Source organism: Aliivibrio sp. SR45-2 (genome assembly GCF_963890165.1).
In the GTDB taxonomy this organism is placed as follows: domain Bacteria; phylum Pseudomonadota; class Gammaproteobacteria; order Enterobacterales; family Vibrionaceae; genus Aliivibrio; species Aliivibrio salmonicida.
On sequence record NZ_CAWPRC010000044.1, the window covers coordinates 1 to 57,671 of the forward strand.

47 protein-coding genes and 1 pseudogene (1 of these 48 running past the window's edge) are annotated in these 57,671 nt (G+C 39.7%); 19 read left to right on the forward strand and 29 right to left on the reverse strand.

Annotated features, from left to right (window positions below; genetic code table 11):
- Nucleotides 1–1,215, reverse strand: a 1,215-nt coding sequence (locus AACV33_RS02040; protein WP_304503134.1) for a LamG-like jellyroll fold domain-containing protein, incomplete at its 3' end; no start/stop codon positions are given.
- Between the two features lie 152 nt (nucleotides 1,216–1,367).
- Here AACV33_RS02040 and AACV33_RS02045 point away from each other — a divergent pair.
- Nucleotides 1,368–1,698: pseudogene (locus tag AACV33_RS02045) on the forward strand (IS4 family transposase); the annotation flags it as partial.
- A gap of 108 nt (nucleotides 1,699–1,806) precedes the next feature.
- On the opposite strand, the gene AACV33_RS02050 reads toward AACV33_RS02045, so the two are convergent.
- Complete coding sequence (locus AACV33_RS02050; RefSeq protein ID WP_017021888.1) at nucleotides 1,807–2,064, reverse strand: YdcH family protein; 258 nt, start codon at nucleotides 2,062–2,064, stop codon at nucleotides 1,807–1,809.
- A gap of 447 nt (nucleotides 2,065–2,511) precedes the next feature.
- Here AACV33_RS02050 and AACV33_RS02055 point away from each other — a divergent pair, with 447 nt between their 5' ends.
- On the forward strand, nucleotides 2,512–3,129 hold the full coding sequence (locus AACV33_RS02055) for a LysE family translocator (protein WP_182699775.1): 618 nt from the start codon (nucleotides 2,512–2,514) through the stop codon (nucleotides 3,127–3,129).
- 95 nt (nucleotides 3,130–3,224) lie between these two features.
- Here the strand turns inward: AACV33_RS02055 and AACV33_RS02060 are convergent, their stop codons facing one another.
- From AACV33_RS02060 to AACV33_RS02105, 10 genes are all read right to left on the reverse strand, one after another.
- Complete coding sequence (locus AACV33_RS02060) at nucleotides 3,225–4,028, reverse strand: siderophore-interacting protein (protein WP_182699776.1); 804 nt, start codon at nucleotides 4,026–4,028, stop codon at nucleotides 3,225–3,227.
- 35 nt (nucleotides 4,029–4,063) lie between these two features.
- Nucleotides 4,064–4,825 carry an iron chelate ABC transporter ATP-binding protein VctC gene (gene vctC / locus AACV33_RS02065; RefSeq protein ID WP_182699777.1) on the reverse strand — a complete coding sequence of 254 codons (762 nt, stop codon included), beginning with the start codon at nucleotides 4,823–4,825 and terminating at the stop codon, nucleotides 4,064–4,066.
- Nucleotides 4,826–4,833: 8 nt separating this feature from the next.
- Nucleotides 4,834–5,784 (reverse strand): iron chelate uptake ABC transporter family permease subunit, encoded by a 951-nt coding sequence (locus AACV33_RS02070; RefSeq protein WP_182699778.1) that lies wholly within the window; start codon nucleotides 5,782–5,784, stop codon nucleotides 4,834–4,836.
- The gene (vctD, locus tag AACV33_RS02075; protein ID WP_182699779.1) at nucleotides 5,777–6,712 is read right to left on the reverse strand and encodes an iron chelate uptake ABC transporter permease subunit VctD; all 936 of its coding nucleotides are present in this window, start codon (nucleotides 6,710–6,712) and stop codon (nucleotides 5,777–5,779) included. Before vctD ends, AACV33_RS02070 begins: the two co-directional genes overlap by 8 nt.
- A 77-nt stretch (nucleotides 6,713–6,789) precedes the next feature.
- A complete protein-coding gene (locus AACV33_RS02080; RefSeq protein WP_182699780.1) occupies nucleotides 6,790–7,698 on the reverse strand; it encodes a siderophore ABC transporter substrate-binding protein in 909 nt (302 codons plus the stop codon).
- Between the two features lie 122 nt (nucleotides 7,699–7,820).
- Nucleotides 7,821–8,723 carry an EamA family transporter gene (locus AACV33_RS02085; RefSeq protein ID WP_182699781.1) on the reverse strand — a complete coding sequence of 301 codons (903 nt, stop codon included), beginning with the start codon at nucleotides 8,721–8,723 and terminating at the stop codon, nucleotides 7,821–7,823.
- Between the two features lie 64 nt (nucleotides 8,724–8,787).
- Nucleotides 8,788–9,492, reverse strand: coding sequence for a phosphonate utilization transcriptional regulator PhnR (gene phnR / locus AACV33_RS02090; protein WP_182699782.1), 705 nt, complete (start codon nucleotides 9,490–9,492; stop codon nucleotides 8,788–8,790).
- A gap of 15 nt (nucleotides 9,493–9,507) precedes the next feature.
- Entirely contained in the window at nucleotides 9,508–11,163 is a 1,656-nt protein-coding gene (locus AACV33_RS02095) for a putative 2-aminoethylphosphonate ABC transporter permease subunit (protein WP_370527123.1), read from the reverse strand.
- A gap of 78 nt (nucleotides 11,164–11,241) precedes the next feature.
- On the reverse strand, nucleotides 11,242–12,354 hold the full coding sequence (locus AACV33_RS02100) for a putative 2-aminoethylphosphonate ABC transporter ATP-binding protein (protein WP_023602986.1): 1,113 nt from the start codon (nucleotides 12,352–12,354) through the stop codon (nucleotides 11,242–11,244).
- A 168-nt stretch (nucleotides 12,355–12,522) separates the two neighbouring features.
- Complete coding sequence (locus AACV33_RS02105; protein WP_370527124.1) at nucleotides 12,523–13,530, reverse strand: putative 2-aminoethylphosphonate ABC transporter substrate-binding protein; 1,008 nt, start codon at nucleotides 13,528–13,530, stop codon at nucleotides 12,523–12,525.
- A 230-nt stretch (nucleotides 13,531–13,760) separates the two neighbouring features.
- Between AACV33_RS02105 and phnW the strand changes: the two genes are divergently transcribed.
- Genes phnW through phnX form a run of 3 tightly spaced genes read left to right on the forward strand, consistent with a single transcriptional unit; the run spans nucleotide 13,761 to nucleotide 17,099 of the window.
- Nucleotides 13,761–14,870: a 2-aminoethylphosphonate--pyruvate transaminase gene (gene phnW, locus AACV33_RS02110; protein ID WP_182699785.1), complete on the forward strand. Its 1,110-nt coding sequence runs from the start codon at nucleotides 13,761–13,763 to the stop codon at nucleotides 14,868–14,870.
- On the forward strand, nucleotides 14,867–16,246 hold the full coding sequence (locus AACV33_RS02115; protein WP_182699786.1) for an aspartate aminotransferase family protein: 1,380 nt from the start codon (nucleotides 14,867–14,869) through the stop codon (nucleotides 16,244–16,246). Before phnW ends, AACV33_RS02115 begins: the two co-directional genes overlap by 4 nt.
- Nucleotides 16,239–17,099, forward strand: coding sequence for a phosphonoacetaldehyde hydrolase (gene phnX / locus AACV33_RS02120; protein WP_182699787.1), 861 nt, complete (start codon nucleotides 16,239–16,241; stop codon nucleotides 17,097–17,099). The genes AACV33_RS02115 and phnX overlap by 8 nt, the downstream gene beginning before the upstream one ends.
- A gap of 574 nt (nucleotides 17,100–17,673) precedes the next feature.
- On the opposite strand, the gene AACV33_RS02125 is transcribed toward phnX, so the two are convergent.
- The 5 genes from AACV33_RS02125 to AACV33_RS02145 form a co-directional block, all read right to left on the reverse strand.
- Nucleotides 17,674–18,033 carry a glutathione S-transferase N-terminal domain-containing protein gene (locus tag AACV33_RS02125; protein ID WP_017021904.1) on the reverse strand — a complete coding sequence of 120 codons (360 nt, stop codon included), beginning with the start codon at nucleotides 18,031–18,033 and terminating at the stop codon, nucleotides 17,674–17,676.
- A gap of 208 nt (nucleotides 18,034–18,241) precedes the next feature.
- Complete coding sequence (gene putP, locus AACV33_RS02130; RefSeq protein ID WP_017021905.1) at nucleotides 18,242–19,738, reverse strand: sodium/proline symporter PutP; 1,497 nt, start codon at nucleotides 19,736–19,738, stop codon at nucleotides 18,242–18,244.
- A 119-nt stretch (nucleotides 19,739–19,857) separates the two neighbouring features.
- Entirely contained in the window at nucleotides 19,858–20,565 is a 708-nt protein-coding gene (locus AACV33_RS02135; protein WP_182699788.1) for an aldehyde dehydrogenase family protein, read from the reverse strand.
- A 14-nt stretch (nucleotides 20,566–20,579) separates the two neighbouring features.
- On the reverse strand, nucleotides 20,580–23,738 hold the full coding sequence (putA, locus tag AACV33_RS02140; RefSeq protein ID WP_182699789.1) for a bifunctional proline dehydrogenase/L-glutamate gamma-semialdehyde dehydrogenase PutA: 3,159 nt from the start codon (nucleotides 23,736–23,738) through the stop codon (nucleotides 20,580–20,582).
- Between the two features lie 179 nt (nucleotides 23,739–23,917).
- The gene (locus AACV33_RS02145; RefSeq protein WP_017021908.1) at nucleotides 23,918–24,697 is read right to left on the reverse strand and encodes a helix-turn-helix transcriptional regulator; all 780 of its coding nucleotides are present in this window, start codon (nucleotides 24,695–24,697) and stop codon (nucleotides 23,918–23,920) included.
- A gap of 542 nt (nucleotides 24,698–25,239) precedes the next feature.
- Between AACV33_RS02145 and AACV33_RS02150 the strand changes: the two genes are divergently transcribed.
- The 6 genes from AACV33_RS02150 (at nucleotide 25,240) to AACV33_RS02175 (ending at nucleotide 31,084) form a co-directional block, all read left to right on the forward strand.
- On the forward strand, nucleotides 25,240–27,087 hold the full coding sequence (locus AACV33_RS02150; RefSeq protein ID WP_026025455.1) for an SUMF1/EgtB/PvdO family nonheme iron enzyme: 1,848 nt from the start codon (nucleotides 25,240–25,242) through the stop codon (nucleotides 27,085–27,087).
- Between the two features lie 290 nt (nucleotides 27,088–27,377).
- Nucleotides 27,378–27,851, forward strand: coding sequence for a hypothetical protein (locus AACV33_RS02155; protein WP_023602980.1), 474 nt, complete (start codon nucleotides 27,378–27,380; stop codon nucleotides 27,849–27,851).
- A gap of 286 nt (nucleotides 27,852–28,137) precedes the next feature.
- A complete protein-coding gene (locus AACV33_RS02160) occupies nucleotides 28,138–28,407 on the forward strand; it encodes a PTS sugar transporter subunit IIB (RefSeq protein WP_012552104.1) in 270 nt (89 codons plus the stop codon).
- Between the two features lie 11 nt (nucleotides 28,408–28,418).
- Nucleotides 28,419–29,675, forward strand: coding sequence for a PTS ascorbate transporter subunit IIC (locus tag AACV33_RS02165; RefSeq protein WP_017021911.1), 1,257 nt, complete (start codon nucleotides 28,419–28,421; stop codon nucleotides 29,673–29,675).
- The gene (locus AACV33_RS02170) at nucleotides 29,672–30,121 is read left to right on the forward strand and encodes a PTS sugar transporter subunit IIA (protein ID WP_012552106.1); all 450 of its coding nucleotides are present in this window, start codon (nucleotides 29,672–29,674) and stop codon (nucleotides 30,119–30,121) included. Before AACV33_RS02165 ends, AACV33_RS02170 begins: the two co-directional genes overlap by 4 nt.
- A gap of 171 nt (nucleotides 30,122–30,292) precedes the next feature.
- Complete coding sequence (locus AACV33_RS02175) at nucleotides 30,293–31,084, forward strand: ABC transporter permease (RefSeq protein ID WP_017021913.1); 792 nt, start codon at nucleotides 30,293–30,295, stop codon at nucleotides 31,082–31,084.
- Nucleotides 31,085–31,107: 23 nt separating this feature from the next.
- On the opposite strand, the gene AACV33_RS02180 is transcribed toward AACV33_RS02175, so the two are convergent.
- Nucleotides 31,108–32,094, reverse strand: coding sequence for a DUF2955 domain-containing protein (locus AACV33_RS02180; RefSeq protein ID WP_182699790.1), 987 nt, complete (start codon nucleotides 32,092–32,094; stop codon nucleotides 31,108–31,110).
- A 15-nt stretch (nucleotides 32,095–32,109) separates the two neighbouring features.
- Nucleotides 32,110–33,156: an HlyD family secretion protein gene (locus AACV33_RS02185; RefSeq protein WP_017021915.1), complete on the reverse strand. Its 1,047-nt coding sequence runs from the start codon at nucleotides 33,154–33,156 to the stop codon at nucleotides 32,110–32,112.
- A gap of 233 nt (nucleotides 33,157–33,389) precedes the next feature.
- On the opposite strand from AACV33_RS02185, the gene AACV33_RS02190 reads away from it, so the two are divergent.
- The gene (locus AACV33_RS02190) at nucleotides 33,390–34,442 is read left to right on the forward strand and encodes an aldo/keto reductase (protein ID WP_182699791.1); all 1,053 of its coding nucleotides are present in this window, start codon (nucleotides 33,390–33,392) and stop codon (nucleotides 34,440–34,442) included.
- Between the two features lie 79 nt (nucleotides 34,443–34,521).
- On the opposite strand, the gene AACV33_RS02195 is transcribed toward AACV33_RS02190, so the two are convergent.
- Nucleotides 34,522–37,620, reverse strand: coding sequence for a DUF748 domain-containing protein (locus tag AACV33_RS02195; protein ID WP_182699792.1), 3,099 nt, complete (start codon nucleotides 37,618–37,620; stop codon nucleotides 34,522–34,524).
- 325 nt (nucleotides 37,621–37,945) lie between these two features.
- Between AACV33_RS02195 and AACV33_RS02200 the strand changes: the two genes are divergently transcribed.
- A complete protein-coding gene (locus AACV33_RS02200; RefSeq protein WP_017021918.1) occupies nucleotides 37,946–38,851 on the forward strand; it encodes a M15 family metallopeptidase in 906 nt (301 codons plus the stop codon).
- Between the two features lie 28 nt (nucleotides 38,852–38,879).
- Here the strand turns inward: AACV33_RS02200 and AACV33_RS02205 are convergent, their stop codons facing one another.
- Nucleotides 38,880–39,887, reverse strand: coding sequence for a helix-turn-helix transcriptional regulator (locus AACV33_RS02205; protein ID WP_017021919.1), 1,008 nt, complete (start codon nucleotides 39,885–39,887; stop codon nucleotides 38,880–38,882).
- 159 nt (nucleotides 39,888–40,046) lie between these two features.
- Between AACV33_RS02205 and AACV33_RS02210 the strand changes: the two genes are divergently transcribed.
- From AACV33_RS02210 to AACV33_RS02225, 4 genes are all read left to right on the forward strand, one after another.
- On the forward strand, nucleotides 40,047–41,036 hold the full coding sequence (locus AACV33_RS02210; RefSeq protein WP_182699793.1) for an NAD-dependent epimerase/dehydratase family protein: 990 nt from the start codon (nucleotides 40,047–40,049) through the stop codon (nucleotides 41,034–41,036).
- Between the two features lie 85 nt (nucleotides 41,037–41,121).
- On the forward strand, nucleotides 41,122–41,787 hold the full coding sequence (locus AACV33_RS02215) for an AbrB/MazE/SpoVT family DNA-binding domain-containing protein (RefSeq protein WP_017021921.1): 666 nt from the start codon (nucleotides 41,122–41,124) through the stop codon (nucleotides 41,785–41,787).
- Nucleotides 41,788–41,890: 103 nt separating this feature from the next.
- Nucleotides 41,891–42,391 carry a cupin domain-containing protein gene (locus AACV33_RS02220; RefSeq protein ID WP_012551632.1) on the forward strand — a complete coding sequence of 167 codons (501 nt, stop codon included), beginning with the start codon at nucleotides 41,891–41,893 and terminating at the stop codon, nucleotides 42,389–42,391.
- A gap of 24 nt (nucleotides 42,392–42,415) precedes the next feature.
- Entirely contained in the window at nucleotides 42,416–43,252 is an 837-nt protein-coding gene (locus AACV33_RS02225) for an SDR family NAD(P)-dependent oxidoreductase (protein WP_017021922.1), read from the forward strand.
- 86 nt (nucleotides 43,253–43,338) lie between these two features.
- Here AACV33_RS02225 and AACV33_RS02230 read toward each other — a convergent pair whose 3' ends face one another.
- The 4 genes from AACV33_RS02230 to speA form a co-directional block, all read right to left on the reverse strand.
- Nucleotides 43,339–44,691: a hypothetical protein gene (locus AACV33_RS02230; RefSeq protein WP_182699794.1), complete on the reverse strand. Its 1,353-nt coding sequence runs from the start codon at nucleotides 44,689–44,691 to the stop codon at nucleotides 43,339–43,341.
- Nucleotides 44,684–45,199 carry a hypothetical protein gene (locus AACV33_RS02235; RefSeq protein WP_017021924.1) on the reverse strand — a complete coding sequence of 172 codons (516 nt, stop codon included), beginning with the start codon at nucleotides 45,197–45,199 and terminating at the stop codon, nucleotides 44,684–44,686. The genes AACV33_RS02230 and AACV33_RS02235 overlap by 8 nt, the downstream gene beginning before the upstream one ends.
- A 317-nt stretch (nucleotides 45,200–45,516) precedes the next feature.
- Entirely contained in the window at nucleotides 45,517–46,443 is a 927-nt protein-coding gene (gene speB, locus AACV33_RS02240) for an agmatinase (RefSeq protein WP_182699795.1), read from the reverse strand.
- Complete coding sequence (gene speA, locus AACV33_RS02245; protein WP_370527125.1) at nucleotides 46,443–48,335, reverse strand: arginine decarboxylase; 1,893 nt, start codon at nucleotides 48,333–48,335, stop codon at nucleotides 46,443–46,445. The genes speB and speA overlap by 1 nt, the downstream gene beginning before the upstream one ends.
- Before the next feature lie 297 nt (nucleotides 48,336–48,632).
- Between speA and AACV33_RS02250 the strand changes: the two genes are divergently transcribed.
- Together AACV33_RS02250 and AACV33_RS02255 are read left to right on the forward strand one after the other, a co-directional pair.
- The gene (locus AACV33_RS02250) at nucleotides 48,633–49,892 is read left to right on the forward strand and encodes a hydroxymethylglutaryl-CoA reductase (RefSeq protein ID WP_017021927.1); all 1,260 of its coding nucleotides are present in this window, start codon (nucleotides 48,633–48,635) and stop codon (nucleotides 49,890–49,892) included.
- A 252-nt stretch (nucleotides 49,893–50,144) separates the two neighbouring features.
- Nucleotides 50,145–51,449 (forward strand): hypothetical protein, encoded by a 1,305-nt coding sequence (locus AACV33_RS02255; RefSeq protein ID WP_182699796.1) that lies wholly within the window; start codon nucleotides 50,145–50,147, stop codon nucleotides 51,447–51,449.
- Nucleotides 51,450–51,527: 78 nt separating this feature from the next.
- On the opposite strand, the gene AACV33_RS02260 is transcribed toward AACV33_RS02255, so the two are convergent.
- The 4 genes from AACV33_RS02260 to AACV33_RS02275 form a co-directional block, all read right to left on the reverse strand.
- Entirely contained in the window at nucleotides 51,528–52,055 is a 528-nt protein-coding gene (locus AACV33_RS02260) for a lipocalin family protein (protein ID WP_023602968.1), read from the reverse strand.
- 215 nt (nucleotides 52,056–52,270) lie between these two features.
- Complete coding sequence (locus tag AACV33_RS02265) at nucleotides 52,271–53,449, reverse strand: patatin-like phospholipase family protein (RefSeq protein WP_023602967.1); 1,179 nt, start codon at nucleotides 53,447–53,449, stop codon at nucleotides 52,271–52,273.
- 145 nt (nucleotides 53,450–53,594) lie between these two features.
- Nucleotides 53,595–55,076 (reverse strand): efflux transporter outer membrane subunit, encoded by a 1,482-nt coding sequence (locus AACV33_RS02270; protein ID WP_182699797.1) that lies wholly within the window; start codon nucleotides 55,074–55,076, stop codon nucleotides 53,595–53,597.
- Nucleotides 55,063–57,671 carry the 3' portion of an efflux RND transporter permease subunit gene (locus AACV33_RS02275; protein WP_182699812.1) on the reverse strand. The gene runs 487 nt beyond the window's last position, so only the last 2,609 of its 3,096 coding nucleotides appear in the window; its start codon lies off the right edge, out of view; the stop codon is at nucleotides 55,063–55,065. Before AACV33_RS02275 ends, AACV33_RS02270 begins: the two co-directional genes overlap by 14 nt.

Below are 57,671 nucleotides of genomic sequence, written 5' to 3' on the forward strand. Positions count from 1 at the left end.
CACTTCTTTCTGACTCAAACCCCGACGCCAGATCTGAATATCAGTCAACTGTCCAGATAATTGATGCAAAGCAAAACCTTCTGAATTTAAAGCTCCAAACCACAATGCAAACTCTGATTGTTTATAGCTATTTTTACCGCTATACGAATACACCAATTCACTATTTATATATACCCGAACACCTTTGTTATCACTACTCAAAGCTAAATGAGACCATTCATCTATATTTATTAAATTAGGCTTAGTTGCTGAACTCGAACTATGACTTCCATAACGAGCATATTCTCTACCATATTTATTGATACCTAAATAGCTACGTCTATATAATGAACTGTCACTACTTCCTGAAAGCTGACTTTTAAGCAAATCGCTCTTAACCCAGTACATCATAGTAAAATCATCACTTTCAGGCACAATACCGCTAATAGCATATCCATCATTATCACTAACATCTAATAATGCAGAACCTGATTCTTCTTTTATTCCTTGAAGATTAGCCTGCTTTTCTACATCAATAACGTAGCTTTCCCAGTAACTTTCATTAAAATTATCTACTATTGTTCCAGAATCTTGATGAAGCGGATCACTCCCTATTTGATATTCGATACCATCAGGAATGCCATCACTATCTGTATCACTATTACAAGGATTAGTACCTAGTTGTATTTCATTATTATCTGATAGGTTATCTCCGTCTGTATCCGACTTATTTGAACTTGTACACATCGAAGCTTCAATATGGTCAGGAATTTCATCCATATCTTCATCCAAAGGAAATATTTTGAATATTTGACTCGATTTACTACTTCCTTGTATATTTCTAGCAACAACACGCCAATAAAGAGGCTTTACTTCATCCTCAAATGAAGCCGTTAAATAAGATAATTCATTATTTGATTTATACAGAGTTGGATTTTCATCCTCACTTATATAAAGGTCATAAATAAAACTATTATTTAATTCTTCATTTTCCCACTTAAATGTAATACTTAAATAATTTTTATAAGAACCATTAATTGGATACAATTCTACAAAAGATATATCATCAACATTTCCTGATATATCTTTTCCTATTGTTAATAAATTATTATTTGCATCATATACATAATAGTCATCTTTAGAGTATGAAAGTCTTCCAAGATCATCATAATCAAAGCTTATTGAAAAGACCCTAAAAGAAATAAAGACAAAAAAAACAACCAATATACGATACATTAAAAACCTTTAAAAATAAGAATACTTTTAGTATTTTACCAAAAGAATAATATTCAAAACGGTCATCGTAGCGAAGAAATTAAAGCTAATATTAATGAGTTCATTTCAACTGCAGTAAATGACTATTTATAATCTTAATTTTTAATTAATAACAAAGTGAGGTGACCTTGAGGATTGGCTTTTCTTCAGGAGTTAAGTAAGAACTATGGGGGTGTATTATTGACCTATAACTTAGTGAGTATAGAAATGGTACATATCACAAAGGATGCTAAAGTCAGTCCAACTCGAGTTAGTTTCATTGCTGCGATTAACTTATTTGATACCTAATTACGTTGGTTTGCTCTTAGTCAAGATGAAGCTTTACCGACGAAGCTCAAGCAAATGCGTGAGAGTATTAGCCATTTTATTTTGCCAGATAAAAGAAAGGACCTAACGCTTCCACGCTCAGTCCTCTATGTACCAACCAAATACCCACTCAGGTAATAAGTGTTAATGCTTATCCGAACGGTATTAGACTATGATAAGTCGGCTTTTTTTTGTAATGATTTAATCGATGGTTTTGTCATTGCTTAATATAAATGACTGAGTAACTTAATGACTCGCTTCTTCATGATGCTTAGTTAGTTGTTGGTACAACACATCTTTTAGCTCCATACGTTGAAGCTTTAGTGCATGCATATTGTCATCATCAATCGGACTACCCGATATTTCCAACTGACGGATTTTATAATCCAACTCATGATACTGCTGAAGATCCGCTTTGAATGTCGCATCGGCATGGTTGAGCTGAACAATGTCTAATTTAAGCTCTGGAAAATCTAAAATAAAAGCATGGTTTTCATTTAGCATCGGCATTCCCTTTTCAATCAGATAAGTCATCAGTATAAAGAAATTCACTAAAAGAAATGTGGCATAAAGCGCAAAGTGGCGAAGAGAATTGATAAAGTCGGTAATTCGAATTCATGGCATTATTAATCATATCAAAGTCTGTAGTTTAACGATCGTTTAAACATCATCATGAATAACATGTCGAATAACGTTGCTTAACCGGAGTCAATCCATCCCTTTATTAACAGTTTAATCTTACTAATAGCAACTTGAAATTGACTAACCTGCCTTACTACTATATAGTTTTTTAACTTTTTTTGGTGCGAGCAACAATGTTGAATCAAAGAGTAAAATAGAGTTACTTACTTGGTATGATAGTACTCACTTCTCGCTACGCCCACGGGATATAAACGTGTTTAAATTCCTTAAAGCATGACTGTGTTTCATTATATTTATTGGAGTTTAAAAATGGCGGTTGATACTTTGATGACCTTCGCTGGCATCGTTTTTTTATTGGCTATTATTCCGGGTCCTAATGCCCTTCTCATTCTCTATACTTCACTAAAACTCGCTTTCGTCAATATACTAGGTGTCGGTTTTGGCTTTCTTATTCATGCTTTTGTCTCAGCTCAGGGATTAAGTCTTTTACTCTCGCAATCAGCCATGGCTTTTAATCTCTTAAAATGGCTAGGGGTTGGGTACTTACTTTGGTTAGGAATAAGTAACATCAAAAAAGGATTAGCACTGTCTCAACTTACATTAGATCTTAATCAAGCAACGGGCATTCCGTCTTTAAAAAGTAGCTTTATTAAAGGACTACTAACCAATTTACTCAACCCAAAGATTGTGTTGTTTTATTTGTCTATTTTCCCTCAATTTGTGTCACCACAGCATATTTTAGAACAAAGCATGATATTAGGTTTAACTCAGGCGTTGGTTGTTGCTAGCTGGTTTCTTGTCGTTATCTTATTCGCCACAAAACTTAAGGTATTACTGACTGCACCTAAAACTGCCAAATGGTTAAACTATATTAGCGGTGGGCTTTTTATGAGTTTCAGTGCGACGCTAGCCAGTACTCGATTATAATACCGATAAAAAAGCAGCCCACTCATCAATACTTTCTATAATCGGTATTGAGAAACGAAGCTGCTTAATCAATTTCAATATGTAGGAATAACGGATTAATTACCCGCTAATTGGTCTTCATGTTTTGCCACTTTATGACCATCTTCGGTACAGCCTTCTTTCCAATAACTACTAATGTAAATATCGTCTTTATCTACTTCTTTTTCATTACGGAAATACGCACGAAGTTGTCTCATACTGTTGAATTCACATGCACTCCATACAGCCACTCGACCTTGTTTCCAATCTTGAGCACGAACCGCTTCAATCAATCCGCCGTTCTCTGAATTCACTTCTGATTGAATAATCCAAACAATATTCATTCCTTCCGGTTTAGCTAAGGCTTGCTTGTCGGATTCATGGTTAATTTCAATCACTGCGTATCCCACCGCACTTGATGGCAGGGTTTCTAATTTTGCAGACAACGCAGGTAATGCCGTCATGTCAGCCACTAAGAAAAACCAATCGGCCTCTTTCGATAAACCTTTGATAGAACCCGGACCAACAATGGATATTTGACTACCCGCTTTAGCTTGTTGCGACCAATTCGATGCAAAACCGCCACTATCAGTACTCACACAATCAACTGAATGATGATGACGTACAAAGTCAACATCCAATTCATTCTGCTCTTGGCGCAAATGACGAATGGTATAGGTACGCATTTTTGGACGAGTGCCTTCTTCAATACCAGAAAGATCCGTTCCACCATTCTCATTAAACAACAGCTTAATGTAACCGCCTTCACTCTCGGTTTCAAAATCAGATAAATCATCGGCTTTAAACGTAATACGCTGCATATTTGATGTCAGCAGTACGCTACTAATAACCGTTAATAGTCGTGGTGATGGCTTACTCATAAACACGTTCCTTATCTTATTTTGTACATCGTCTATTACTGACCATAGTACATACAAATACGTTGTCCATTAACTTCATGGATATCAAATTCAGTTTCATAAATCTCTGAAAGAACTTCTTTTCTGATCACTTCAGCTACCGTACCATTAGCAACCACTTTGCCTTTTTTAAGCGCGACAATATTGTCTGAATAGCATGAGGCAAAGTTGATGTCATGAATCACAATCACGACGGATTTTCCTAACTCATGCGCTAAGGTTTTAATATTTTTCATGATCTGCAATGAGTGTTTAATATCAAGATTATTCAATGGCTCATCTAAGAACACGTAATCCGTATCTTGAGCAACAACCATTGCAATAAAAGCTAATTGACGTTGGCCCCCACTCAATTCATCTAAATATTTATCTTGGATGTCGGCTAAATCAAGGTAATTAATCGCGTTATCAATCACCTCATTATCATGCTTCGTTAGCTTGCCTTGGCTGTAAGGAAACCGTCCAAATGCCACCAATTCACGTACAGTAAAGCGCATATTTAGATTGTTTGATTGACGAAGTACCGACAGTTTTTTTGCTAGCGCTTTTGTGTCCCAATCGACCACTTCTTTGTTTTCAATTAATACGCTACCACTGTCTTTCTCTAACAAACGGCTCGCCATTGATAACACGGTACTTTTACCTGCGCCGTTAGGTCCAATGATTGACGTCACTTCACCTTTAATGAACGAGGCAGAGGCTTGATCAACCACTTTTTGCTGACCAAATGATTTAGATAGTTGAGATAATGAAATCATACGTTTCTCTATTGAATTTTTTGCCTAACAAGCAGTGATAAGAAATACAAACCACCGATAAAATTGATCACTACGCTTAATGTCGTTTCAAACTTAAAGACATTCTCAATTACCCATTGGCCCGATAACAACATCGACATCGCCATTAAACTGCTGCCCAATAACAAAGTTCGGTGGCAGTAGGTATGAAAGAATTCTTTAGCTAAGTTTGCCACTAATAAACCAAAGAACATCACAGGGCCAACTAACGCAGTAGATACCGAAATTAGAATCGCCACTAAAATCAGCACCTGTTTGGTTACCTTACCAACATCAACCCCTAGACTCGTGGCGTTGTCATTATCCAACCAAAAGATATCTAACACGTTAGACATTCTAAAAAGCAATGCACTAATAAGTAGTAGAGGAATAACACAAAAATAAACGAGATCTTTATTGATGTTATTAAAACTCGCAAACATGCTGCCTTGAATGGTAGAGAACTCATTTGGATCAACTAACATCATAAAAAAGGAAGAAATGTTTGAGAACAACTGACCAAAAATAACGCCTAATAACAACAAGGTAATAACGTTGCTGTTGTTCTTTTTAAAATAAAAACCAAACAGCAATAACGAGAACCCGATCATAATAAAAACAGATAAGGCGAAGTTCAAAAATGGATTCAATAAGAACACACTAAATGAACCAAAAATCACAACAACCAAGACCTGTGTTAACAGATACAAGGCATCAAACCCCATGATACTTGGCGTTAAAATACGGTTATGAGTAATGGTTTGAAACACCAATGACGATTGAGCTATCGCAATACTCGCCAATACCATCGCCAATACTTTAGGCACTCGACGAGATAAGAAGTACTCGTAATTTGATGCATCTAACCCAATACCAATAAATAAAAATGCAAACAGAACCGTAATGAATGCTAACCCTGTTAATTTAATTGAATCAGACATTTTGTTTTCCTTTAACGATGAAAGCAATAAACACGACACCGCCAAGAATGCTAATGATCATAGAGATAGGAATTTCATAAGGGAAGATAACGATGCGCCCAACCACATCACACACAAGAATAAGAATCGCCCCTACAATCGCCGTTAATGGAATATTTTTACGTAAGTTATCACCATAAAATTGAGTGACTAAATTTGGCACAATCAGGCCAAGAAACGACAATTGACCCACAATCATGACGACCGTTGCTGACATCACCGATACCAACATAATACCGATAAACAAAATTTGTTTGTAATTCAGGCCAATATTAGTCGCAAAGTCTTTGCCCATGCCCACAGCAGACAAACGCGTGGCATACCAGTAGCTGATAATTGAAATAGGAACGGCGATATAAAGCAGCTCATAATTGCCTTGAAGAATGTTCGCGAAATTAGCCACTGACCATGCTGACAGGTTTTGAACTGCATCGTATTTGTAAGCGACGAACGTCGCGACTGACGACACGACATTACCAAAAATGATGCCGATTAATGGTACAAAGATGGCATTTTTAAATTGAACACGATGGATAAATTGGATGAAGATTAACGTTCCGATAATAGACATACCAAAGATCAGCAATAAATTATCGCCATGACCAAAAATCACTAAACTGAGTACGTAACCCAGCATCGCACATTCGATCGTACCAGATGTCGATGGTGCAGCGAATCGGTTTTGGCTGATCTGTTGCATGATTAAGCCCGCAATAGATAATCCAGCACCAGATAATAAAATTGCGAATAATCGAGGTAATCGACTGATCAGTAACAATTCTAAGGCGTCAGTATCACCACTAAAAATAGCCGACAGTGATAGGTCAGCCACACCAATGAATACAGACGTAATACTCAGTAAAACAAGAACAAGCAATAACTTTTTCAAAGCTAACCTCAGCCTGTCTAACAAGCACGAGTCCGACAATAGGACTGTGCTTATTGGCATGAATTTAAGAAAAGGAACTAATTAAGATGAATGGATTCTTTGATATCAGCAACCATTTGGTCGGTTGCCGTCACACCTGAAATCGCGATATACCATGCATTAATATCAAGGTACGTTAAGCTGTTATTTTTATAGGCGTCCGTTGCTTTTACCAATGGATTGGCAAACTCTTCACGAGTGCGGCTTTTTTCTTTATTGATTAGCTTGTCTTTATCAACAATCAGTAAATTTGTTGGATTCACATCACGGATGAATTCATAAGACACTAAGTCACCATGGTTAGATTCTTTAATGCCTTTCGCCGCTTCTTTAAAACCAAAATCTTTATAAATAGCAGAGAAACGCGATTGAGCACCAAAAGTGGTGATGTTGCCACCTGCGCTCATTACCGTGAGTGCCGCCACATGATTACTTTGGTTATGTGTCTTTATCTTCGTGATTTCAGCATCGACACTGGCAATTTTCGCTTCAACTGTCGGTTGTATTTCAAATACATCCCCTAGCATGCGCCATTGTTGTTGTGTGCTTTCCCAATACCCTTTTGAATCGGCAGAAAATACAATGGTTGGGGCGATTTCAGACAATTCTTTGTACGCTTTAATGGCACGAGAGCCTATGATAATCACATCAGGTTTTTGCATGTAAATTGTTTCAAAATCAGGCTCACTAAGGCTGCCCGATGAAGCAAATTCGTTGGTTGTGTATTTAAGAAGATAAGACGGCATGGTTGTCGCTTGAGTTACCGCTACCGGTTTAATGCCAAAATAATCAAGTGCATCAAGAGTGCCTGTTCCAATAACAACAACACGTTGAGGTTTCGTCTCAAGCGTAGTTTTACCTAATTGATGAGAAACTGTAATCATTTCTGCATAAGAAGACGCAGAAACCAGTAAACCCAATAACATTGTAGCGATACTTCTTTTCATATTATTTACACTCAAGTGATAACCATTCGTATTCCTATTGACTATAATGAAAATAACTCTCATTCGCTACAAGAAAAAAGTAAAGATTGTAAACGCGCACAATAAGTAAGGTTTATAAATGTTCAATCCAGTGAAATAAGTAAACCTAACAGCACTGCGGCAACCCCCGCCCCTCTAGTGGGATACCACTTTTCATGCAAAAAAATAATCCCCATCACTAAACCAAAAACAATACTCACTTGCCTTAATGCAACCACATAACTTACGTTATCGACCATCGTCATCGCAAATAAAACCAGACCATAGGTACTTGCCATCATCACACCCGCGATGGTTCCCTGTTTTTTAAATCTCCATGCATGCGAAAACTCATGCCGTCGGCCAGAGACAAAAAACCATACTGACAACCACAAAACAATCGCCCAAAACTGAATTCCCAGATAAAAAACAGCGATGTATACCGCGGAGTGAATTTCCCCGACATTATCATTCAACTCATGTAATGCGGTTTTATCAATAATGGAATACCCCGTTGTGCCAATAGCCGCAACAAATGCCCACAGCAAACTGCGATTAAAATATGCCTTCATCCTGAGTTGTGTTAAATCCGTAATAGGTGTTAATAAGCACCCCACCGTAATAAGCCCGAATCCCATCCATTGTTCAAATGACACGCTTTGCCCTAGTACCGCCGTTCCAACACCAACCATCAGAACGGGTAACGCTCTCGCCATCGGATACACCACCCCAATATCAGATGTTTGGTAAGCGAGGCTTAGTCCATACAAATAAATGACTTGAAAAAAGCCACTCACACTTAGCAATAACCAAAAATAAGAACTCAATGACACAAGCTCAATCTGACTAAAAAACCAATAAAGATAAGGTGTGAGTAAAATGGCAGGGGCAACAGAACAGGTAAAGAAAAAAGCAAAACCGGATCTTTGATTGGATTTTCCTATCAAGTTCCAACCAGCGTGTAAGAACGCCGAAAAAATAACAAGAATACTGGCAATAACCGTCATAATTCACTCTAACTGGTATAAAAAAGGCCTCCTCGATAGGAAGCCTTATCTAAAATAAATAAAATTAAGTCATTAACTCTGCCATTGACTCAATACGTAATGCGTCGTGTCGCCAGTACTCAATATCACAATCAATCAACTCATCATATTGATTGTAATTAACGCGTTCAATCGCCATCGCTGGCGATCCAGAGGTCGCCCTTAATGGCTGAACTGATTGCCCCAACAAAGAAGAGGTACTGACTCGATATCTGGTTTTTTGATAAGTCATTCCATAGTGCTCTCTATAGATGTCCGTCAATGATTGAGACAAATCAAAGCTCAACAAATTAGGAAAAAACTCCGGTCGAATATAATGCGTCACATACACCACAGGGCGATCTTCTAAATAACGCACACGGTTCACTTGATACACTTCAGAAAACGGCGCTAACTTGAGTAAATCAACCGCTTTCTTTGGTGCTAACATCCGCTTCACTGACAGAATTTCAGTTTTTGGTATCCTTCCTTGAGACAGCGCCATATTGGTAAAATTTACTGTTTTCGTCGGGTCATAACACAACGGTTCTGGTGAAATGAACCAACCTCGTCGATCTTCCCTAAACACTTTGCCTTCCGCTTCAAGTAACGACAGAGCTTCTCGTAATGTCACTCTAGTGGTATTAAATGTTTCCGCTAACTTGCGCTCTGATGGCAATTTTTGACGAGCAGAAAACAGTCCAGAATCAATTTGACTCACGATCGCGTCTTTAATTTTCACGTATTGCATTATCATTCCTTGATCTTAACGTTTACGCCACGCTTGGGTTTTCGACTCAATAAACCAACCCATAATTAAGTGAACCACTTTCGCTGTTGCTGCGGCTAACATAATCATGACTGACATCGCTGCCGCTGATCCTGTTTGGCCAGCATCGTCCATATTTAATACCGACACAGACGCAGGAATAGTATCGGTCGAGTAAATAAAAACCACTGCCGATGTCGTCGTTAACGCATTAATAAACAAGTAGGTCGCAATGTCTAGTATCGCGGGAGAGCACACTGGTAACGTCACTTTATAAAAGAGTTTATATTGCGGTAATTTGATAGAAGCCGCGGTTGCCTCAACTTCACTCGGCAGTTGTTTTAATGCCGTTAATGCTGTCATATGCCCTACCGTATAATAATGAACAATTGTATTGATAACCATAAATGCCATCGTACCGTAGAGGAAATTAAGGGGGTTATTTACATCATTAAAGTAAAATATATAACCCAAGCCTAACACCATACCAGGCACCGCCATAGGAACTACACTCACCATTTGCATGCACTGTCTTAATGGAGAAAAAGCACGTCCCTTTTCAATGCTGTACGCACCAATAAAGATAAACAAGGTACCAATCAAGGCTGTCCAAGCCCCTAACGTTAACGAATTCCAATAAGGCGTCCAACCATAGGCGCTCATTTCAGCGAAATTATAATTACTTAATGTCAGTGCTTTATTCCACGGCCAAAATGTCACTAATGACCCATAAACCGCCATCCCTAATACCGCTAAGACTGCCAACGAAATAAGTAAGCAATACACAAAACACACGTTATCACGCAGGGCTTTCGGCTCTGGCTTGTAAGGAACAGAACGCGTATCAAACAAACTTTTCTGTTTCTTTTGAACCCAACGGTCAACACTAAAAGCAAACAACGCTGGCAAAAGAAGCAACATACTGGTGACCGCTCCCATCGCAAAATTCTGTTGACCAACAACCTGTTTAAAAATATCCGTCGCCAATACGTTGTAACTACCGCCAATGACTTTAGGGACCCCAAAATCACATAACACTAAAGTAAAGACGACAATTAATGTACTAATCAATCCGTATTTTGCCGCCGGTAACGTAACCACAAAGAAAGTTTTAATTGAGGATGTCTTTAATGCTTTTGCCGCCTCGTATAAACGGGCATCAGAGGTTCGTAATGACGTGGTTAATATCATAAGTGCATGAGGGAAAGTCCAAAAGACTAGCCCCATAGAGATGCCTATTAATCCATAAATTGAGTTACCACCTAGGAGTTCTTTTGCGATTCCTTGATTACCAAATAAAAAGATCAGGCTAATAGCCGGTAATAATGAAGGCGCTAAAATCGGAGCACTGCCAATAACTTGGAACACACTTTTAAATGGCATGCATGATCGCGTTAAAGCAAATGCATACCCAAACGCCAAGAACCCAACAATAACCGTCACAATGAGACCTAAAGTGAAGGTATTCCCCACAGAATGCCACATACTCGCTGATGAAAAATACGTGGCGAAATTATCAAACCCAACGAATTCTCTGTTATTATTCAACACACTTTTCTTAAGCATTGCCCATAATGGCAGTAGAATAAATAGGCTCATCACAATAAAGAACACACTAAGTACAGCAAATAAAATCACGCTGTCTTTACTCATTCGTTGTAAGTAATGTGAATACGTAAACAGTGAGGGTTTGTTTGCTTTAGGTTGCACAATCATAGTCATAATAAATCTTTATGCTGCTTTTGATGAAATGGCTAACTCAGCAGGAATCGCATAAGCTTGGAGGCTATCTTCAGAGAACGACACATATCTGATTTCCCCTAGTTCAAAGTTACTGTCATAAGCGTCTTTTGCTGCAACATCAATGTAAATAGATTCACAGTCCACATGACGATGTAATTGACATTCAACTCGAACATACGAACCTTGAAATTCTAAGCTTTCAATTCTCACAGGAATGGTATTCGTACTTTCAGAAAAGAACGTTAAATTCTCTGGTCTCACCGCTAATTCAAATCGTTCACCGTTTCTAGGTTTTAAATTTGAAAGTGATGGCAAAGGCAATACCGTATCTCCAATTCGCATCATCGATTCATTCAATACCATCGCCGGAATAAAGTTAGTGCACCCTACAAAATCAGCCACAAAGCGTGTCGCAGGTTGCTGATAAATTTCTTCTGGCGTACCGACTTGTTCTATCACCCCATGATTCATAACAACAATACGATCAGCCATTGAAAGCGCTTCTTCTTGATCGTGCGTTACCATCACCGTCGTAATACCTAACTTCTTCTGTAGCTGACAAATTTCATCACGTAAGTGAGTCCTTACTTTTGCATCAAGAGCTGAGAGTGGCTCATCAAGCAGCAATAATCCGGGTGACAACGCCAGCGCTCTAGCAAGAGCTACACGCTGCTGCTGTCCACCCGATAATTGATTAGGAAATTTCGAACCGGACGTTGGAAGGCCAATCATATCAAGCCAATATTGCACTTTCTCGGCACTGTCCGATTTTGAATAGCCTTGATTTTTTAGGCCTATGGCTATGTTTTCTTCAATCGTTAGGTTAGGAAATAAAGCGTAAGATTGAAATACAATTCCAAAATCTCGCTTTTCTGGTGGTAGAAAGGTGGTTTCTTTTCCGTGTTGAAAAATAGAGCCCGACGTTGGTAAGTCCAACCCAGCAATGGATCGCAACAAGGTAGTTTTACCGCAGCCTGAAGGACCTAAGAAACAAACAAACTCTCCTTTTTCAATAGATAAAGAAATCTGTTCTAGGGCCGTAAATTGGCCGAATTTTTTCATTACGTTATTGATTGTTAAGTACGCTTTATTTTCCATCATTTCAAACTCTCCATTTGGTATACTCCAAATGATAGAATTTGATTATTTCAATACAATGACAATTTTATATAAGAAAGATTGCAGTTTTGTGTCCTTCAGAAGACAGGCCATTAGAAACACAAAAAGGAAGACCGAAGCCTCCCTTTTCTATCATGAATTGCCGTCGTATTATTTTGATTCAGACTTTGAGTCAAATTTATCAGACCATGTTTTTAAGACGCTTTGTCTTTCGTCTCCCATGCGAGAGAAATCCATTTTGGCCATTGATTCCTGAACGTTAGGGTAATTCTTCACGTCACTTGTCACGTCTTTATGAGCCACCACAGGATAAGATTGAATATACAATTCGTTTGCTGTTTTTGAAATTGACCAATCGACGACACGTTTCGCCGCCTCTGACGGTTTGACTAAACCAACCGCATCCGCTTCCCACCCAATACCTTCAGGTATGATCACATCTAATGGCGCACCTTGTGTTTTTAATTTCGCGCCTCTTGTTGCCATAGAAATACCAATGGCCACTTCTCCCATTCCCGCCTGAACACAAGGCTTAGACCCTGAGTGCGTATAATGAGCAATATTATTATCCAATCTTTTCATGTAGTTCCATGCTTTATCATCTCCCATATTTTGAAGCCAAGCAGAAACTTGCATGTAACCCGTTCCCGATGATGCAGGGTTAGGCATCGCGATATGCCCCTTATAAATAGGCTTTGTTAATTCTTCCCATGATGTCGGTTTCGGTAAGTTATATTGTTTTGCTACGATTTCATTAAAACAAATGGCATTGAAAAAAGCGTAATTTCCATACCACGCTTTATTGGCTTGAGGATCAACTAATGCGTCCTTTAATTTATCTTCATTTGCTGGCATGTAAGGCTTTACAACACCTTCATTTTTTAATAATGCCAATGATGACCCAGCCAACCCCCAAACCACTTCGGCTTGTGGGTTATTTTTTTCTGCCAATAATTTCGCCGTCATTATCCCCGTTGAATCACGAACCCATTTAATTTCAATGTCTGGATTATCGGTTTCAAATGCCGATTTATATTTGGCAAGTAAATCCGTTTCAAAAGCGGTATAAACCGTAACTTCTTGTGCTGCAAATGCATTAGTTGCAAGTAATGATATAAGTGCAGTCAGTGATCCTTTCATAAAACGGTTTTTCATTATCGTCTCCATCCTTAAATTGGTATGTACCACTAAATTACCTACCACCATAAAAACGAATTATGACGAAAATATGAACGAATGATGGCAATTTAATGATAAATACCGGAATAAAGCCGATAACACGCCGAGATATGAACCTTTTGTGAATCTTGTCATTTGCCTATTATCAGGCTGAAATTATGTTGATAGAGTAAAAATACAAACTGATATATACCAAAATGGAATTTAACATGAAAAATGAATATCTACTTTTAACTCCGGGTCCACTGTCTACCACACCGACAGTTCGCAACGCCATGCTAAAAGACTGGTGTACTTGGGACGACGAATACAATATTGATGTCGTTGAGGTTATTCGTGACAAACTGGTTGCTCTAGCTACCGAGAAATCAGGGTATACCAGTGTATTAATGCAAGGCAGTGGTACTGCTTCTGTTGAAGCAACGATTGGCAGCGTGATTGATAAGAATGGCAAACTACTGGTGGTTGATAATGGAGCTTATGGGGCACGTATTGCACAAATAGCTCAGTATTTATCTATTCCGTGCCATGTTATTTCACCGGGTGAAACCGCACAGCCAACACTCAGTGAGGTTGAAAATGCACTCATCACCGATCCAAGCATTACCCATGTTGCTATTGTTCATTGTGAAACCACGACGGGCATGCTTAACCCTATAGAACCCATTGCCCTCTTAGCGAAACAACACAATAAAATTGTTATTCTAGATGCGATGTCTAGCTTTGGTGGTATCCCAATGGATATTGCCGATCTTGGTATTGATTACATGATCAGTTCGGCTAATAAATGCATTCAAGGTGTTCCCGGTTTTGGTTTTGTTATCGCTAAACAATCAGAACTTGAGCAATGTAAAGGCCGTGCCCGCTCTCTCACTTTGGATCTTTATGATCAGTGGGATTGCATGGAGAAAAACCAAGGAAAATGGCGTTTTACTTCCCCTACTCATACCGTAAGAGCTTTCTACCAAGCCTTACTTGAATTAGAAATCGAAGGTGGCATTACCGCCAGACACACACGTTATCAAACCAACCAAACTACCTTGGTGTCAGGCATGCGAGGCTTAGGCTTTGAACCGTTATTAAATGACGAGTTGCACTCACCAATCATTACTTCCTTTTACTCCCCAGCGCACGACGATTACCAATTCAAAGAGTTTTATGCTCGTTTAAAAGTACAAGGCTTTGTTATCTACCCCGGTAAAGTCTCTAATGCGGATTGCTTCCGTATTGGTAATATTGGCGACGTTTACCCTAAAGACATCCAACGATTAATCTCAGCCGTTGAAAATGCCATGTATTGGGAAACGGTTTCAGCATGAGCGAATTACTGATCACCCCCCATTTTCGTAGTGAAGGGGATGTAAATACGACTCTAGCTCGCAGTCTGTGGAATGAATCACTGCAAGATGAATCAACCCAATCCTTGTTAACTCGCGATTCGAACGTGTTTTTACATCAAGCCATGTCGACCCCCTGTTTAGATTCTCTACAAGGGGCGGAAGGGGTTTATTTACAAGACACGAGAGGGAAAAAATACCTCGATTTTCACGGTAACAACGTTCATCAGCTTGGCTATGGTCATCCTCATGTCATAAAAAAAGTGACCGAGCAAATCGCACAATTGCCTTTTTCACCAAGACGCTTTACTAACTCAATAGCGATTGAGTGTGCCGAAAAACTCACCGAGATCTGTGGCGGTCAACTTAATAGAGTTTTATTTGCGCCTGGTGGCACCTCTGTTATTGGTATGGCCTTAAAACTGGCTCGTCACATTACGGGCAACTTTAAAGTTGTTTCATTATGGGATTCGTTTCACGGAGCTTCTTTAGACGCAATTTCTGTGGGCGGTGAAGCCTGTTTTCGTGAAGGAATGGGGCCATTATTAGCAGGCGTAGAACGTATTCCTCCGGCGGTCACTTATCGTGGAGCCTTTCCATCTTCAGATGGCAACGATGTTCATTACGCTGATTATTTAGAATATGTCATCGAAAAAGAAGGCGGCATCGGCGTGTTTATTGCTGAAGCCGTTCGAAATACCGATGTGCAAGTGCCGAGTAAAGCGTATTGGAAGCGTATTCGAGAAATTTGCGATAAACACAATGTGCTATTAATTATCGACGATATTCCAAATGGTATGGGTCGGAGTGGTGAATGGTTTACGCACCAAGCCTACGACATTGAACCTGACATTTTATGTATCGGTAAAGGATTAGGCGGAGGATTAATCCCTATTGCCGCCATGATCACAAAAGACAAATACAATACCGCGGCGAACGTCTCTTTGGGTCATTACACTCATGAGAAAAGCCCTGTGGGTTGCGCTGCGGCACTCGCGGTAATGGAAGCAATTGAACAAAACAACTTGCTTGAAAAAGTTCGCCACGACGGTCAATTCATCCATCATCATCTCGACACAATGAAAGCAAAGTATCCGGTTATCGGCGATGTTCGCGGCATTGGGTTACTTTGGGGGGTTGAGTTAGTAACCTGCCCTATAACAAAAACACGCGCCTTTGATGAAGCCGAAGCCGTGTTGTATCAATGTTTAAATGATGGCCTGAGCTTTAAAGTATCGCAAGGCAACGTCATTCAACTCAGTCCACCACTCATTATTTCTCGTGAAGAGCTAACGCAAGCTCTGATTATTTTTGAACAAGCAATTGCCAAAGTATGTAAGGATTTCAACTATGTCTAATTTAGCGTTTAACCCATTTCCAGCACACACCCCTCTTTTACAAGACAGCCCTGTTCAAGCGGTTATCTTTGATTGGGCTGGCACCATTGTCGATTTTGGTTCTTTTGCACCCACCAGTATTTTTGTTGAGGCCTTTAAAAGTGGTTTTAATTTCGACATTAATCTTGCTGAAGCACGAGAACCAATGGGGTTAGGAAAATGGCAACACATTGAAGCGGTTGGTAAACTTCCATCAGTGAATCAAAGATGGCACCAACAATTTGGGCACGCAATGACAAGCGAAGAAATCGATCATATTTACGCAACGTTTATGCCACTACAAAAAGCCAAAGTGGCGGATCATGCCGAGCCGATTTTAAACGCCATTGACGTCGTCAATGATCTGAAAGACAAAGGGATAAAAATTGGGTCATGTTCTGGTTATCCGCGTGAGGTCATGGATATTTTAATCCCTGCAGCGGCAAAATATGGCTATCACCCTGATTATGTTGTCGCTACGGATGACTTACCTCAAGGTGGCCGTCCTGCTGCGTTCATGGCTCTAAAAAATGCCATTGAATTAGGCGTGACTAACGTAAGTACCTGCATTAAAGTCGATGATGCTGCACCCGGCATTGATGAAGGCCATAATGCCGGTATGTGGACGGTTGGATTGCTATTATCAGGCAATGAAGCAGGATTAACGTATGAAGAATATCAAGCCGCAGATACAGAGACACTGAGTGTTGCCAGAGAAAAAGCACGCTTGAAGCTGCAAAAATCCACCCCTCATTACTTGATTGATACTATTGCAGATTTACCAGAAGTGATTGCCGATATTGAAACGCGATTACTCGCAGGTGAAAGGCCTTAGTCATACGACACGCATTAAAAAAGGCCATTATTGGGGAATAATAATGGCCTTAAAAATACATAGCTTGTTGATTTTAGTGTAAGCATCTCTTCGTTACTTCACATGAAAGAGTCTCATGATCAAACAAGAAGCGAAATGCGTGAGAATTAAAATATTTCCCATCACTCCATAATACTTCACCAAAGATCTTGCAGAGATCCATGTCTGATGCTGAACCTTTCTTATCGATTAATCCAATAACAGATAAAACTTGGCTCTCTATATCCTTGGGACAATTTTTAATTGACCATTTATGAGTTGTACTCATTTTATCCATAATAACTAGCCTAATGTGTTTTTATTTTATTGTGATCAAGTCACAAGAGGCAGTTTAACTGAACGGTAACTTAAATCAAGACTTTTTGTGACTTGAGTCTCATAAAGCAACCGTCAATGCTAATAATAGAAGTATAAACAATCAATTTAATATATACGGAACATTGATAATTTACATAATAGATACATAAAAAAAAGCGTACTTAAATAAGCACGCCATCTTAATTACCACTTTAGTATTAATTCAACATGATGAATATTAAGGGTATTTTTTTTCTAAGAAAGCCATGATATCTGAAGATTCATACATCCATGTTGTTTCGCCATTCTCATCAATACGCAGGCATGGCACTTTTACTCGTCCACCACCCGCTAATAATGCAGCTTTATGCTCTTCATTATTTTTTGCGTCACGCAATTCAATTTTCAGTGATTGGCGCTTAATTGTACGACGAACTTTCACACAAAACGGACAAGCTTCAAATTGATACAACGAATAGTTCGCCGTTTCTGTGTCAATTTCTGCTTGTTTAGCAGGATCACGTTTGACCCCTGAAGGCGTAAACACACAATCTAATCCCAAAATAACTTTGCCAAGCACCAAGCGGATTAACTTCATTTTTACACTCCTAGTAAATAATAATTATTATCTGTTGCATTTAACTAACGCGATTGTAACAGAGCCTTATATCAATGCCATTAATTAGATGATGTAACCCATAATAATAAGCAAAAAAATCAATCGGCTTCTTCATATTCAACACACAAAAAAGCCCCAAAAGAGAGCACTCTATTTGGGGCTTTATTTACTTACTGATTAACTAAGGTTAGTCAAACTCAACAAGGTTACGTTCAAATTGTTCGTGTTGTTTACGAACTTTTTCTTCAGGTTCACCCGTTAGCTTGCTAACAACAATAATTGCTGTCGTTGCAAATATAATCCCAGGAACGATTTCGTAGATATCAAACAAGCCACCCGTTAACTGTTTCCAGACAACAATCGTTAGACCACCAATAACGATACCAGCAAGCGCACCATTACGATTCATGCCTTTCCAGTACAAGCTTAGAATGATAGCAGGACCAAACGCAGCACCAAAACCAGCCCATGCATAAGACACCAAACCAAGCACTGAGCTATCTGGATTCATGGCGAGTGCTAACGCAATAATAGACAATGCAATAACGGCAAAACGGCCAACATTAACAATGTCTTTGCTCGTTGCGTCTTTATTCACAAGTTGCTTATATAAATCTTCTGCAAGCGCAGATGAAGAAACCAGTAACTGAGAATCGGCAGTACTCATGATAGCAGCAAGAATAGCGGCAAGTAGAATACCCGCAATCGCAGGATGGAAAATCGCATTCACTAATAACATGAAGACTTTTTCACCATCAATCACTTGACCTGCCATTTCACCATTCACGTAAAGCAAACCAACAAGACCAACTAATACTGCACCAGCCATTGAAAGCGCAGTCCAAATAACCGCAATACGACGAGCCGTCGTTAAATCTTTATTTGAACGAGAAGCAAGGAAACGAGCAAGGATATGAGGTTGGCCAAAGTAACCTAAGCCCCACGCCGCTAATGAGATGATAGCCACCGCACTTAGTGGGTTACCGTCCATACCTGTCCATAACGTCATTAACTCAGGGTTAATCGCCACAAGATCAGTATTAAGTTGGCTGAATCCACCCTGCATTGCTGCAATTGGTACGATCATCAATGCCGCTGACATTAATAAACCTTGAACCAAATCCGTCCAAGCAACCGCAAGGAAACCACCAAATAAAGTATATGAAACAACACACAGCGTGCCTATAACAACGGCAACTTTATAATCAAGACCGAATACAGTTTCAAATAATTTACCGCCAGCAACCAAGCCTGAACTGGTGTAGAAAAGGAAGAACAGAAGAATAAACAAAGCAGAAATTGTCTGAATCAATTTTGAATTATCATTAAATCGGCGAGATAAATACTCCGGCAGAGTTAAGGCATCATCCGTAGTAATACTGTACGTTCTTAGACGTTTAGCACAGATCAACCAATTTAACCAAGTACCCAGTAGTAGACCACCCGCAAGCCATAATGACTCAAGACCGGCAGCGTAAGCATAACCTGGTAAACCAAGCAGCAACCAACCACTCATGTCTGAAGCACCGGCAGATAATGCAGCAGGCCAAGGCCCTAATGTACGTCCACCTAAAAAGTAATCTGATGAATTGTTGGTACGTTTATAAGCATAAATACCAATAGCGAGCATCACAACAAGGTAAGTTAAAAACGTGCCTGTAATGGCAAAGTTATTTTCTATCATTCTATTTCCTTTATATTATTGGCAGTAATGAGGGCCAATAGCCCTCTTACGTTACTTTTTTGCTGTAATATTTTTATAGTGCAAAAAAAGCAATGACTCACGATCACATCATGTGTTCGTTAATGATTACCACCTCCAAGTTCCAGCAACGTGGCGTTACCGCCCACTGCCGTTACATTTATTGTTCGAGTGCGCTCTGTAATAAAGCGTAGAACAAAATGAGGATCGGTAGTATTTGTCAGGCGTTCTTGATCCGTTTCTGCGATCAATTGCGCTAATAATCCATCTCTCTTTGCTAATTGTTGGTTAAGCTCGATTTCTCTCTGCTCACTTCCCACAAAGCAAACGCCCGCTAATCGGACATCATTTATGTCTTTTTCTGAAAAATTTACCTGTTGGACAATCGTGTTCGGTACATTTACATTATGTAAACCATCCACAATTAACGAGGCGATATCAGACTCCCCACTCGGAAGGCCGACAATAATAGCGTTTCCTGCAATTAATGCTGCAGTTATTTGACCCATCAATGCAACAACTGATGGTTTTTCATCCGAAGTGATGTAAAAAACACCTCTAGGTGCAGTGTAGAGTTCGTTACTTTCTCCTGTTGGCCCTGGCATTAATTGAGTTTCCGAAATTAACTGTTGCGCTCTTTGGCATTGAAAACGCACCATTTTTGCAGCAAGGACACCAAATTTAGGGTGTTCAGCTAATGCGTGTGACCATTCAATTAACTTCTCTGAACGTGTCGATACTGACAATTGCGCCCATGATTTCTCTGGTTGAGAAAGAGCAGAATCAATAAGTTGTGTAATAGATGTCATGAGTCTCTCCTTTCTCACTTAGTTGATACAGAATTTGAAGCGATTGCTTGGGTATAACGGAATAAATAACGAGGTCCACCCGCTTTCGGTCCCGTCCCTGACAGTCCTTGACCACCAAAGGCTTGAACTCCCACCACCGCACCAACTTGATCACGGTTGATGTAGCAGTTACCTACTTTGATGTTTTTCTCAATACGGGTATAAGTGACTTCATTACGACTGTGTATTCCCATCGTTAATCCAAACCCAGTGGCATTAATGTCATCGACCATGGTGTCTAATTCGCTGGCTTTGAAACGAACAATATGAAGAATTGGACCAAACTGCTCATTTTCTAGCTGACTAATCGAATCAATTTCAAACGCACTTGGTGGAACAAAATCCCCTTTCTCAGCCCACTCAGGTAATGTCGCTTGAGCAAGTAATTTGCCTTCTTTTGTCATTATCTCAATGTGTGCAAGCAGCTTTTCTTTTGCCTTGGTATCAATCACCGGACCGACATCCGTGCTGTGCAATTCAGGTAAACCAACACTCAATTCGGCCATTGTGCCTTTAATCAAATTCAGAATACGTTCTGCTATGTCTTCTTGAACAAACAATACTCGAAGTGCTGAACAACGTTGACCAGCAGAAGCAAAAGCGGAACGAACAACATCTCGAACTACCTGTTCTGGCAATGCTGTACTGTCTACTATCATTGCATTTTGACCACCCGTTTCAGCAATAAATGGCACCGGAGCAACACCTTTTCCTTCAAACGTACGATTTGATAATGTGCGATTAATCAATTGTGCGGTTTCTGTTGAGCCAGTAAACGCAACACCTGCCACTCGATGATCTGACGTTAATGGCGCGCCGACTGTTTTACCGTCACCCGGTAATAAGTGAATCGCTTGTGGCGCAATACCCGTTGCTAATAAAAGCTCAATGGCACGAACGGCAATCAGTGACGTTTGCTCTGCCGGTTTTGCAACCACGGTATTACCCGCCACCAATGCGGCGGTCACTTGACCTAAGAAAATAGCGAGTGGGAAATTCCATGGGCTTATACACACAAACACACCACGGCCTTGGCGAGCTATCTGGTGAGAAATATCATCAAAGCCAACAATCGTTTCTGGATTGCTGAAATTTAATTTGGCTTGAACGGCATAGTAACGACAAAAATCAACCGCCTCACGTACTTCATCAATGCTGTCGTGAATCGTTTTTCCTGCTTCTTTATGGCATAGCGCCACAAGCTCAGGCATATTTTCTTCAAGTTTATCTGCTAAGCGATCCAAATAGTCCGCACGTTCCGTCACTGACGTCGCTTGCCATGTTGGGAAATAGTCATGAGCCATTTCTAGTGCGTTTGAAACCGACTCTTGAGAACTCCATACTAATGAACCCACTTCATTACTGCGATCATAAGGAGAAGTGATAACATGCAAATCAGACACACTTTCCTTGATCATGCTTTCGTAATAACGCGAATTATTAACAATCGGCCCCCCTTTCCAATAGTTGTCCATTTTCTCTTTTACTGACGCTTCAAACGGTTCTGCTTCACTCTCAACATCAAAGTTAATGCTGTATGAGTTTTTACGATCTGAAAAAATATGCGGCGGTAATGGGATCAGCTGATTTTCAAACGATGGGCAAGCCAATAGAGTATCAACTGGGTGCTCTGTTAAACTTTCGATAGGGCAACTTGCATCAACCAAACGGTGAACAAACGAGCTGTTTGCGCCATTTTCTAATAAACGACGAACCAAATACGGCAATAAATCTTTGTGGCTACCAACAGGAGCATAAATACGAACACTGCGTTGAAACATTGCCATTGCATGTTCATATAACGCATCGCCCATGCCATGCAAACGTTGATATTCAAACTCATCGTGCGTCGCCATTGAAGCAATCGCTGCAACCGTGTGTGCATTGTGGCTTGCGAATTGTGGGAAGATATTGCCTTTAACGTGATCACTTAATAAGTAACGAGCACAAGCAAGATAAGACACATCGGTTGACTCTTTACGTGTGAATACAGGGTAACGAGCAAAACCAAATTGTTGTGATATTTTAAGTTCGGTATCCCAGTATGCGCCTTTCACCAAGCGAAGTGGGATCGTATCACCTTGCTCTTTTGCTAGCGCAGTTAGCCACACTAAAACGGGCAATGCACGCTTAGAATACGCTTGAACAACGATACCAAATTTTCCCCAACCTTTAACGATGTCATGACGATACAGTTTTTCAAATAAAGCCAAAGAAAGCTCTAAACGATCGGCCTCTTCTGCATCAATCGTAATACCAACATCCAACTCACGTGCACGTTCAAGAAGTTGCAATACAGAATCACACATCTCCCCCATGACACGTTCTTTATTCGCCATTTCATAACGAGGGTGAAGCGCTGAAAGCTTAATTGATACGGTAGGATCTGCGGAATTAGCAATGCTTGCCCCTCGCCCTACACTCTCAATTGCCATGATGTAATCTTTAAAGTATTTATGCGCATCAGACTGAGTTAATGCCGCCTCACCTAACATATCAAAAGAATAGGTATATCCCTTTTCGCGCATCGATTTGCCTTTCTTCTGCGCTTCTTCAATGGTTCTACCAAGTACAAATTGGTGACCCATGATCTTCATTGCTTGGTTCATGGCCTGACGAATAACAGGCTCAGAGAATTTATTGACCAAACGGCTGATCGCATTAGAAGGAGAACCGTCCGATTTCACGTCCATGCTGACGACTTTCCCCGTCAGTAATAGTCCCCAAGTCGACGCATTTACAAACGTAGAATCTGAATTTTTAAGATGAGATTTCCAATCTGCCGTACTTAATTTGTCACGAATAAGAGCATCAGCAGTCGCCGCATCTGGAATTCGCATTAACGCTTCTGCCAAGCACATCAATAAAATACCTTCTTTGGTATCTAAGCTGTATTCAAGTAGCAATGCATCTATCATTTGCACCGCTTGCTTATCATCACGCACTCGTTGAATAAGATCGCCAGCTTGCTCTGACATTAGGACTGCTTCATCAGCAGTAGGTTGTGCTAACGGAATGAGCTCTTGAATCCACTGTGCTTCATCAACCATATAAAGAGGGGATATTGCAGACCATAGCACCGATAAAGGCTGGTCAATAATGGATGACAACAATACATCTTTCGCTTGAAACATACCTGTTTCCTCTTATTTGTCTAACCGATTAGTTAAGATTATTTATAGTTAATCGATTTGTTATTAAGGCTAATTGCGAAAGAGTCTATTTTCTATTTAGATAAAATACTTGTCAAAAACTACGATTAAATTGCTAAATCGTCCATACGGTTACAAAATGAGAACAAACGCAGTAATTTTTAGTTACGAATAAAGTGAGAATGACGATATTTGGTGGGAGAACTTCCTTTGTGTTTCACAAATGCATGACTAAATGCACTTTGATTAGCAAACCCCGTTTGTTGAGCAATATCTCCAATACTGAGGTTACTTTCCGTTAACAAGACTTTGGCATAATCAATACGTTTCGTAATAATGTACTGATGTGGCGTTTTTCTAAATTCTTGCTTAAAAATGGCATAAAATTGACTCTCGCCGAGGAAAACCGTACTAGCCAACTGAGAAATTGTGATCTTAGTTCCGATATGTTGCGTTATAAAATTGTCGATCACATCAGAATTCAGGCGCTTTTGCCTTTTGTCAGAATTTTCATCAATTAAATGACGGTGTAATAGCGCGATGATCGTATCACTGCAAGCGCGACTTAACAGATGATCATTAAGATTCGCTTGAATCTCACACACTAATAGCTGAATTAAGTTTTGAATTTGAGTATCTAATCGATAATAACCAGAATGTGCAAATAATGAGTTCACCCGCGAGGCAAGTTCTAGATCTTCAAAATATTGAGGAAAATTAAGTACTAAGATTTCAGATTGATACAAACTTGAAAATGCATGCTGATGATGCGAAGGGATCACTCCTACTTTTCCGGCGGAAATAACGCTGCTCTCCCCGTTTATTTCAAACTCTGACTGCCCTTTTAACCCTATCACCAATTGATGATGTTCGTGGGCATGGAGGTCTCTTTCTTCCGGCAACATAATGATTTGAGCAGGAGAAATCCAATTCAACGTCATTTTACTTCCACCTAGTGTCTGTTGTATTTTCTTTTCTCAGTGTAACTAAGATCATAAAAACAATCTATTGCTGATAAAAATACGAAAGCATGATCATGCTTCAACAAAATACAGTCAATGTAATTTCAATTTAAACTCACCTCATTTATTTTTAAAACCACAAATTAACCTCTTTATTTACAAGTAATTAGAATTACATCTAGTAATTGAGATTTCATATTCTCATATCTTAACTTGATCATGCTTTCTACTCACCGAAACGATGATCATGACAATCATTGCTTAATTTCTCTTTTTATTCCTACAAAATTGGTACGAATATTGCTTCATAAATTACTGTCAAAACTATGAATAGTGGATACTTATCTGCCTAGATTACTTAATGATCACGAGTGAAATAGGTAGATCAGTATCAACCGTCGATTAGCCTCCTTAGAGCATTATTTATGCTTAAGCACCAATCAAGGTGTCGATACGGGTTAATTATTATGTACACAAATTACTCAAGATTATTTATGTCAAACAACCAAAGCAGAAGAATTATGAATCGTAAAGGATTACCCGCTCTAGCATTACTGTTATCGCCGGCCCTATTTACACCAATAGCGCTTGCAAACACAGAATCTCAACCAACAACAGCATCGGCTGACTCTGTTGCTTCGATTGACAACAAACTTACAAACAAACGTAGTGAAGTAAAACAACTGGAAGCAACGGTTATTGAAGACCAAAGTCGCTTACGTGATTTACGTAACCAAGATTCAGCTTTAGATAATAAAGCTGAGCAGTTGGATTCAAAACGTAAACTGGCTCAACGTAATCTTGATGAACAATACAATCGCATGATTAACGATCCAGACTTGGATATCACGCCGTTTCAAAAGCAATACCAAGATTCGTGGAAAGAAGTAAAAGAAAACCAAGTTGCTAAGCTAGCAAGCCAACAAGACATTCAAGAGCAAACTCGTGTACTTAAAGCAAACAGTACAAAGAAACAACGTGCGCTTGATGAACTTGAAATCTTAGGTGAATCTCGCCAAGAAGCTCGTGTACTTCGTCTTCAAGAAGAGCTATCAACTCAAGATACACTTGATGTTGTTCATACCATCACATGTAAAACAACCATGACTTTAGCGGCTTGTGCAAGCCAAGGTAAAACCTTAAGCATGCAAAAAGCCGTCAATAGCTTTCAACAACAATTGATCAGTGGCTTCACTGAATCTGATGTTGTTAAACAGCATGTTGATAGTGTATCGATGAATATCCATGTATTAGACAGTGCCATCATTGATAGCGGTTTTAACGGTAATAACCGTTACACAACAAAGCTTCAAGCGTCTTTACGTGCTCGTCCAAACACAACAGCTGCTTGTCAAATGCTAGGTCTTGAAAACCGTTACTGTATTGAACAAGGCACTTCTCAAGCATCAAAAGACAAAATCAAAAAAGAAAAAAAATGGGTCGGCATTACGATTCGTTCAAACCGTCATGAAGATAACGTAACAGTAAATGGCGTTAATTACGGCAGCACCCCTGTTGATGTAATGCTTCCTGCTGGTCAACATCAAGTGACCGTTGAGAAATCAGGGTTTGAACCATACAGTCGTCAAATGTCATTAGTAAAAGACATGACATTATGGGCGGATTTGAAAGATCAAAAAAACCGACCTAAGCCAGGAAAGAAATTTGCAGACCGTCTAACCAACAATCAATTAGCACCACAAATGGTGGTTATTGGTTCTGGTGAATACCACGTAGGCAAAGAAGCGAATCACACGGTTTCTATGTCAAAAGCTTATTCTATTGGCGCAACTCCTGTAACTGTAAAACAATTTAACGCCTTTGTTGCAAGCAGTGGTTACCTTACTGAAGCTGAAAAAGGCGCAGGGTGTAATGCGATTAATGGTGGCGAAACAAAACGTCACCAAAACCAAAACTGGCGCAAGCCGGGCTTTGAGCAATCAGATAACGCACCTGCCGTCTGTATTTCTAAAACAGACGCAGAAACTTACGCGAATTGGCTAACAAAACAAACAGGCTTTACGTACGCGCTTCCTACTGATGCACAGTGGGAAATTGCAGCTCGTGCTGGCAGTAAGTCTGCTTACTGGTGGGGAACTGACATCGGATCAGGTAACGCAAATACTGGTTGGGGTGGCTCTTCTTGGGCAAACAAATCAACGTCTCCAGTAGCAAGCTTTGCCGCTAACCCATACGGTATTTACGATACCGCTGGTAATGTGTGGGAATGGACAAGTTCTGACTCTGGTATTGTTCGCGGTGGCGCATGGAGCTTTGCACCAAATAAAGCAAAAGTGTATGAATCACTAGAGCTAAATCCATCAACAAGCGCTAACTACACGGGTTTCCGCGTGGTTCGTTCTTTGTAAAAAATACGCTCACATTTAAAACAAAAGCCGCTGATACCAGCGGCTTTTTTCATTCTAATAAACAGAGGTAGACTCCATTTCTCCACTATAATAAAGATTGTTATCCTTGTAGATTATCAATAAAAAGTGGATTTATTTACTTATAATCAGTTAGCATTATCTTAATAAGTAACTTTTTTCAAAATAAAAAAAGGTTATTGCTCTCCATCATGCAGTAAAAAAACACAATAAAATCGCCTTATTTAACGATGTGTTTATGGATTTTTTAGAGAGGATTCTTAGTGAAAAAAATGGACGCTCCGCTTGATATGGGTAATGGAGCAAAATTTAAAACAAACAAACACGGCTATGTCACGGTGGTTGATTATTACAACTGCCATACTGTTATTATTGCCTTTGATAACACAGGCAATGTGAGATCCATCAGTGCGGCAAAGCTACGAAGTGGTCTTGTCACTGATCGCTCCGTTCCTCCAGAATCAATGATGGTCGGAGAACAATTCGAATCAGCCAAACACGGATTACTGACAATTACACACGTAGAGTCGGATAATATCGTCGTTTTAACGACCGCCGATGGTGAAGAGCTTCGCATGCTGTTACCTGCGGTGCAAAAAATGAAAGATAAATTAGAGCAACTTAACGCAGCAAGAAATACAAAAAAATCACCGGCATCATTAAGTGATCTCACAAAAAGAAATAAAAAGACAAAAGAGATCAATAATATGTTTAACAAAATACTCAAAGACTACGCAAAATATTAGTTCTGCAGCCTGCTTATATTAATGGTGTTGATAGGATTCATCACCATTAATTAAATTCACTTACGTTATCCTTTCTTTCCCTCCTATCATTAATAAAAGTTATTTCATCAAAATTATTAACGTTATTCATATCAATAAGCTCAAGAATAATAGACCTGCGTCACAATCTCATTTTGGGTTTGTGATTGAGATCTTATTTATAACGCTTTTATTCCATTATGATTCTCACACAAACTTCAAGCGATGCAATTTTGCATTTTGATTTATCCAACTGAGAATTAATATTATGAAAAAGATTTTAGTGGTATGTGGCAACGGTTTAGGTACTTCATTAATGATGGAAATGGCAGTAAAAGAAGTCGCAAAAAAAATCGGTTTTGAAGCCGAGATTGATCATGAAGACTTATCATCAGCAGCGTCAAGCAACGCAGATATCTGGGTTGCAGCAACTGACATCGCCGTTCAATTAGAAGACGCTGGAAAACAAAATATTATTCGCTTGAAAAATATTTTTGATAAAGCATCAATCGAAGAACAATTAAAAGCATTCATGTAAGGTCTATTATTATGACAAACTTTTTTGAATTCATGCTCGGCTTGTTAAAAGAGCCAGCAATCATGGTAGGTCTTATTGCGTTTATTGGCCTAGTTGCACAAAAATCAGATCTTTCTACTATTTTAAAAGGCACCATTAAAACCGTAATGGGATTCTTAATCCTCGGCTTTGGTGCTGGCGCTCTTATTGGTGCATTGAATAACTTCTCGACGGTATTCACTGAAGCGTTTGGCGTAAGTGGTGTTATTCCAAATAACGAAGCGATTGTGGCATTAGCACAAGAAGCCTTTGGTTATGAAATGGCATTAATAATGTTCTTCGCTTTTATCGTTAATATTGTATTGGCTCGTATCACTCCTTTGAAATATATATTTCTGACGGGTCACCACACAATGTTCATGTCGATGCTTGTTGCAGTAATTTTATCAACAGCAGGGATCCAAGGAACGTTGTTAGTCGCGATTGGTTCATTAATTGTTGGCTCATTGATGGTTATCATGCCGGCGTTAGGCCAAAAGTACACAGAGAAAGTCATGGGCACTGACCAACTTGCTATTGGTCACTTTTCTACTTTGTCTTACATTGTGTCAGCTTACATTGGCAGCAAATTTGGTGACACATCAAAATCGACAGAAGACATTAACGTACCAAAAAGTCTAATGTTTTTACGCGATACCCCTGTAGCTGTCGCAACAACTATGTTTGTGTTCTTCTTATTCGCATCAATTATTGCGGGTGGTGAATTTGTTGAAACCGTTTCTGATGGCCAAAACTGGGTTGTATTTACCTTTATGCAGTCACTTACCTTTGCTGGTGGTGTGTACATTGTTCTGCAGGGTGTAAAAATGCTAATCGCTGAAATCGTTCCTGCTTTTAAAGGTATTTCAGATACATTAGTTCCTGGTGCTAAACCTGCACTGGATTGCCCAATGGTATTCCCTGTTGCTCCAAATGCCGTATTAATTGGTTTCTTATCTTCATTCTCTGCAGGTCTATTAATGATGGGTGTGCAAGGTATGATGGGTTGGACCATTATTGTTGCCGGCGTTGTCCCTCACTTCTTCGTGGGTGGTGCATCGGGTGTTTATGGCAATGCGACGGGGGGGTTACGTGGCGCTATATTAGGTGCATTTACTCAAGGTATCTGTATCTCTATCTTACCAATGTTGTTATTGCCAGTGCTTGGTGGTTTAGGATTAGAAGCAACAACGTTCTCTGATTTTGACTTTGGTGTTGTTGGGCTACTTCTTGGATGGGCTGTATCATGAGTTTATTTGATTTAATTGGTAACGACGGCATCGTTATTACCTCAGCTGAAAACCTAACGGTTGATGCGGCACTTGATTTAACCTGCTCTGCTTTATTAGCAAAAGGGAAAATCAAACAAAGTTATTTAGAGGCAATTAAACAAAAACATAAAGAAATTGGTGCGTATTATGTTCTTGCTCCTAAAATTGCCATGCCACATGCTCGTCCTGAAGACGGCGTAAATGAAGCGGCACTGCAAGTCACTGTGTTTAAAAATGGCGTGAATTTAGAATCTGAAGATAACGGGGATGTGTTCATTTCTATCACGTTAGCGGCAATGGATTCAGACAGTCATATTCATACGATTATGGCGTTATCTGAACTGTTCCAAAATGACGACGATATTGAAAAAATCATTAATTCTGATTCAATCGAAGAAATTGCTGAGATCATGAAGCAATACTAATGCTCTAGCTACGTTAAACGCCGTTGATCGATTTATCGCTCAGCGGCTTTTTTATTCCCCCTTCTATTTCATTTCTTTTGCACTAAAGGCCACAAAACCAATTATTATGTTTAGAAACTTACGCATTCTTGAGATAATAATTAAACCCTCAATTTTACGAGTACAACACCAATGCAATCAGCCTTAGACATTAGTTGGTCACTCATGGGTTTATTCAGCCTGACTCTCCTTATTCCATTCTCTATCAATCGTTTCTATCAGTTAAATCTCGCTAAAGATATCACCGTCAGTGTGCTTCGAATGGTGGCTCAACTTGTATTCATTGGTTTATATTTAGAATTTGTGTTTCAACTGGATAATCCCCTATTAAATGTGGTTTGGATCATCGCGATGATCAGCATTGGCTCTAGCTCTATTGTGTCTAAAGCCAAGCTCCCAAAACGTCACATTTTTTTCCCTGTACTTATAGGTCTTCTTATCGGTTTATCACCTTTGCTGCTGCTATTGAGCGGGGTAATTATTCAGCCTACCCCATTTTACAGTGCTCAATATCTGATCCCTCTTGCAGGCATGCTATTGGGCAACAGTTTGAGTGGCAATATCGTGGCACTGCAAAACCTCTTCACTTCGTTTAAAGAACGAGAAAGTGAATATCACGCCGCGATTGCGCTAGGGGCATCCCCTCAATATGCGTCAATTCCGTTTGTTCGTGCTGCGATGCAAAAAGCGTTTGCACCAATAATGGCGTCAATGGCAACCACCGGGTTGGTTACATTACCCGGAATGATGACGGGGCAGATTTTAGGTGGCGTTAATCCAATGGTCGCCATTAAATATCAATTACTGATTTTAATGGCCATTTTTGTCATGCTGACTATTTCTGTCACCATCACTCTGCAACTCACTATTAAAAATAGCATTACAAAAGAAGGGAAAGTGTTGGTATCACTACCGACTGATTAATCGTTTTCTCTTATTATTGGGTTCTACGCGCATTTGCGTTGAACCCTCTCTGTTAGTTGGTATAACGCAAACAAAATAAACAACGTAACGGTAAGCTCCCAACCACGCAAAAATGTTCTTTCTAATCCATCGTTTATGCTCGTGATATAGAGTTGGATAGGCAGCATCGTCGCGAGTAATGCGTCGCCATGAATGTCACGTTTGATGCCCACTTCATTGACCATTGCTTTGGCAATCACATAGATAACCATCGCTAAAACAAGACCATAAAAACCAATAACGGATTGATGTTCAACTAAGACTATCGTGAATATTGCCGCTAAAGCACAGCCTCCTACTTGCGTTATAAACCGCAGTTTTACCGTCGCTAAAAATTTCTCACGCGTAAATTGAGAAGCCGCGGCAATAACCGGCACTAAACAAAACGTTGCCGAGATAAGATCAACGATCATTAAAAAACCAACCCCACTGCCAATGAGCGCCGTTGATACAAATCGATGTTGGTAAGTGACCTCATGCGGTTCAAAAACAGGTGGTTTGCCACTGCTAACGATAGGAAATAAAGACACCATTGTCTTTGCGACAATTATCGTGATCGCCATAGAAATAAAGATTTCATGAATTCGTGTCGGCATTGAGGCATCAGTGTGCATTGAAAAGATAACCACCAATATCCAGTTGAAAGTAGGCATTAACATCGCCCCTAACTTGGGTGGCGTGTTTGCTTTTTTTCTCATGTAATCAAAGAACAATAAACTGATCGTCCAAATGATAAATGGGTGACTCGAAAAAACCTCGCAAACCACCAATGCTAACGAGGCTGCACACAGAACCGGAGCAAACATCTTTACCAGTCCTTTAAATGAATAATCCTTCCCTTTTGTCATGACGATAACTGGGTATAACGCCAAATAAACAGGCGAATTTAACCCCATCAACTTACCGGCCAACATACAAATCGTAACGGTTAACGTGATTCGCAGTGTTTCATTGAGTTTGCTGTCATTCATTACACAACCCGCCTATTAGTAAACGTATCGGAACAATGAAACAAAATGCATCCACGCTATCCCTACCGCATCAATGATAGGATTTCCATTAGCAACCATTACTGTTGCTCTTGACCCACTGATCAGATCGTTATTCATGTTATCGACTGCAATTCGAGTTCTTATTTTTTGTTGGTTTCGGATCCAACGATCGTCATTTTCTACGCTTGCTAACTGATTTGTTGGGTTGTATATATCAAAAATCGCACTGTCTTTACTTATGATTTTTCCGTCGAAAACATGACCGGGTAATGCATCAAAAACGACATAAGTTGCGTTACCCGTTTTTAAATGACTGACACCTTTTTCATTAAAATCCGCACTTACCCACTCCGCCTTATCATTCACAACAAATAATGATGGTGTACCCATATTAATGTAGCTGCCTTTTTGCAACTGCAAGTTTGTCACTACGCCATCAATAGTTGATCTAATCTCAGTATTACTTAGATCTAAACGTGCAGAAGACACATTATCACGAGCAATTTTCATCGCAGCATTATCGCCATGATTAAGCTCCACGTTAATCTGCTCAATATTACTCTTTGCTATCTCAATATTATTAATCGCTAAATCAAGCGCGACTTTGGCATCATCAATGGCTTTCTTATTGGTTAACCCTTTTTTATCTAGCGTAAGATAACGGTGGTAATCTTTTTTCGCATCAATCAATTCTAACTGTCTTTGCACAAGCGTCAGCTTAGATGACACTAATAATTGCTCTTTTGAATGATTCGATTCAAGGGCTTGTTGTAATTGAGATTCTGCTTTTTCAACGGCTAGTTGATATTTTGTTTTATCAATCGAAAATAAGAGTGAGCCTGCGCGAATATGATCTCCATTTGTAATGTATACCGCCGCAATTTTTCCTGATACTTCCGGTGCAATATTCGCAATCGGTTTATGAACCGTGGCTTGTGTCGTAAAAGGGGACACATTATCCGATAAGATTAAGAATGCAGAAAAGCCTACCGTTATCGCTAGCACTGAATTAATCGCGTATTTGTACACATTGCCTTTCATTGTTTTTTGTCTCTTTTGTCATCTTATTTTATGCGCTGATATTATCAATTATGGTGCTAGGAACAATAACAAGAACTGCAATTAACACTTCCATTTATGGAATTATTATTAAGTAAAGCTCATTAAATAACCATAATTATGAGATTTATTTTCTGTCACGCCCAAAAACAAAAACACAAAAAACGATCTAAGTACGATAAGATAATAATAAAATAGATTAAGGAACCCGCTCAATGGAATATACAACACTCGGTAGCAGCAATGTGTCTGTTTCTCGCATCTGCCTTGGTAGCATGACTTGGGGACAACAAAATTCTCAAGAAGACGCGAATCAACAGATCGAATACGCGCTTAGCCAAGGAATCAACTTCATCGACACCGCTGAAATGTATGCGGTTCCGCCTTCTCCAGATACGTACGGAAAAACAGAAACCATCATTGGTCATTGGTTTGCTGCCAATCCAGAGCGCCGTAAAGACATTGTACTTGCAACCAAAATAGCCGGGCCGGGTTTACCTTGGGTTCGTAATGCAGCTCCAATTACGGGTGAAGCTATTATTGCCGCTGTCGATGCGTCACTTGTGCGTTTACAAACCGATTATATTGATCTATACCAACTTCATTGGCCTAACCGTACATCACCACATTTTGGTAAGCAATTTCCGAATCAATTCAAATTCAGTGATTTTGATGCGAAGAAAGAAGAAGCGGGCATGCTTGAGATCCTCCAAGCTTTAGATGTATGCGTAAAAGCAGGTAAGATCCGTCACATCGGATTGTCTGACGACACGCCTTGGGGCATTAACACTTACCTTAAACTGAGTGCTAAATACGATTTACCACGCATGGTGTCTATCCAAAACGAATTCAGCTTATTGCACGCAAAAGATTGGCCGTATTTGATTGAGAATTGTCTTCACGAAAACGTCGCTTATCTGCCTTGGTCCCCATTAGCGGGTGGCATGTTAAGTGGCAAATATCTGGATGGTAAAATGCCAGAAGGAAGCCGTTGGACCTATTCACAACGTAACGGAATATTCCGTGATACTCCCGCAGCAAACGAAGCAGTTAAGGCATACATGGAGGTAGCAAAAAAACACGGTTACACACCTTGTCAGCTTGCATTAGCATGGTGTGACCAAATTGATGGCGTGACTTCTACCATTATTGGTGCCACATCGCTAGAGCAATTGAAAGAAGACATTGACGCTTTTTCTAAACCATTAAATGAGGATGTATTAACCGACGTTAATGCCATCTTTAGAAAGTATCCAATGCCATTCTAGTTACGAACAACAAAAATGGCGCATCATTTTCATGATGCGCCATTTTTACGAGAACGTATTTAAACAATTAAGTAAGCAGTTACTTCGCTTCTAACGTTAATAATACACTGCTTGTGTCTTGTTCAATATCAAATCGACTGTCCAATAAGAACACACGAGACGCATCAATGTTAACGACGTCAACTAAGTATGCTTTCACCGCTTGTGCGCGTTGTTGAGCCAGTTGACCTAATTCGCCTTTCGCTACTTCTTGCTTATTAAGCGCCAAATTATACAACGCTATATGCCAGCGTTTCGCTAACTCTTCATCTGTTAACTCAACGCCTTTATTTTCCTGATCTTGTTCAATTTTATCTTCCACATCATCGGCATCTTTCCCTGATTCTTTTTCATACAGGGTCTTTAATGCATCGGATAAAACGCCGGATGTTGGCATTGTACTTGCGCTTAAATTCGCTGGTAATTTATCTTCTGTGATTTGAGCTGTCTCTGCCAGTTTTTCATTAAATTGTGCAAGAGCGAGCGCTTTACTGTCTTCAGGGGCATTCACTGCACCATCAACCGTCAATTTTAATTTAGGGCGAGTTTCTAATGCCGTACCGAGTGTTTGCAGCTTTTCCTGCTCTTCAGGCGTTAATGTATTCACACCAAAATCGAACGCAATCACATTCAATTCTTCATCCGATCCGGCTAAACCCGCAATAAACGTAAATGGCGCCGTTACTGCTTTTGTTATGATATTTGAAATCGTGCTCCAGATAACCGCACCTAAGCTAAACTCAGGATCATTCACATCACCAGATACCTCAACTCCCAAATCAATCACACCATCATTATCTTGCAATAAAGCGATCGCTAGCTCTAATGGCAATGATGTTGCCGTATCACTGTCACTGGCTTGACCTAATTGAAGTTGATCAATAATGACGTGATTAGAACCTTTTAATTGATTGTTTTCTAAGTGGTAATTAAGCGCTAACGTTAACTGACCTTTATCAATGTAATGCCCCGCATACGTGCCAGAATATGGATTAACCGTGGTTAACTCCACACTTTTAAAGACCACATCCAAATTCAAATACGGTTCTTTTAGTAATGGGTTAATTTCCCCTTTCACTTTTACAGGAGCGTATTTTTCAATGTTCCCGCTGATATCAACCGTTGCTTTGGTTCCCGGAACACTCGATACATGACCAATGTTGCCTTTAAGCTGTTCGATACCAGAGGAAAAATTAGGCGTTAATGAATTATCCGCAAAGAACGCCGAACCATTATTAAACGCAATCTTTCTTACGCTAAGTGCAAATGGTTTGTCTTTCTTTCCTTTTGACGATGATTTTGTTTTCGCTTTTTTAGATGTCGACGGTGTACGTATTAAATCACCGATGTTCGTACTTCGATCTTCATTAATCACAACACGGGCATAAGGTTGGCTTAAACTTAACGTATCGATAGCCAATTTTGATTTTTGTAAGTCAAACGTAAACGTATTAACCGCCAATGAACGCCACTTCAAAAAAGGTTTGCGACGGTGATTATCTCGGATAGACAATCGTTTTATTTGAATGCCTCCTTTTACGATCGCTTTGCCTGTCGCATCTGCATTCAGTTTAGCTTGAGTGTTTAGCTCACCGTTGGTTAACGTGGCATTGACTGCCGTTGCCAAATAAGGCTGAAATTGAGCTAAGTTTAATGCACTAACATCAATATCTGCCAACACAGATTGCAGTTTAGGATCTGCGGTTCCAGAGACATTAATCTCCCCCTTTCCATTCACAGAAGTAGATAAATCAAACCCTATCGGCTTAGATAAATCACTCACAATTTGGCTTGTGGTCAGGTTGATAGGTGACAACTGCCATTTCGTTGGCTTTCCTGTTACCACACTTTCTTCTGCGTTTAATTGATAATTTTTAATCTCAATACCATTGAGCGTCACCAACCAAGGCGTTGGTTTCTCTTTCGACTCCGCCGTTACACCGTCGTCGTCACTATTGACTACAGCACTCTCTTTAGGCGATTTAACCTCTGTTTTTTCTGGCGATTTAGTAGATTCTTGAGAGAATGATTTTGGTGTAAATAAGTGAACTAAATCGACGCCTTTCTTATTTATGTTTACGGCAACATTAAGATCGTTTGAAGTAATAGAGGCAACATCAATCGTCTGTTGGTTTACATCCGTTTTAATGTCATTGACTGAAAAGACTGGCAATGACAGAATCGATTTATCATCAGCATCAAAATTAAGATCATTAAGTGAGAACATCCCGCGGTCTGTCGTGATGGCCATTACATCGTCATTCTCGGTTTCACCGATGGTTTGAACTGCATGATAATTTGACGCCAAACTCACCTTACCCGACGTCAATTTTGCCACCATGTCTTTAGCGATAAATCCCCATAAGCGTGGCAATTGAATCTGTTTAATATCAAGATTCCCCACCACTTCTAATGGTGTTAATTGAACTTGGCCTTGCACATCAACGGTTCCTGAATCAGCGTCCGTCATATGAAGTTGATAATGGTTTGTAGGCACAGCATCCGTTAGCAAGCCTTGCGTTGAAAAAGCCCCTACTTCCAGATTAATGCTTGGGTATTCTAACTTCGCACCAGAAACACCATCCAAAAATTGGACATTAGCCTGAGTAATACGAGTGTGTTTTATTAGAACAGGAAACAACAGCGCATGACGATCAATAACCTCATCGGTTGGCTCTTCAACGATAGGATCTGATGCCGTTTTTTTCGCTATAGTGGTTAGAATATCGCTGAAGTTAAACACAAGCTCATCAGGGTTATTGAGTCGTTCAATATCCACAAATGGTTTATTAATGGTGATGTGCTCAACAAAGATGGCCGCATTGAAAACAGATTGCCAAAAATTAAGACGAACGCTGGCGTGTTCTAGACTAATAAAAGGCGTTGTATCTTCAAGAATCGCAAAGCCTTGAACATCCAGTTGTAGAGTAAAAGGGTTAAACGTAATGTCAGTGAGCGTAACTGGACGCTCTATTAATGCGGAAAGTTGTTCTGGGATTTGTTGCTTTGCAATATAAGGAACAAGCAAACCTAACATCGCGGCATAGAATAAATACGCAGTAAGAAAATAAGTGCTCCAACGGACAGCACCATGCAAAGAGCGAAATTTATCAACCGCTAATTTAAATTTGTTCGACATTATGACTAACTACTCCCACGTCTATTATCGAAAATAATCTGAATACGGATTATTTCTTACATAAGCGATCACTAACTAAATTCTGTAATTCTTGCTTTTGCCAAAAGTGACAAGAAACAAATTTTAAAAATTTTATCGTTAGTATTTTACGTTGTCCACCACTCTCACTGCATTCACTCTTAAAATCCAACTATATTTACTTTGGAACAAGAATCACAACGATTTATGTGCAAATTATGAGCACTTTCTTCTCACTAGAATCAAAAAGTAAACCGTGTCATAGTCATTCCATAATCAAAAACTAAAAACGTTGCTAGGATCATTCATGAATAAAACACACCTGATTAGCTCACTAATACTAGGGCTTTGCTCTGCCTCTGCTTTTGCAAGCGTCTCTCCACTCTCTTCATCACAGTGCCAAGCCATGATAAGTAACAATGTCATGGCACCAAAAGCCCCAGTGCAATGTGACCGTTTACGCAATGTGACCTTCACTCATTATAATTTTGAAGGAAAAACAGCAACAGGAAAAGTGGTGGTGCTTGATGCCGTGGCCCCTTATGTTGATCGCATTTTTAACGAGTTATATAAGAAAGGCTTTCCTATTGCTCAAGCACAACCCATTGAGCAATTTGGCGGTGATGATAATAAATCAATGGATGCAAACAACACATCAGCTTTTAACTATCGCCCTATTGCTGGCAAGTCTTCTCTTTCATTGCATGCTTATGGCGTTGCCGTTGACATCAACCCATTACAAAACCCATTTGTGGAATTTACCTCTTGGGGCACCGCAACATTCAAACCACTAAAAGGCCATGAATATGCGAATCGAATGCTGAATCGTTTGGGCAAAAAAGAACAACGTGGATTAGCAGAATCGGCCATTGCCACTTTCACCAATAATGGCTTTGTGTACTGGGGCGGATATTGGGATACTCCGATTGATTTTCAGCATTTTCAGACCAGTCGTGACATGGCTTATCTCATGACCGACATGCCAGAAAAAGACGCATCCACATTCTTCAAAAACTACGTAGGTTGGGTAAGTTCATGCCAACAAAATTATGGCTCAGAACAGATGGATACTTTCTTAGATTACAGCGCGTATTTAAAAACTGAATTGAACACAACCAGTTCTTTAAATCGTCTCTATAAAGCGAACCCTAATGCCGTAATGCAAGCAATAAATAAGACAGCAAAAGCCTCTCAGGCTCGCTGCTTTGGTTAATGGTAAAGCCATAAAGAGAGATCAAAGATTACTTTTTATTTACTGCGTTAGATTTATATTCCTTTGGTGATACCCCAAACCATTGTTTGAAGTTACGCGAGAAAATAGACACTTCCGCGTAACCCAAACTCAACGCTAATTCAGTGATGGAGCAGCTTGGATCACACAGCTGCTCAATAGCGATTTCTTTCCGTATTGATTGCAATATTCCTCCGTAAGTTAATGATTCAGATTTGAGCTGATTTTGTAAACTTCTCGGATGAATATTTAATGCATTAGCGACTAATTCAAGCGAACATTCTGACGAAGACAGCAAGCTTTTGATCACCATACTCACTTGATATCTAAGATCTGATGGGTAGTGTTTTTTTAATTCTTGGATATTTTTTTGAAGACATTCACGTATTTGATATTGTTCAAAATGAGGCGATTTATCTAGCCATTCAGAAGAAAAAGTGACCGCATCATGCACTGCAGAAAACTGAATGCCCTCCTTAAAATGCCCTAACATGTTCTCATGTTGAATCTCGGGTTTAATCTGCTTTAAAGATAAATAGAAATTTGATTCATGATTCCCCGTTAAATAACGTAAATTATTATAAATTAACCCTACACTTAATTGGGTAAGTTGATTATTCCCTCTTATTCCATCAAAAGAAAAATCAATAATAACCGTGGCTTTAAGACCGGATCTTATTGTATTTATATTAATTCCATCCGCATGAAGATAGAGGTACTTTGTAATATGAACAATGGCATCAAAAATAGTTAATTGCTGAGTCGCCGTTAACCCAAGATCACCAATCGTTAAATTACTTTGCGCTTCAGATAACAACAAACCAAATAAAGGTTCATCACAATGTGACGCGGTAATTTCTAATAATTCTGACACTTTTGAATAAGAGAGATACATATTTGGATCTCGTAATAACGCAGTACTTAATCCCACTTCTGACATGATATGAATAGGGTTTCTACCGAGGCGCTGTACTAATTTTTCATAGCCATCTAAAGCACCACTTCGAACTAAAAACATACACCTTCCCTCGTTAGTTTCGTATTTCATCAAAAATGCTTCGTAAAAAGTCAAACTTACTTTGTTACATATCAATAACATTATTGAACGAAAAGTAAAGACCAACACCAAATAAGTGATAGCTAAATAAGAACGTATATAAACACTAAGGAAAAATACATGAATCATTTTTCGTCAGCATTTATAACCGGAGCAGGAGGCTTTATCGGTCGACATTTAGTTGAGCGATTGCTTAAAAATAACGTCACTATCACGGCTCTAATGATGGAAGGTGAAGCCATACCAAGCCTATGGAATAACAAGGTCAATATTGTTACCGGTGACGTAAGACACTTATTACGAATGAAAGACAACCTACAACCTTGTGATGTTATTTTCCATTTAGCCGCTGTTGTCGGTGATTGGGGAGCACAGCAAGATCACATTGACGTAACGGTAAATGGTACAGAACAAGCCATTGAATTAGCCTTATTATGGCAATCTCACTTTATCGTCACAACGAGCGTTTGTGCCTATGCTAGCCAATTAGCGAAAGGCAAACTCGATGAACAAAGTCTGCTTGGTACCCCAAGTTCTCCTTATGAATTCTGTAAGCAAGAACAAGAACGAGTGACTAAAAACGGGGTTAAAAAAGGATTAAAAGCCTCCATCATTCGTCCTGCCAATGTCTTTGGAGTGGGAAGCGGCCCTTGGGTAAATACGTTATTGGATATGATGCGTAACAACAAACCTTGTATGATAGGCTCTGGAGAATGGGATGCTGGGTTAGTTCATGTTAACAATCTCATTTCTATTCTTATTGCCGTTGCGAATTCAACACATACCAACGGTGATATTTATCTTGCGGCAGATGGCTTTGGAGTTACATGGAAAGAATACATGACTCGTCTTGCACTCGTTGCTGATGTGCCACCACCCAAAAATATTCCACTGCCCTTAGCTCGAATTCTTGCCCCTACCTTAGAATTTATCGGTCATATTACTCAACAGAAAACGCGCCCTTTAATAACTCGTCAATCTTTTCGTTTAATGGGAGGAGCCAATGAGTTTTCAATAAAAAAAGCACAAAAAGAACTCGATTACTCTCCATTCATTACTTTTGATCAGGCAATGAATGAATTAAAAGCCCATTTTTCAAAACAGAAATAGATAGATAACACACATACAATTTATTTATCACTCATTTAATATTCGGTCATTTTAGTCAATAATTAAATGTCATTTAGGAAATAACATGAATTCTATTATAAAGAAAATAGGGAAATCAAAAGGAATCGTATTCCCACCTCAAATCTTAGATCAAATAGGTCTTGATTTGGATGACAAAATAGACATTGAAATTATTGATAACTATTTAGTGATAAAACCAATATACCCTCTTCGAGAATCAGAGCAAGATCGTAATAATTTAAACGAAATGTTTACAATGCAACGAGATTCTATTTTTAGAGAAGAACGTTTATATCAATTAGAGCAATACATACTCGCAAATAATAAAGAAGAATTTATCTATAAGAATAAATACAGTGATTCCTATTTATACGCTTGGCAAGAAAGAGTGTACCCTTTTCTCCATGACATTGATGATGCCACTATTGAATTTCATCATCAATTTTATACTCCCTGTTTCTATGTATCCAAAGAACAAGTGGACTTTTTAATTCAATATTTTGATGAAGTCGATTTGAACGATCAACGAATCCCCTCACTGCACCACTTAGAGCATCAGTTTATTAAAATAGACAAACTTGGATGGACCAAAATGAAATTGGTTAAAGCTTGCCGATACCTTTATCTCAATGGCATGTTTGACGATCATTTTTGGGGACAACTTTTAATTGATTGCCCTCCATCAGAAGCAAGAAGCATCACAAAACAATTCAACCGCAATGAACGTTAATCATAAAGTAACCACCTCCCTGAAAATACGATACAAAGTATGAATTCGTTATTACGCATTCATCTGCGTATTTTTACAAATAAACGATTAGAAGGAATTTATCATGTCTACAGAAAATATTTCACCCGTTGTCACCGATAATCTTGAATGGCTGCCTCTTCTTTTACCGGGCAGTGATGGTATTTATGTCAAAGTTCTGCGAGTGGAAGAAAACATTGGACGCGTCGTTGCCAAAGTTAAGTTTTCCCAAAACAGCTCTGCCCCTCGTCACTATCATTTTTGCCAAGCCGTGGCTTATACCATTTCTGGATCTTGGGAATACGATGAAGGCAAATTTAATGTCGGTGATGTCGCCGTTGAACCTGTAGGCAATTTACATCAAGCCACATCGACAGAGGGCACTGAGATGCTATTGGTGTTTGATACGGATAGCATTCATGGTCACCTACTCGACAATTATTATCCTGATGGCTCGGTCATACGCATTGGAGTCTCTCTATTTAAGCAATTAGAAGGAAAAAGCATGGCTGATATTGCCACCTTTGATCCTACGCCTTATATCGAATTTTTTTCCTCATATTCAGCCGCAGAAGACTCGCATTAAATCCTCAATTTAAGGTAGGTAAACGTGAATAATAAACCTTGGATATGCATTACCGGAAGTGCCAGTGGTCTAGGTCGATACCTCACTGGAAAATTATTGAATCAAGGGCATCAAATAATAGCGACCGACATTAATAAAGAAGCATTACAAACAGCCAGTAAAGAAGATAACTGGATAAGCCATAATCTTATTTTAGAAACATTAGACATAACGGTACTTGCAGAGTGGGAGCAACTGTTAGAAAGGCATGCGCCTAACGAAAACAGACAAGGAAACAAAGTTTTCTCACACCTCTTAAATATTGCTGGCTTTATCCAACCGGGGGACGCATTTGAAAACACCGTAACGCAGTTTAAAAGGCACCTCGATATCAACGTCATGGGCATGATTAATGGTTGCAGCGTTTTTCTGCCTCATTTCACAAAGCATCAACAAGGCCATATTATTAATATCGCTTCGTTTGCAGGGATATTACCGGTCCCCGGCGTCGTCGCTTATAGCACCTCAAAAGCCGCCGCTCGTAGCTTCAGTAATGGACTGGCTATGGATTTATATTTTACTAACTCCCCCATTAATGTGTCTTGCGTGTGCCCTGATTTAATCGCAACACCAATGATGGATAAGCAAGTGGGTTACGGTAAGCACTCTCGATTTGTATTCTCTGGAGACAAACCATTAACGGTTGAAGAGGTCGGTGATACTATTTTAACGACCGTCTGGCAGAAAAAACCAATTGAAGTCGCGTTACCACGTAAGAGAGAAATACAAGTTCGCTTACTTTCTCTTTTTCCAAACTTAATGCTACCTGTTTATAAATATTTAGCGAAAAAAGGAGAAAAGAAATTGGCTCGTTTGCAATAAAAAACATCAATAATGGCCACATAATGTGGCCATTATTGATTGATTATTTACATTGTATATTTTTCAAACGTCTCTTACTTTTTACTCTATTCATTCGCCGGATAAGGGTCATCAACTAACCGAATTTTATATTCATCATTGTCTTTATTTTTTGTTACGTAAACAAAAAACGTTTTAACCAAACCAGAGTCGCCTGGAATCCATCGATTATCTTCTAATATAAAATCCTTGCTTCCTAATACTCCTTTATCCCAAGACGATATTTGTACCGTTGCGGTTTCTCCTTCTGTATGTTTGTAATTAGAAAAATAAACGACATAAAGACCTGTTTGAATTATATTTGGATCACATGAAACGAGATAACGCTCAGGCCCATACCCTGTTGTATTATTTGTATCAAGATAACCAGATTCACCAATAGGGTATTCAAAATTAACAAGATCCCAAGGACCTAGAGGAAGCGGTTCTAGGATCGATAAATCCACATCCCCTAATCCACTCCATATTAACGTTGCTGTAAATAATCCAGTAGAAGCCTCCACTGACGGTGGCTCTAATGAATTCAATCCATCATCAATGTAATCCTTAACAGTCGTTGAAATCTGTAAATTTGGATTCATGTATATCTCTAACAATCCATGCCCTAAAAAGTCTTTTTCACCATTAAGCCCTGCGGGACGAAATAAATACGAGGGAATTAGCTCTGTAATATCGGGAACAGTACCAACAATGCGAAGACCATTGATCACTAAATCTAGATCGGCCAGCACATACTCCCCTCTCAAAGTAGGAGATGCAGGTGCGATATGAACAACCTTTACCGCTTCCTCTCGCGTATTTTGAGTTAAAGCATAGTCATACGCCACATTGACAAACAAATTACCTTGAGAGTGTGCGACAAAAAGCAGTTTTTTACCCTCGGTAATCCATGTGTCAATTCGCGTTTGTTGTTCTGAATAATTTTCTAATGTAGGAGGGTTTTCCATAAATTTTGTTAGAATTTCAACAGCTGCCGCTTGAGCAAAATCAATCAGTTCATCTCTAAGCTCAATCGCTGATGGAACGGCCGCAATAATGATGTTCCACCAATCACCACCACCATGAAGTGACTCAAAAAATAATTCATATCGCTCAGCTAAAAGCCCTTCTTGCTCTCGTAATCTTTGCTCAAATGTTTCTACAAAATCTTCAAATCCATTGGAGTAATTATATACAAGTTCATATTTAATAGGCTCGCCATCTTCGCTCTCTTCACCATGAATTTGCTTAAAATATCCAAGAGCTTGTTGAGCTTGGTCACTTGTCGTTAACACACCATTAAAAAAAACAAATACAACACCTTGAGCTTCACACTTTTTTATACTTATTCCTGCTTGAACAAAATTAAATGGATAAGTTAAAAGTACAAAAATAAGAAGTAAACGATTCATATTATTCATCACAAGCACCGTCGGGCAAACTAATTACCATTCCGTCAGAGGCTTTATCAACAGCTAAAGAAGTTAATAATCTTTTTTTTGTATTTTTAGTCATCGCTTCAATTTCATCAAACATAATACTAGGGTTATTCCTAGTCGCTCCTCCAAAATCAGTGAAATGAATAAATGTGCAATTAATGGCTTCTCCTATTGCAACATGAGCTCTTCGTATCGCATCTTTATCCGCAATATCAACAACCATACCCATTTGTATTGCCTTAGCTGTTTGCATTGCTGCCGTACGTTGCTTCGGTTCTTGGTAAGTAATTTCAATGTACTTTTCTATGTCATCCCTAATGCCATTATTATTAATATCTGGCCCTGCAATGTCATCGCTTCGATCTAACGTTGGTAGTTCACCCGTCACTTCTAATCCTGCAATTTTATCTTTAGGAGAGAGTTCATCATCACTGTCATTGCAACCAACAAGAGCAAGAGATAGAAGAATAAGTACTGTAATTTTGTTCATTTTATTTATCCGTTAATAAGGCTGAATAAATAACGATCTCATAGCTATGTATCTATAAACCAAGGCATATCAAAACTTAATTTCAAAAAATAATCACATAATTGCAGTAAATCATTTGAAATTTACGAAGAGAAAAAAGCAGAAAGAGGATGACGGGTTCTATTAAGGCAATTTTTTATAACGACATAAAAAATCCGATATTAATCACTTAATATCGGATTTTAAATTGTTAGAACAATCATTCAAGCATTTCAATTAATATATTACACCGTCATTTCAATGCTTATATGTGTGTCTTTATTATTCAATGATAATACTTATTTCCCAATACGGTTCGCAGTCCACACGTACAGTAATTCAAGTGCAATGGTTGCACCCGCTAATGCCGTAATGTCACTTTGATCGTACGCAGGAGAGACTTCAACAACGTCCATTCCGACCATGTTAATGCCTTTTAAACCACGGATAATTTTTAAAATCTTATCCGAGTTTAAGCCACCACACACAGGCGTACCCGTCCCCGGCGCGAACGCAGGGTCAAGACAATCGATATCAAACGTTAAGTACACTGGCTTATCACCCACAATGCCTTTCACTTGTTCGATAATTGCCTCCGCACTCATGTCATTTGCTTGCATTGCGTTGATAACATTAAAGCCGTGGCCTTCTTGTTTATACTCAGTACGGATACCAATTTGTACTGAATGCTCAGGCGAGATTAACCCTTCATTTGGTGCGTGATAAAACATAGTACCGTGATCATAACGGCTGCCATGACTGTAAGTATCAGTATGCGCATCAAAATGGATCAATGCCATCTCACCGTACTTTTTAGCATAAGAACGAAGTAATGGAAGCGTGATGAAGTGGTCGCCCCCTAAACCTAGTAATGTTTTACCACTATCTAAAATCGCATCAGCAGCGGCTTCAAGGCGTACAGTAAAATCTTCTGCATCACCGGTATCAAATACTAAATCACCAGAATCGATAACTTTAGTATGATCAAAGACGTTAAAGTCCCACGGGAATTTTTTGCCTTCCCACGCCAAATTAACTGAAGCACGACGAATGGCATCGGGCCCTAAACGCGCACCCGGACGACCCGATGTTGCCATGTCTAATGGCGCACCTAATACAACAATATCCGCATCATTATCAATTGGGTTTTGTACTAATGGACGACGCATAAACGTCATCGCGTTTGAGTACAATGAATAATCTGTTTTGGTAAATAAATCGTTCATTAAAAATCTTCCAAATAGGTGTAACCCATCAAGCCTTGCTCTAATTCTTCAAGCACGCTTTGTTGTTCTTCTTTTGCTACTTTAGCAGTGACCATGTCTTTGTAGTTTTGACGGATCAAATCCACATCGATATGCACATAACGCATCATGTCTTCGACGGTGTCACCTTCATTGATGTAATCAATATTGGCTTCACCGTTTTCATCAACATTCACAACCACACTGTGCGTATCACCAAAGAGGTTATGCATATCTCCCAAGATCTCTTGGTATGCGCCCACTAAGAAGAAGCCCATTAAGTACGGTTCATCAGGGTTCCATGCCGGCACTGGCAAGGTTGTTTCAATGCCTTGACCATCAACGTATTGATCAATAATACCGTCAGAATCACAGGTAATATCGAGTACGACGGCACGATGTTCATCTGCATTATCAAGGCCACTCAACGGCAATACAGGGAAAACTTGGTCAATACCCCATGCATCAGGCAACGATTGGAATAGAGAAAAGTTAACAAAGAACTTATCAGCTAAACGCTCACTCAATTCATCTAAAATTGGGCGATGGTAGCGGTTCTTTGTGCTCATTTTTACGCTTAACTCGTAGTTAATACGTAATGAAACTTGCTCTGCCCATGCACGGTGTTGAAGGTTAATCATCCCCGTTGCAAATTGATTATGCGCTTCAGAGACATCGCATTGTGTGTCGTTATAGATCTCAATTAAAGCGCGATCATCACTGCCATTTTCAAGCTGTTCTAAATTACGCCACATGTTGTGCAACAATAACGGTGCATCACAATGAGGGGCTTCAATCGCTTCTGGTGTGTAGCTTTCTGTGCCGATCACATTGGTAATTAACACCGCGTGATGAGCGGTCAACGAACGACCTGATTCAGAAATGATCACTGGCATTGGTTGTGAATATAACTGACAAATATCACCAATGGTGGTCACGATATTACGCGCGTATTCTGTCAACCCGTAGTTCATTGAGTTCGATGATTGACTACGAGTACCATCGTAATCGACCGCCAAACCGCCGCCAACATCAAGGTATTTTAGCTCTGCTCCAATATCACGTAATTCACAGTAGAATCGTGCCGCTTCACTTACGCCATTACGCACATCGCGAATGTTCGCCATTTGTGAGCCTAAGTGGAAATGCACAAGCTCTAGAATATCTAACTGGCCTTCTGCTTTTAAACGATCAATCACCGTTAATACTTGAGACGCAGATAAACCAAATTTAGACTTTTCTCCACCACTTGCTTGCCATTTACCCGCACCTTGCGATGCAAGACGGATACGCAAACCTAATCTTGGTGTTACTCCTAATGCTTTTGCTTCAGATAACACCAAATCTAATTCTGATAATTTTTCTAATACGATGAAAACACTGTGACCCAGTTTTTCACCGATAAGCGCCAGACGTACGTACTCACGGTCTTTATAACCGTTACATACAATCACTGAACTCGCTTTTTGAGCTAGGGCCAATACGGCTAATAACTCAGGCTTACTGCCCGCTTCTAAGCCTAATTGTTTCTGTTCTAATTGCGCTTGGCTTGCCAAGATCTCATCAACGACTTCCTTTTGTTGATTAACCTTGATTGGATAAACTAATAAATAATGGTTTTCATACTGATATTCATCAATCGCTTGGTTAAATGCATTACAAATACTATGCACACGCTGATGTACGATTTGAGGAAAACGAACCAAAGCAGGCAATCCAATATTTCTTTGCTCTAATTGATTCACAATATGACTTAATGGGACTTGATGATCAGTATCACTACGAGGCGAAACATATACTTCGCCATTATCATCAATACCATAAAAACCTTGGCTCCAATGCTTTACATTATACTCAGCACGGATGCGTTCCAAATTAACCGAATGTTCCAAATCTAGAGACCTCACACAATAGGGCCATCAACAGAAAATACCTCGTTGGAAGCGAGATAAAACCTGACAGTGATCGTAAGCCTACAACCATGTCCATGCGCATTAACTTATATAATTTACAACGAGTCCAATTAGGAATATTTATGGTGATAATCAAAAATATTGATTGTGACAATCTCCTTTTTTATCACCAAACTGTAACGGTTTATATCTAGCTCTTGTTTCTGACGCATTACTCAGTAAAATCACCCGCTCTATTTGCTGTGATATACCTTAATTATGCCTAAATTGAATCTGCACCGCCGTGATTATGTCTCTATCTTAGGGGGGGATATCTCCGCAGATGAATTAGAGCAAATGCTCAATCCTCACTTTGATAAACCAACAAATAAACTGACACCAAGCCCTTACTTAACCGATAAAAACATTACTCGTCGTTGGGATAAATTGGCTAATCCTGCGTTGCAAGCTGAGTTGCTTGATGTGCATACTCAAGCACAATCACATGTTTATGAAAAAAATATCGAACACTTCATTGGCACAGTAAAAATTCCTGTTGGACTTGCTGGACCTTTGCGTGTGAATGGCCTATTTGCCAAAGGCGATTATTTGGTTCCATTAGCGACCACAGAAGCCGCCTTAGTGGCCTCTTATAACCGCGGGGCACAACTCATTACTGCGTGTGGCGGAGCCAGTGCCATGTTATTAAATGAAGGCGTCACTCGTACCCCTGCCTTTGCTTTTTATAACTTAGCCGAAGCCGGACAATTTGTGGCATGGGCCGTTACTCAATACGATACCTTCAAACAATTGGCTGAAGCCACTACCTCGCACGGTAAACTCAGCGACATTAATATCAGCATTGAAGGCAATCATGTCTATTTGGTATTTGAGTTTTTAACCGGAGATGCATCAGGCCAAAACATGGTGACCATCGCGACTAATGCGATTTTTAACTACATCATAGATAACTCACCCATCGCTTCTGAAAATGCCTATTTAGATGGCAACTTATCAGGAGATAAAAAAGCAAGTAGCCAGTCTCTCCGCAGTGTTCGCGGTAAAAAAGTAACGGCGGAAGTGCATATTCCCGCTGAGCTGGTTAAGAAATACCTGCACACTACACCAGAAAAAATGATGCAATTTACTCAAATGAGTACGGTTGGAGCAACGCTCAGTGGCACGATTGGCATTAATGCTCATTACGCGAATGCACTTGCGGCGCTCTATATTGCGTGTGGCCAAGATGCCGCGTGCGTGGCTGAATCGGCGGTGGGGATGACTCGTATAGAAGTGGATAGAGATGGTGGTTTATACGCGAGTGTGACGCTACCAAATCTAATGCTTGGCACGGTTGGCGGTGGAACGGGATTACCGAGCCAAAAAGCGTGTTTAGAACTAATGGGCTTATATGGCTCAGGCAAATCACAAGCACTTGCTGAAGTATGTGCCACGCTATGCTTAGCAGGAGAGCTGTCTATTGTCGGTGCTTTCTGTGCCGGTCATTTCTCACGAGCGCATCATAAATTGGCTCGCTAGCAATAATTTTCTATCCATTTAGGAAAAGGCACTCACCATCATGAGTGCTTTTTTTATGTCTCAACAAAGATTAATAGATCATAAAATCGAGTTATCTCCTTCAAACAGGCCTGCCATTTTAGATTAACCGTCCATTATAATTCCGCATTTCATAAATGCGGAATTAGCAGCACTTTGAACATGGTGTATATAGAGCGGCTCTACATTATTAAATATCATAATAAAGATGATTAATAACATAAGGATCAACGCATGAAACGAATGATTACGGCGACATCCGCCTTAGTGACTCTTGCACTGTATACCGGAGCAGTAAATGCAGGACAGTATATGAACGGACACCGCGTAGAGCTAAAGGGGGATAAGAACATCGATTATCCCCAACTCTGTATTCGAATTAATAGAAAAGCTCAACGAATTCCATTGCTTGAAACCTACCAACAATTTCAGACCGACTATCCTGATGATACTACCGCTGAATTACTAAAACGAATGGTGGCTTGGGCAGATTCAGGAGCGGTTGGTCATACCTGGGTTGATCTTTTTTATAAAGATGACAATGGAAAAATTAAAGCCGATGGATACGGTTTTGGCAGTGATGGTAACCAAGAAACCCGAGAATTCAGCTTTCAAAAATGTGTGCATATTGAAGACAAAGATCATGAGCAGATTAAACAGGAAATGAATGATAAACAAGAAGCGCTATATGTAGAGAGCAAAGAAATAGCCAAGTTGTTTTTTAATATTGGAAAAGATTGGAATGGAGGCCGATACACACTCTATGGAAATTGTGCGTGGTTTGCAGGAGAGCTGTTTAATTCACTCGTGCCTAAGAAAGAAAAAATTAACTTTGCGCAAGCTTTTGATTGGTCAACGATTGTCCCAACACTTTTACCGCTAAGTAAATTGAAAGATCTTCCTGATCCCGGCTACATTGCTGAGAGTTTATCCCAAACAATAAATAGTGCAGGTTGGTACGATAACGACAATGCAGGTTTCGGAAAAATCACTGGTGATACCTTCATTATTGCCGATGCCGACGGTCTCGTTACTGGGCCAAGAAGTATCATTGACTATTACCCAGGGTTAAAAGATTACGCCACTTTTATCTCGGCTGGCTATTACTCTGAATCACAAAACAGAATGCATTTCTTCACCTACAATCTGAAGCAAGATGTTGAAATAACAACTAAACCTTTCTCATCTGACGCCTCTTTTAAAAACATAAATCAAAAATTCGTCGCGGCATTTCATCACCCAAGTGATGATACGATCGGGATGGCGATAACAGAAGAGGGAAATATTCTAGATATCGACTCTTTAGAAAAAATGGAGAATTCTGCATTGCAAGAATACGCAGGTGAAATAACCGCAGCATCAAACTACTTTGAAGGCGATAAAATCCTAATTTTACTCCGACCCGATGGTAACCAATACGATGATCATCAATCAAATGGCGTTCGATTTGTTAAATACGATTTTGAGCACGATAAAGTGTTAACCGAACCGAAACTCGCAGAAAACTTATCTGGTTTTGATTTTTTTAAACTTCAGTAATGGTTGAAAGAAGCGTATAAATTGATAAAAAGGCACTTTTATGAGTGCCTTTTCATTTATTAATTGTCTCGTCTTCCTCTATTTTTGGTCAACGATGATCAATTTATCAGTATCAAACCCTAATGATTTTGCCGTATCTTTAAAACGCTCAATCACTTTAGGATCAAGATCTTTATTTCTTGATAGTAGCCATAAATAATCTAAATCAGGCCCCGACACAAATGCATATTCATAGTTTTCTTTGTCTAACTCAAAAATAACGTATGAACCATAAAAAGGCCCAAAGAAAGACACTTTTAAATAGCCTTCATCTGGTTGATTAACAAATTTAGCTTTGCCAAGCGCTTCGCTCCATTCGTTATCTTCTGCCGAAAATCCCTTATTAATAACCTTAACCGAGCCGTCATCGTTCACGCTGTAAGTCGCACTAACTTGACTTAACCCACGCTCAAACGAATGATCCAATCTCGCAATTTCGTACCATTCTCCAAGGTAGCGATTAAGATCAAACCCTGAAATAGGCTGAACGTCTTTTGGCATCCCTAAACAACCACTTAGCATCATCAACGTTGCGCCTATAACACCAAATTTTGTTATCTTCTTTATCATCGTTAACTCCATTAACTTTATCTCTTTATTATTACGAACAGTCCGTGTAAAAAGATCACTTACCACGATTATTTTTATCACACCTATTTAACGCCATCCATAAACATTGCCTGTAAATATGATGTTGCCGCGGTTAAACGAACGCTTTCACTACCAATAGCATCAATAGAACCTAATTCAACATCACATGTTTAATGCATTAAGTCAGAACCTTAAAGATCAACCGAGAAGGTATTAAATTGGGGTGGTTTATCATCCCAAACGTTACCAATTAAAGTCTGTTCATACCCATATTTATACAAGTGCTGCATGTAAGTAGAATCAAACGGCTGATCAGGGTCTTGCTCTACCTCCAATGCCATATCACTTTCCATGTGACTAAAATAGAAATCAATGTTTGAGCGCTGCGCCAAGTTATAAATTCGCATGACATCTCCTCGACCTTGATACTTAATTAACGTAGATAATGAGCGTGAAGCAACGTAATTTAAATTCAATTCTGGATCATCGACCTTAGGCTCAAACTCCCCATTTCTTATTACATAAATATGATGATTCTTATTTTGGTTATTCACTACTGATAAAGAATCAGAGATTAAAAAAACTTGTCTTGTTACTCCTCCATCAACATGAAGCTCTTGGTAAGTGTCGTCTTTTCCTTCCACATTAATCCGCACCGCTGGAAACGCTCCAGGAATGGACGCTGACGCTAAAATAATGTCTTCAAATAAACGCTGGCTCTCGTCAGATTTTAACGCTGCAATCTCTCCCATGTTCCAGATCGACAATCGTTGGCTGCCTAAATCGGTTGTACCTACCAATAACAAGCGACCTTGAGCATTATATTCAGCCACTTTATCGAGCAATTCTGTTGTGACAGTTTCTCTTATTGTGTTTTCAAGTGGTGAACTGTCTAACAATGCCGTTCCGCTTAGCATATTGAATATACGTTTGGTAATAAAAATATCGTCAGTTTCTGTTGTGGTATAAAATTCGGTGAGTTCATCATCATAGTCTTCTCCTAAATACGCAAACACCGCGATTAATGCCCCTGTACTTACCCCTGTCACAATATCAAAGTCGGGTCTTCCACCCATCTCGCTCCATGCGGTTAAAATGCCTGCACCATAAGCCCCATTTGCGCCACCACCAGATAACGCTAAATAATGATGATCGTCTTTTTCTTGTTGGAAATGAGATAAGTACACTTCATCAAAAAACAGATCACTGCTGTCACCCCAGTAGCGTAAATTGTCTTTTCCTAAAGGATAAACCTGATCGCTTTGTTCACTTGGAACGGCGGTGAAAGGAGCGCTAGCTGAACAACCAATTAAGGATGTGGTGCATAAAATAATAAAAGGCCATTGCCTAAGTATCGAAATAATGGACATAAATTCATTCTCTTTATGTTGAAAACACGTAATAAAGTACATAAGAAACGGTACTTTAATAGCAGTAATAACGTGGTAATTTGAGGCCACTCTCACCGTGAACTATCAATGAACGTTCACGGTGTAAGTCATTTACTATGTGACACTAAATCTCCCACTCTCCACCCAGAGCTTTGTGTAACCCCACCACTGATTGCGCCGTTTGTAACTTAGCGGCCACGACTCTGTCTTTCATCATATTATGTTGTCGTTGTGCATCTAATACCGACAGATAATCAATCAAGCCTGCATTGTATAAAGCATTGGCTTTGCTTAACGCGGTCTCTGTTTGTTGCTGTGCTTCGGTAATGCTTGCTTGGTATTTCTGGCTGTTACCATAAGCAAACAGCAACGTTTCTACTTCTGCAAAGGCGCCATTTACCACGTGTTGATAAGTAAGAACGGACGTTTCAAGACGCGCTTCTTGAATATCGACCATTGCCTCTCCTCGACCACCATCAAATACCGTCCAACTTACGCCTGCACTTGCCATCCAACCAAATGAACCACTGTTAAATAAATCATCAAAATCTCCTGCAACTAATCCTGGCGTACCCGTTAAAAACAGTTTTGGATAACGACTTGCGATAGCGGCACCTAACTCTTCATTCATTGCGGCTATTTCTCGCTCTGCCATGCGAACATCAGGACGACGCTGCAATAAATCTGACGGTAACCCGAGAGGAATAATCCCCGTTAATTCAGGCGTAACCTGTTCAGGGTTCTCCTCACCTAAATCGAGTGAACTGGTGCGTTGACCTAACAAAATAGCCAGTCGCTGCTTGTGAATATTCGCTGCAATGTCTAATTGAGGAATAATCGCCTCTGTCGCCGCCAGCATGGCGCTTGCCTGAGAAATATCAAGCTCTGAGCCATAACCGTTATCAACCACTTTTTTCACCAGTTTCAACGTGCTTTTTTGATCTTCAATCGTTCCCATTGCAATCGCTTTACGCTCTATTGCGCCGCGATATTGCAAATAGTTACTTATCACATCAGCCGTCACCAAGGTGTTTAACCCACTACGGTAAATCTCGACTTGTTCTTTTCTTATTTCAGCGGCATCTGCTTGGCTATCAATACGACCAAATAAATCCATTTCCCAAGCAATGGTGGCCCCTACACCAAAGCCATCTTGCTGTTGATCCATTAATGCCACGCTAGAACCAACAAGAGGTTGAGCCGCAGCAGGCACTCCAATAGGCGAAACAGCAGTGCCTAATAAAGGATCATTTTCACTGATTTGATAATTGACATACCCAGCACCAAGACTGACGGTTGGTACTTTAAATGACGACACCATTTCATGGTAAGACTCGGCCATTTTAATGCGCTCAGAAGCAATTCGTAACGGAATATTCTGCTGCTGTGCGTCTTCAACCAATTGATTTAATATTGGGTCATTAAACCCTTTCCACCACGCTTGATCACTTGATAATGTTTGTGAGCCATTTACGCCTTCAATCTGGGTATAGGCTTCGCTCATCGTCATTTCTGGTGGAGTATAATCTGGCGTCATGCTACAACCTGTCAGCATACCAGCCAAGAATAACGCTTTTGTTATTGTCGATACTTTATGCATTTTCATGACTAATACCCTTCATGTTAAGTTCATTTTTGATTGACGCCATTTCCACATTTACATCGTTATTTGAGCGATCATTTTTATAGAACAATTTATACATTGCAGGCATTGCTAGCAGTGATAAGAACGTTGCCGCAGCAAGGCCACCAATAATGGTTGCTGCCATTTGGTCGAATAATCTATCTGATAATAATGGGATCATGCCTAATGCAGTGGTTAATGCACCTAATGAAATCGCCATGGTTCTGTTTAGCGTTGCGTCTTTAATCGCATCATCTAATAACTTGCCCTGCTTACGTTCTAGTTCAATTTGGTCCATCAATACAATGCCGTTTTTCACTATCATGCCAGACAGCGCTACTGCACCAATTAATGCCATGTAACCGAAAGGCTTATCAAATAACAGCAGACTTAAACTTGCCCCCGTCGCCGCCAAAGGCACTGTAGTTAGAATAATCACAGGCTGCTTAAAGCCGTTAAACATGGCCACCAAAATAATCACCATAAAGATCAGTGCTTTTGGCAGTTGTGAGAAGGTATCCATGATTGAGCGATGTTCATCATAATATTCCCCACCCCACTCTAATGTGTAGCCATAAGGCAATTGAATCGCTTCAATCTCTTCGAGCACTTGTGAGCGAACTTGCGCTGCGGTTTTTTCTGTAATCGCCGCTTGCGCCGTGATTGATGGCACACGATCACGTCGCCAAATCATGCTTTCTTCATTTTTCAATTCAAAGCCATCAACAACTTGCCCTAATGGTACAGAATGAATACCTAACAATGATTTTACTGGGATAGTTTCTAATGATGCCATGCTTGATTCTGGGCTTTTTAATAGTAATGGAATTAACTCATCACCTTGCTGCATTGCCCCTAATATCATGCCATCTGACGAGCGTTTTAATGCCATTGCAATATCGGCACGATTAATCCCCGCACGACGCGCCTGTTCTTGGTTAATGATGGGTACTAATACTTTACTGGTTTGACGCCAATCATCACGCACGTACTTGGTGTATGGGTTCTCGTTAAAAATCGCTTGAGCTTCTTGAGACAATCCACGTAATACATCTGGATCTGGCCCTGTAAATCGCGCTTCAATGCTGAACTTATCTTTCGTTGCCAGTTTCAATGAACGGAATCTTGGTTCAGCTTGAGGAAATTCACTCTCTAACCACGCATCACCACGTTTAATTAACGGTTTAATTGCGTCGTAATCAGCCGTATTAATCACGATTTGACCATAACTTGGGTCAAACGGTTCTGGCTCTACCGTCACTGAGAATCGCGGAGCACTTGCGCCCACATAGGTTGAGATTAAATCCACTTCAGGTTGTTCTAATAACCACGCTTCTATACGCTTCATGTCTTTTGAGGTTTCTTCAATTTTAGCGCCATTTGGCAACCAATAATCAAGGAATACAACTGGACGATCCGAACTTGGCATAAAGTTAACCGAGATTTGAGGGATAACCACCGCCGTCATCAGCAGCAACGGAACCACCGCAGACAACGCTTTTTTAGGATTATCGACTGTCCAACCTATCACCTTTTTAAAGCGACTTGGCTTCACTACCTCTTCACCGCCCACTTCAGGTTTTAGCCATAACCAACACATCAGTGGCGTAATGGTCATTGCAACAAGCCATGAAAGCAGCAACGATGAACACATGATTTTAAACACAGACCCGGCAAACTCAGCCGCATCGGTTTGAGAGAATAACACCGGGCTCGCACCCATAATGGCAATGAACGTTGCCCCTAATAATGGCAATGCTGTTTCCTGAATACAATCGGTCGCGGCTTTGGTTTTTTCAATGCCACTTTTTACTTTTGAGGTGTACATATCGGTAATAACAATGGCGTTATCAACCAACATACCCAGAGCTAAAATGAAGGTGCCTAATGAGACTCGCTGTAAATCAATACTCGCTAGGTACATATAAACAAGCGTTAATAAAATCGTAACGAGCAAACTGGTTCCAACAATGGTCGCACTTTTGAATCCCATAAAGATCCACAATACAACGACAACAATCAGCACACTTTCTAATAAGTTTAAAACGAAATTATCAATCGATTTTTGTACTTCATCGGGCTGAAAAGCAACAACCCCAATTTCAACGCCAACAGGCAATGTTGATTGATACTCAGCAATGACTTCATCAATACTAGAGCCTAAACTCACTACGTTAATGCCACTCACAGGGCTCACCGCTAACGTCACGGCATCAATGCCATTATAACGACTTAGAGATAACGCAGGCGTTTGATAACCCATTGATACATCTGCAACATCTTGTAATCGGATAAGTCCCGTACCTAGCTCACTTATCCCCCCTTTTAGGGTGAAATTTTGAATATCTTGCAGCGATTGGAATGAGCTACTTTGATCAATACGAATACGTTCATGACCTGCTGCCATACTGCCTGCATCGAACACCATGTTTTGGCTATTTAATTGGTTCAATACTTGAATGGTAGATAAGCCGTAAGCCGCTAAACGCTCATCGGTAATATCAATATTCACTACTTGGTTTTGAACGCCATGTAGCTCAATTTTTTTAATCCCATCGACGGTTTTTAAACGACGTT

Coding starts and splice junctions, on each gene's coding strand:
- AACV33_RS02050 (WP_017021888.1), bottom strand. CDS start 2,064: ATGCTAAATGAAAACCATGCTTTTATTTTAGATTTTCCAGAGCTTAAA.
- AACV33_RS02055 (WP_182699775.1), top strand. CDS start 2,512: ATGGCGGTTGATACTTTGATGACCTTCGCTGGCATCGTTTTTTTATTG.
- AACV33_RS02060 (WP_182699776.1), bottom strand. CDS start 4,028: ATGAGTAAGCCATCACCACGACTATTAACGGTTATTAGTAGCGTACTG.
- vctC (WP_182699777.1), bottom strand. CDS start 4,825: ATGATTTCATTATCTCAACTATCTAAATCATTTGGTCAGCAAAAAGTG.
- AACV33_RS02070 (WP_182699778.1), bottom strand. CDS start 5,784: ATGTCTGATTCAATTAAATTAACAGGGTTAGCATTCATTACGGTTCTG.
- AACV33_RS02080 (WP_182699780.1), bottom strand. CDS start 7,698: ATGAAAAGAAGTATCGCTACAATGTTATTGGGTTTACTGGTTTCTGCG.
- AACV33_RS02085 (WP_182699781.1), bottom strand. CDS start 8,723: ATGACGGTTATTGCCAGTATTCTTGTTATTTTTTCGGCGTTCTTACAC.
- phnR (WP_182699782.1), bottom strand. CDS start 9,492: ATGCAATACGTGAAAATTAAAGACGCGATCGTGAGTCAAATTGATTCT.
- AACV33_RS02095 (WP_370527123.1), bottom strand. CDS start 11,163: ATGAGTAAAGACAGCGTGATTTTATTTGCTGTACTTAGTGTGTTCTTT.
- AACV33_RS02100 (WP_023602986.1), bottom strand. CDS start 12,354: ATGATGGAAAATAAAGCGTACTTAACAATCAATAACGTAATGAAAAAA.
- phnW (WP_182699785.1), top strand. CDS start 13,761: ATGAAAAATGAATATCTACTTTTAACTCCGGGTCCACTGTCTACCACA.
- AACV33_RS02115 (WP_182699786.1), top strand. CDS start 14,867: ATGAGCGAATTACTGATCACCCCCCATTTTCGTAGTGAAGGGGATGTA.
- phnX (WP_182699787.1), top strand. CDS start 16,239: ATGTCTAATTTAGCGTTTAACCCATTTCCAGCACACACCCCTCTTTTA.
- AACV33_RS02125 (WP_017021904.1), bottom strand. CDS start 18,033: ATGAAGTTAATCCGCTTGGTGCTTGGCAAAGTTATTTTGGGATTAGAT.
- putP (WP_017021905.1), bottom strand. CDS start 19,738: ATGATAGAAAATAACTTTGCCATTACAGGCACGTTTTTAACTTACCTT.
- AACV33_RS02135 (WP_182699788.1), bottom strand. CDS start 20,565: ATGACATCTATTACACAACTTATTGATTCTGCTCTTTCTCAACCAGAG.
- putA (WP_182699789.1), bottom strand. CDS start 23,738: ATGTTTCAAGCGAAAGATGTATTGTTGTCATCCATTATTGACCAGCCT.
- AACV33_RS02145 (WP_017021908.1), bottom strand. CDS start 24,697: ATGACGTTGAATTGGATTTCTCCTGCTCAAATCATTATGTTGCCGGAA.
- AACV33_RS02150 (WP_026025455.1), top strand. CDS start 25,240: ATGAATCGTAAAGGATTACCCGCTCTAGCATTACTGTTATCGCCGGCC.
- AACV33_RS02155 (WP_023602980.1), top strand. CDS start 27,378: ATGGACGCTCCGCTTGATATGGGTAATGGAGCAAAATTTAAAACAAAC.
- AACV33_RS02160 (WP_012552104.1), top strand. CDS start 28,138: ATGAAAAAGATTTTAGTGGTATGTGGCAACGGTTTAGGTACTTCATTA.
- AACV33_RS02165 (WP_017021911.1), top strand. CDS start 28,419: ATGACAAACTTTTTTGAATTCATGCTCGGCTTGTTAAAAGAGCCAGCA.
- AACV33_RS02170 (WP_012552106.1), top strand. CDS start 29,672: ATGAGTTTATTTGATTTAATTGGTAACGACGGCATCGTTATTACCTCA.
- AACV33_RS02175 (WP_017021913.1), top strand. CDS start 30,293: ATGCAATCAGCCTTAGACATTAGTTGGTCACTCATGGGTTTATTCAGC.
- AACV33_RS02180 (WP_182699790.1), bottom strand. CDS start 32,094: ATGAATGACAGCAAACTCAATGAAACACTGCGAATCACGTTAACCGTT.
- AACV33_RS02185 (WP_017021915.1), bottom strand. CDS start 33,156: ATGAAAGGCAATGTGTACAAATACGCGATTAATTCAGTGCTAGCGATA.
- AACV33_RS02190 (WP_182699791.1), top strand. CDS start 33,390: ATGGAATATACAACACTCGGTAGCAGCAATGTGTCTGTTTCTCGCATC.
- AACV33_RS02195 (WP_182699792.1), bottom strand. CDS start 37,620: ATGTCGAACAAATTTAAATTAGCGGTTGATAAATTTCGCTCTTTGCAT.
- AACV33_RS02200 (WP_017021918.1), top strand. CDS start 37,946: ATGAATAAAACACACCTGATTAGCTCACTAATACTAGGGCTTTGCTCT.
- AACV33_RS02205 (WP_017021919.1), bottom strand. CDS start 39,887: ATGTTTTTAGTTCGAAGTGGTGCTTTAGATGGCTATGAAAAATTAGTA.
- AACV33_RS02210 (WP_182699793.1), top strand. CDS start 40,047: ATGAATCATTTTTCGTCAGCATTTATAACCGGAGCAGGAGGCTTTATC.
- AACV33_RS02215 (WP_017021921.1), top strand. CDS start 41,122: ATGAATTCTATTATAAAGAAAATAGGGAAATCAAAAGGAATCGTATTC.
- AACV33_RS02220 (WP_012551632.1), top strand. CDS start 41,891: ATGTCTACAGAAAATATTTCACCCGTTGTCACCGATAATCTTGAATGG.
- AACV33_RS02230 (WP_182699794.1), bottom strand. CDS start 44,691: ATGAATAATATGAATCGTTTACTTCTTATTTTTGTACTTTTAACTTAT.
- AACV33_RS02235 (WP_017021924.1), bottom strand. CDS start 45,199: ATGAACAAAATTACAGTACTTATTCTTCTATCTCTTGCTCTTGTTGGT.
- speB (WP_182699795.1), bottom strand. CDS start 46,443: ATGAACGATTTATTTACCAAAACAGATTATTCATTGTACTCAAACGCG.
- AACV33_RS02250 (WP_017021927.1), top strand. CDS start 48,633: ATGCCTAAATTGAATCTGCACCGCCGTGATTATGTCTCTATCTTAGGG.
- AACV33_RS02255 (WP_182699796.1), top strand. CDS start 50,145: ATGAAACGAATGATTACGGCGACATCCGCCTTAGTGACTCTTGCACTG.
- AACV33_RS02265 (WP_023602967.1), bottom strand. CDS start 53,449: ATGTCCATTATTTCGATACTTAGGCAATGGCCTTTTATTATTTTATGC.
- AACV33_RS02270 (WP_182699797.1), bottom strand. CDS start 55,076: ATGAAAATGCATAAAGTATCGACAATAACAAAAGCGTTATTCTTGGCT.